Consider the following 56,615-nt stretch of genomic DNA (forward strand, 5'->3'; position numbering starts at 1 on the left):
CATCGGGTCTGTCCGGCAGTCGACCCCTTGTAGGAGCCGGCTTGCCGGCGAAGGGGCCCCCGGGTTTTGCGCAAGTCTTGAAATCGCCTTCGCTGGCAAGCCAGCTCCTACGGTTATTTATGTTTGTGGGTTGGTACGCACGTACTGCAATTGACGATTGCTCAAACTGTGATCCCGGGCCTATGTTCTTGCCGTTCGATAACAAGAAAAGGAAGGACCTTATGCGCAGTGTGTTGTTCAAGTCCCTGGCCCTGACGGCCGCCATCGCCGCCAGCAGTTCGGTTTTTGCCGTGACCCTGGAAGGCGGCGCGGTGGCCGCGCCCAACCAGTACGGCGCCGATGTCGCGGCGCAGATCCTCAAGAAGGGCGGCAACGCGGTGGATGCCGCGGTGGCCACGGCCTTCGCCCTGGCAGTGACCTACCCCGAAGCCGGCAACATCGGCGGCGGCGGTTTCATGACGATGTTCGTCGACGGCAAACCCTACTTTCTCGACTACCGGGAAACCGCGCCCAAGGCTGCGACCCGGGACATGTACCTGAATGAAAAGGGCGAGGTGATCGAGAACCTGAGCCTGGTGGGCGCCCGCGCCGCCGGGGTGCCGGGCACGGTGATGGGCCTGTGGGAAGCTCACCAGAAGTTCGGCAAGTTGCCGTGGAGCGAGCTGATCACTCCGGCCGTGGGCTACGCGAAAAACGGCTTCAAGGTGGCGGACAAGCAGTACCAGTACCGCGAGGATGCGTTGAAGCTGTTCAACGGCACCACCAACTTCGGCGACTACTTCGGCAGCATGAAACCGGGTGAAATCTTCCGTCAGCCGGAACTGGCCGCGACCCTGGAACGCATCGCCGACCAGGGCGCCAAGGAGTTCTACAGCGGCAAGACCGCCGACTTGCTGGTGGCGCAGATGCAGGCCGACAAAGGCCTGATCACCAAGCAGGACCTGCAGGACTACAAGGTCCAGTGGCGCCAGCCGCTGCAGGTGACCTTCCGTGGCAATACCCTGTACACCGCACCACCACCCAGCTCCGGCGGGGTGGCCTTGGCGCAGTTGATCAGCATCAAGGAAGAGCGCGCGGCGGACTTCAAGGGTGTGGAGCTCAATTCGGCCAAGTACATTCACCTGCTGGCGGAAATCGAAAAGCGGGTGTTCGCCGACCGCGCCGACTACCTGGGCGACCCGGCGTTTTCCGATGTTCCGGTCAAGCAACTGACCGACCCGGCGTATCTGAAAAAACGCGCCGCCGAGGTCAACCCCAACGCCATCTCGGCTACCGAGAAAGTGCGCCCCGGGCTTGAGCCGCACCAGACCACCCACTTCTCCATCGTCGATGCCCAGGGCAACGCGGTGAGCAACACCTACACCCTGAACTGGGACTATGGCAGCGGCGTGGTGGTCAAGGGCGCGGGCTTTTTGCTCAACGACGAAATGGACGACTTCAGCGCCAAGCCGGGCGTGGCCAACGCCTTCGGCGTAGTGGGCGGCGACGCCAACGCCATCGCCCCGGGCAAGCGCATGCTGTCCTCCATGAGCCCGAGCCTGGTGACCCGCGACGGCAAGGTCACCCTGGTGCTGGGCACCCCCGGTGGTTCGCGGATCTTCACCTCGATCTTCCAGGTGCTGAACAACCTCTATGACTACAACCTGCCTCTGGAAAAGGCCGTGGCCGCGCAGCGCGTGCATCACCAGTTGCTGCCCAAGGACACGATCTACTACGACGCCTATGCGCCGCTCACCGGCAAGGTCGCCGATGAGCTGAAAACCATGGGCTACACCCTGGAAGACCAGGGTTGGGAGATGGGTGATATCCAGGCGATCCGGGTCAATGGCACTGCGCTTGAAACCGCTTCCGACCCACGCGGCCGCGGTGTCGGCAAGGTCGTCAAATAACCGCTGAACCCCGGTAGGAGCTGGCCGGGCGGCGTTCCGCTTGCCGGCGAAAGGGCCTGCAAGCCTGGTGCCAGATCCAACGGCCTTTTCGCTGGCAAGCCAGCTCCTACATTCGCTGTGCAGGCGCCGACGGCCGGCTGGCCGGCGGCGGCTCAATTCCGTAACATTCCCCGCCTTCTTTCCGCTCCTCCAAGGGCCGCGTCCGCCGGTCCGTCTATCAGGTCAATCATGAAAGCAAAACGTCTGCGTGCCGATGTCCTGGCCGGACTCACTACCTCGTTCGCCTTGTTGCCCGAATGCATCGCCTTCGCCCTGGTGGCCCATCTCAACCCGTTGATGGGCCTGTATGGCGCCTTCTTCATCTGCACCCTGACGGCGCTGTTCGGCGGTCGGCCGGGCATGGTGTCCGGCGCTGCCGGTTCCATGGCGGTGGTGATCGTCGCCCTGGTGGTGCAGCACGGGGTGCAGTACCTGCTGGCCACGGTGCTGCTGGGGGGGCTGGTGATGGTCGCCTTTGGCCTGCTGCGCCTGGGCAAGCTGGTGCGCATGGTGCCGCACCCGGTGATGCTGGGTTTCGTCAACGGCCTGGCGATCGTCATTGCCCTGGCCCAGCTGGAGCATTTCAAGAGTGGTGAGCATTGGCTCAGCGGCCAGCCGTTGTACCTGATGGCCGGGCTGGTGGCGCTGACCATGGCCATTGTCTACCTGCTGCCACGGCTGACTCGGGCCGTGCCGCCGGCCCTGGTGGCAATTCTCGGCGTGGGCTTGCTGGTGTACCTGCTGGGCCTGCCGACCCGCACCCTGGGCGACATGGCCCACATCGCCGGCGGCCTGCCGAGCCTGGCGCTGCCCCAGGTGCCGTGGAACCTGGAAACCCTGGGCATCATCGCGCCCTACGCGTTCCTGATGGCCATGGTCGGCCTGCTGGAAACCCTGCTGACCCTGAACCTCACCGATGAAATCACCGAGAGCCGCGGCTACCCGGACCGCGAATGCGTGGCCCTGGGCGCGGCCAATGTGGTCTCGGGAATGTTCGGCGGCATGGGCGGCTGCGCGATGATCGGCCAGACCGTGATCAACCTCAGCTCCGGTGGCCGCGGGCGTTTGTCCGGGGTGGTGGCCGGGGGGCTGATCCTACTGTTCGTGCTGTTCCTGTCGCCGCTGATCGAGCGCATTCCCCTGGCGGCGCTGGTGGGGGTGATGTTCGTGGTGTCGCAGCAGACCTTTGCCTGGGCCTCGTTGCGGGTGATCAACAAGGTGCCGATGAACGATGTGCTGGTGATCCTTGCCGTGACCGTGATCACGGTGTTCACCGACCTGGCCATGGCGGTGTTCTGCGGCATTGTGATCGCCGCCCTCAACTTCGCCTGGCAGCAGGCCCGGGAGCTGTACGCCGATGCTCACCTGGAGGCCGACGGCAGCAAGCTCTATCACTTGCACGGCACTTTGTTCTTTGCTTCCACCACGCCGTTTCTCAATCAGTTCGACCCGGCGGGTGACCCGCAGCACGTGACCGTCGACTGTCGTCACCTGAGCTTTGTCGACTATTCGGCCGTCGCCGCCTTGAAAACCTTGCGCGAACGCTATGCCAAGGCCGGCAAGCAGCTACGGGTGCTGCACCTGTCGGAGCGTTGCAAGAAGCTGCTCAAACGGGCCCGGGTGCAACACGATTGAGGCCCGCGGGCGAGTGGCAGTGCTCGCCCGTTTTTCAATGAGCGGGGATGAAAATACCCACTGCCGATTTTCATCGCCGCCGCTTTTGCATAGCTGTTCGCGACAAAGCCTGCCTCTTTACGAAAATTAGTTTCACTTGGTTTGAAACAAATCTCCTTAAGTGATTAAAGAGTTTCACAACCATTCCAAAGTGACGCTGTTTTCAAGGAGAACACCATGGCTCCCGCAACGGGTTACGGGCTACTGGGCTACGCCGCAGTCGCCATCATTGCGTTGATCGTGTTGATCGCCCGCTACCGACTCAACCCCTTTATCGTCATCACCCTGGTGTCCGTCGGCCTGGCGCTGATGGCCGGCATGCCGCCGTCCGGCGTGGTGGGTGCCTATGAAGCCGGGGTCGGCAAGACCCTGGGTCACATCGCCCTGGTGGTGGCCTTGGGCACCATGCTCGGCAAGTTGATGGCCGAATCCGGCGGCGCCGAACAGGTGGCGCGGACCCTGATCGAGCGCTTCGGCGAGCGCAACGCTCACTGGGCCATGGTGTGCATTGCTTTCCTGGTGGGGCTGCCACTGTTTTTCGAAGTGGGTTTTGTGCTGCTGATCCCCATTGCCTTCACCGTGGCGCGGCGGGTGGGGGTGTCGCTGCTGATGGTGGGCCTGCCCATGGTCGCCGGGCTGTCGGTGGTCCATGCCCTGGTGCCGCCCCATCCGGGGGCGATGCTGGCGGTGCAGGCCTATCAGGCGCCGGTGGGGCAGACCCTGCTATACGCGCTGCTGATCGGCGTGCCCACAGCGATCATTGCCGGTCCGGTGTATGCCCGGTTTATCGTGCCGCACATTCATCTGCCGGCCGAGAACCCCCTGGAGCGTCAGTTCATTGCCCGCGAACCCCGGGTGCGCCTGCCCAGCTTTCGCCTGACCATAGCCACCATCCTGTTGCCGGTGGTGCTGATGCTGATTGGCGGCTGGGCCAACCTGCTGGCGGAACCCGGCACCGGGCTCAATCAGTTTTTGCTGTTTATCGGCAACTCGGTGATCGCCCTGCTGGTGGCCACCCTGGTGAGTTTCTGGACCCTGGGGCTGGCCCAGGGCATCAACCGTGAATCGATCCTCAAGTTCACCAACGAATGCCTGGCACCCACGGCCAGCATCACCTTGCTGGTGGGGGCCGGTGGCGGTCTCAACCGGATTCTGATCGATTCCGGGGTCACCGAGCAGATTGTCGGCCTGGCCCATGAATTCCAGCTGTCGCCGCTGTGGATGGGCTGGTTGTTCGCGGTACTGATGCGGGTCGCCACCGGTTCCGCCACCGTGGCCCTGACCACCGCTTCCGGAGTGGTGGCGCCGGTGGCCGTCGGTCTGGGTTATCCCCATCCGGAGTTGTTGGTGATTGCCACCGGGGCCGGTTCGGTGATTCTGTCCCACGTCAACGACGGCGGCTTCTGGCTGGTGAAGGAATACTTCAATATGACCGTCATTCAAACCTTCAAGACCTGGACCGTGCTGGAGACGCTGATTTCGGTGATCGCCTTCGGCCTGACTCTGGGACTCGCGGAGCTGTTGTAGATGGACATTCTTTATCAGATCCGTTCGCGGCTGGATGACTTCAGCGCCGGGGAAGGGCGGATCGCCCGCTTGCTGCTCGACGACGTGGGCTTTGCCGCCTCCGCCAGCCTCGACGAACTGGCCCAGCGCGCCGAAGTCAGCGCCGCCACCCTGTCGCGCTTTGCCCGCAGCGTCGGTTGCCGCGATCTGCGCCAGCTGCGTTTGCAACTGGCCCAGGCCAGCGGTATTGGCAGCCGCTTTCTCGACCCGGCCGGGGCGCCCGAGCCGTCCGGTTTCTACCGGCAGATCCTGGGCGATATCGAGTCTGCGCTGCATCAGCACCTGGCCGGTTTCGAGGAGGCGCAGTTTGCCGATGCGGTGCGCTTGCTGGGGCGGGCACGGATGATCCACGCCTTCGGCATGGGCGGCTGTTCGACCCTGTGCAGCGATGAACTGCAGGTGCGCCTGGTGCGCCTGGGCTACCCCATCGCCGCCTGCCACGACCCGGTGATGATGCGGGTGACCGCCGCCGCCCTGGGGCCGCAACACGCGGTGATCGCCTGTTCCCTGACCGGCCTTACCCCCGAATTACTGGAGCCGGTGGCCCTGGCCCGCAACTACGGTGCCGGCATCCTCGCCATTACCCTGCCCGAGTCACCCTTGGCCCAACTGGCGGACGTGGTGCTGCCTCTGCACAGCGCCGAAACCTCATTCATCTACAAACCCACCGCGGCCCGCTACGGCATGCTGCTGGCCATCGATGTCCTGGCCACCGAGCTGGCCCTGGCCCTGCCCGATGACAGCCAGGAACGCCTGCGGCGGATCAAGCTGGCCCTGGACCATTACCGGGGCGGCGACGACTGCCTGCCCCTGGGAGACTGACATGCGCTACGACACGCTGATCCGCAACGCCCTGATCATCGACGGCAGCGACCGTCCTGGCTATCGCGCCGACCTGGCGATCGGCGACGGTCGCATCCAGTGCATCGGTGACCTGTCCGCTGCCACGGCCGTGGAAGAGATCGATGCTCATGGCCGGGTCCTGGCCCCGGGCTTCATCGATGTGCACACCCACGACGACACCGTGGTGATCCGCCAGCCGCAGATGCTGCCCAAGCTCAGCCAGGGTGTGACCACAGTGATCGTCGGCAACTGCGGGATCAGCGCTGCGCCGGTGAGCCTCAAGGGCGATCCGCCGGACCCGATGAACCTGCTGGGCGAGCGCTCGATGTTTGTCTATCCGCACTTTCGCGACTATCGCGCGGCGGTGGATGAGGCGCGCCCGGCGGTGAACGTCGCGGCCCTGGTGGGCCACACGGCGCTGCGCAGCAACCACCTCTCGGACCTGCATCGCACGGCCAGCGCCGCCGAAATCGCGGCCATGCGCGAGCAACTGCGCGAAAGCCTGGAGGACGGCGCCCTCGGCCTGTCCAGCGGGCTGGCCTATGCCAGTGCCTTCTGTGCCGAGACCGATGAAGTGCTGCAACTGGCCCAGGAACTGACGGCGTTCGGGGCGGTGTACACCACCCACCTGCGCAGTGAGTTCGAACCGGTGCTGGAAGCCATGGACGAAGCCTTTCTGATCGGCCGCGCGGCCCGGGTGCCGGTGATCGTCTCCCACCTCAAATGCGCCGGCGCCGGCAACTGGGGCCGCAGTCCGCAACTGCTGGCGGCCCTGGAACAGGCCGCCCAGGAGCATCCGGTGGGCTGCGACTGCTATCCCTACGCCGCCAGCTCCTCGACCCTGGACCTGAAACAGGTCACCGATGCCTATCGCATCACCATCACCTGGTCCACGCCGCACCCCGAACAGGGCGGTCGTGATCTGAACGAGATTGCCGACGAGTGGGGCGTCAGCCTGCTGGCCGCCGCCGAGCGCCTGCAACCGGCAGGGGCGGTGTACTACGGCATGGATGAAAACGATGTACGACGCATCCTCGCCCATCCGCTGTCGATGATCGGCTCCGATGGCCTGCCGGAAGACCCGTTCCCCCATCCGCGGTTGTGGGGCGCCTTTCCCAGGGTGCTGGGCCACTTCAGTCGCGACCTCGGCCTGTTCCCGCTGCACACGGCGGTGCACAAGATGACCGGGCTTTCGGCGGCGCGTTTCGGTCTGCACCAGCGCGGCGAAATTCGCCAGGGGCATTGGGCCGACCTGGTGCTGTTCGACCCGGCGCGGGTGCGTGACGTGGCCGATTTCAAGCACCCGCAGCAAGCGGCGCAAGGGATCGATGGGGTTTGGGTCAATGGCGTGCGCAGCTACACCGAAGGCCAGGCCAACGGTCAGCGCTCGGGGTGTTTCCTGGCGCGGGAGGGGGATTTGCGCCGGGGCTTCAGATCCGCAGGCTGATTCTTTGATCTTCATCACAGTGATGGCGCTGTGCTATTAAAGAATCCTTGCGCGGCGCCGAAGTGCTGGGAATCGCCGCCTGTATAGTCGGCTTATTTCAGTCAGGGAGTCGTGCAATGAGCTTTGGCAAAACCACCCCCATCCTGCGGATCTTCGATGAAGCCAAGGCCCGGGAGTTTTACCTGGACTTCCTGGGCTTCAACCTCGATTGGCAGCACCGCTTCGAGGACAACTTCCCGCTGTACATGCAGGTGTCCCGGGGCGAGTGCGTGTTGCACCTGTCCGAGCATCACGGCGATTGCACCCCGGGCGCGGCGCTGCGGATCGAAACCGACGAACTGGAAGCCTTCCAGCAGCAATTGCTGGCCAAGGAATACCGCTTTTCCCATCCGCAGATCCAGGCCATGCCCTGGGGCAGCCAGGACATGACCATCAGCGATCCGTTCGGCAATCGGCTGGTGTTCACCAATGCCATCAGCGTCTGACCGGGCTCAGGCCTTGCCGGCGCTCAGCGCGGCCTGGCGAAACTGTCCCGGGGTCAACCCGGTGCGGCTCTTGAAGCTGCGGTGAAATGAACGGGATTCGGTGAAGCCCAGGCAATCGGCGATCCCCTGGATCGACAGCTCGCTGTGGCGCAGATAGTGCTCGGCCAACTCCTGGCGCAAGTCATCGAGAATCTGTTGGTAGGACGTGCCGGCCTGTTGCAACTGGCGCTGCAGCGTGCGCTCGGACATCTGCAGTTGTTCCGCCACCTGCTCCTTGCGCGGCAGGCCGTCCTTGAGCAACTGGCGCAACACGTTCTGCACCTGCAACGCCAGGGGCGCATCGGCCAACGAGGCCATCATCGCCTGGGCGTGATCCTCCAGGGTCTTGAGCAGCCGCGCATCGGCCTGGCGCAGGGGCAACTGCAGGTATTGCAGCGGCGCCACCAGGGCCGAGCAGGCTTGCCCGAACAGCACCGGACAACCGAACAGGGCCTCGTACTGCGCCACCTCGGCCAGCTCCGGCAGCGAGTGCTCGAACCACACCGCACTGGGTGAGAGCTGCGAGTCGGCGATCCAGCGCGCATACAGCAGCCAGGAGGCGAGCACGTTTTCCACCAGGTGCCGGCGAATGTCCGGGCGCCGATGACGACAGCTCCAGATCAGCCGCACCTGATCGCCCGCCACCTCGGCCCGGCTGGTGCCCATGTCCCCTACCAGCTTCTCGAACGGCATGATGCGGCCCATGGCTTCGCCCAGGGTGGCGCAGTTCATGGTGATGTAGCCCAGCACATTCCAGGAGTTGGGTTTGACGAAGCGCGCCGAATTGAGCCCGAACAACGGATCGCCGGAATGCTGGCAGAAGTAGTCGAGCAAACGCTCATGGACCTCCACCGGCAGGCGCAGACTGGTGTCGTTCAACTGCGCGGCCGTAAGCCCGGCCGCTGCCAGTGCCGGTTCTGTGGCAATACCCAGCTGCTCCGCATAGAGCAGATATTTGAGCAAGGGTGGGACCGAGGTAAAACCGAGGCTGGGCATGTGGAGGTTCCTGGCGACGAATCCTTCGGACAGCAGGACGCAGACCGGGAAAGGTAAGGGCAAACCCTGATGGGTGTAAATGCTCGGCGCGAGGGATTGGCGCCTTTCGCTGGCAAGCCAGCTCCTACAACGGTCTGTAGGAGCCGGCTTGCCGGCGAAGGGCACGCCGCCTATTCCCCTAACCACCGCGCGATAAGGTTCGCCTCTGATGACGGATTTTCGCTTTGATTTGTAGGGCATTTCCGCGAGAATCCCCCCGTTACATTTCAGCTGTTTGCATGGCTTGTGCCTATCGAATGTCCAGGGCTAGTCTTCGGCCGTCGCTGCACTTCAGCGATCGGGTTTGGTAGCCCGCATCACTTCAGGCACAAGCGCCGCTGACTTTCGACAGGCCTTAATCTGTCGACGTGTTATGGCGGCTGTGCGCAGGGCACCTCGTGTGCGCTGGGTTTCCTGGAGTCCCGGTCTACCAACCTGCGTATGGCCGCCACCTTGATCGTTTGGTAGCGATGCGTGGCGGTTCAACTTCTCCAGGAGTTTTGCCGTGAAGAAGATCGTTCCCGATCCACCCGTTCTGCAACCCAGTCGTGAGTTGATCACTGCGCTGGAAGAACCCAACAAGACCTTGCTACAGGCGCTGCAAAACACCGCGCTTTCGCCCCCTTTGCATGAGCGTTTCACTGTCACTGGCAGCACCCGCTTTGGTTGCCGGGATGGTGATGGCCGTCCGCTGTTTGCGGTACGTGAAGGGTTCAATGCCGAAGAGGCGCTGCTGCACGTTTCATTGCTGCTTAAGTGCGCGGAAGAAACCGCCGACGAAATCACCAGCGCCAGCGGCATCGAGCGCAGCTTGATCTGGTCGATGATTCATTCGGTGGAGATGGCGCGAGCGGTGGTGGATGCGCTGTTGGATGGCGCTAGTAAACCGGCGGAGTAGGGCGGCGCGTCGCCGGCAGGGACCGGGCTAACCTAGACCTGTAGAGGTACATCAAGCGCGTTTGCGATCACGCTTGTTGCCGTGTCAATTAATGGCGGTTGTGTGCTGGCGGATTTTCGGATCCACCAGGTTGCTTCTTCCTGGCATTGCAGGCCTGCACGCAGCCGCCACCCCTGTTGACGTGAGGTAGGGCCACTGCGTTGCGCCTTTCGCTGGCAAGCCAGCTCCTACAAGGGTCTGTAGGAGCCGGCTTGCCGGCGAAGGGGACGCCGCGGATCAGACGCGGAAGTGGCTGACCATCATTTGCAACTGACCGCCCAGGCGCGCCAGTTCAACACTTGCGGCTGCGGTTTCGTCGCTGGCGGCGGCGGTCTGTTCGGACACGTCGCGCACGTTGATGATGCTGCGGCTGATCTCTTCGGCCACGGCGCTCTGTTGCTCGGCAGCGGCGGCGATCTGCTGGTTCATCGATTGGATGTTGGACACGGTGCGGGTGATGCTTTCCAGCGAGGCACCGGCCTTGCGGGTCAGCTCGACGCTGCTGTCGGTCAGACTGCGGCTGTTGTTCATCACGGTAGCCACTTGCTGGGTGCCGTTCTGCAGGCCGGCCACCAGTTCCTCGATCTCTTCGGTGGACTTCTGGGTGCGCTGGGCCAGGGCCCGCACTTCGTCGGCGACCACGGCGAAACCACGACCAGCCTCACCGGCACGGGCGGCTTCAATGGCGGCGTTCAGTGCCAGCAGGTTGGTCTGCTCGGCCACGGCCTTGATCACGTCCATGACGCTGCCGATCTTGTCGCTTTCCTGTTGCAGCACGGTCATGGCGTCGGTGGAACGCACCACTTCACTGGCCAGGCGCTCGATCTGCTCGATGGCCTGGGCCACCACCTTGTCGCCTTCGCGGGCTTCACCGTCGGCGGCGGCTGCGGCCTGGGAGGCTTCTTCGGCGTTGCGCGCGACTTCCTGCACGGTGGCGGTCATCTCGTGCATGGCGGTGGCCACCTGGTCGGTCTCGACTTTCTGGCTGTTGACCCCGGCGCTGGTTTCTTCGGTCACGGCGGACAGTTCTTCCGCGGCGCTGGCGATCTGGGTCACGCCGTCGCGGATGCCACCGATCAGTTCGCGCAGGGTCACGCCCATGCGCACGATGCCTTGTTGCAGCACGCCCAGTTCATCGCGACGGGTCACCCGCAGGTTTTCGGTGAGATCGCCCGAAGCGATGCGCTCGACCACGGCCAGGGTTTCCCGCAGCGGACGGGTAATCTGCCGGGTGATGATCACGGCAGCCAGTACGCCCACCAGCAGGGCCAGCAGGGTGCTGATCAATTGCAGGCTGCGGGCCTGGGCGCTTTCGATGTCGCGGCGCTCCAGCTGGATCTGGTACAGAGCGTCGCTGCGGCTGACGATGTCGGCGCCCTGCTCGGTCATTTCCTTGCGCGCCTGTACGGCGTCGGTGAAGGCGACCTTGAAGGCCTGCAGCGAGCTGCGGTAGCCGCTCAGTGCGGTTTCCAGCTGTTGCAGGGCATCACGCTGGGTGCTGCTGAAATGGCTCTTGAGCTGATCCATTTCGGCAATCGCCGCGTTGAGCTGGGTGACGGCTTTCTGTTCGGTGTCCGGGTTGTTGGTGGTGACGTAGCCGCGCACTTCATAGCGGGCCAGTTGGAAGGCTTCCTTGGCCTGGGTGATGGCCTGGAACTGCGTAAAGCGCTCGTCGCTCAGGGGCAGTTGCTTGACCCAGGTGTTGATGCCATTGATCAGGTCATTGGCGCGTTCGGCGTTCTGGTTCATCGCCAGGCGCGCAGCGTCGCCGGTGCGGTAGGCGTTGCGCATCTTGTTCAGCGAGTCCTGATAGGCGCTGATGGTCGCGCCCAGGCCTTGCAGGAGCTTGATGTTTTCCGGGCTCTGGAACGAGGTCAGGAGTTTTTTCTGCTGGGCGCTGAAATCGTCCAGGGTGTTCTGCACGCCCTGGGCGGCGGTTTCGTCGCCGTTGGCCAGCATGTACTGCAGGCGGGTGACCCGCAGCTTGGTCAGGCCGCTGTTGAGCTGGGTGATGTCGCTCATCCAGTTACTGCGGTCAATCAGGCTGCCCAGGCTGGTCCAGCCGGTCAGTGCCAGGACGCTGGTGAGGGCCAGGACCAGGCCGAAACCCAGGCCCAGCTTAAGGTTGACGCTGATGTTGGCAAACCAACTGCTCATTTAATTCCTCCAGGAACGTAGCTCTTCTTGATCTTGAGTTGGCTGGAAGATTGTTGTTGTTGGTGACCAGCAAGGTGTTTTGTAGGGGGTGTATCGGCGGGATGTGCCATAGCTGAAACGATTTCGTCGGCATTGTCCCAAGACAATGTTTTAGGCGATGGACGGTTATTTTGCGGGATCAACCGCCAGTCCGTTGAGCTTTTTTTCACATTGATTTCACCGCTCCCCCACGCCACCCACCCTAGAGTCGGCCCGGTTGCTGCCAGAGTGACCGGCAGAGCTCAATTGTCATCCGGGTTCTGTAGTCTCGCTACGCGCTGCTCAACACCTCGGATCATCCTCAAAAGGGCGGCAGGACTGTGGCTACAAGACTTGTGCTGGCGGTGGCCAAGCGTCCGCCTTTATGGCGTTCCCTGGTCCGTTACAAGAACACACTGACGCTGCTGCTGGGCGGTTTGCTGTTGCTCCCCTTGAGTCTGTACCTGTTCAAGCCGGCGGCGGTGCCTGACCTGGCCCATGGCAACGAAGCCGGGATCAAGGCCTTGACCAGCAGTTGGGCCAAGGGCGACATGATTGTCCTGGTGCGTCACGTGGAGCGTTGCGATCGTTCCAGCGCCGCCTGCCTCGGCCCGGCGGACGGCATTACCGATCGAGCGCGGGAGGTGGCGGTAGGCATTGGCGCGCGCTTCGAGCAGTTGGGCCTGGAACGCACCGACATCTATAACAGCCCTTCGACCCGTACCGCGCAGACGGCCGGCTATATGTTCAGCAAGGTCAGCAGTGGCGATGGCTGGCTGTACAACTGCAAGAACAGCCTGCTGCGCGACGTGCTGGCGCATAAGGTAGCCGGCCGCAATCTGGTGCTGGTGACCCACAGTGAGTGCATGGACGAACTGGAGAAACAACTGAAGCTGTCGACCCCGACCCTGGGTTACGGCGCCTCGCTGTTCGTGTCCACCGATACCCTCAACGGGGCGCCGAAGATGCTTGGGATGATCGAGGCCAGTGACTGGCGTTCGGTAAACCTCAAGCCCTGACGGCCCCGGGGAGCCGGCCGTCGCGGTCAGCCGGGCGAGGCCAGCCATCGGGCTCAGGGGGCCATCAGGTCCGGATCGGCGGGCGGGGTTGTTGCGGGGGGCAGTGTGCCGGGCGCAGGACTTTCATTGATCCGCTGCGGACTGATCAGGTTGGTGAACTCCTCGATCAGGCGCTGGATAGCTTCTGGCGGCTCGCAGTCGCGAAACTCCATGCTGATCTGCACTTCGTCCGGGTCACGCTCCTGGCCTTCGCGCTTGCCGCTGCCGAAGGTGACGAAAAACTTCTCGCTCTGCAGCTCGCCATTTTCCAGGTCGTGGCTGGCCTTCTGCAGTTCGGTGCCTTGCATGCGCACCGACAGGTCCACGGTCATCTTGTGCAGGGCCAGGCCCTTGGGCGAGACCAGGGCAATCAAGGGGACATTGATGATGTGCTGTTCGTTGAGTGCCACCTCGACCATCTTGGCCTTCATCGGCGTACCCAGGTCGTTGACGTTGTAGTCGAAGAACTGGTCGAACAACTTGATGTATTGCTGGGCGATCAGGTTGTGGGTCGCGGCGGCGGCCTGGTGCATGCCACGGGTGATGTGGCTCAGGTCGCTGGCGGACATGGGCTCCTTGCGACGGGAAAAAAACGCCATGGATCATGCTCCTTGTTCGATGGCTGAAGTGCCCCGCCGTGGCGGCGGGGCGGGTGGCTGGGTCAAGCGTGGCTATCAGGGATTGGCGCCGGTTTTTTCCGCCGGTGCATCGGGCATTTTCAGCGCGTTGGCGGTGGGCAGCTTGTCGGTGTCGGTGGCGGTGGCACTCGGCAGCATCACCGGTTTGGTGGCGGCGTCGGTGAGGAAGTCGATGACTCGCATCAGGGCTTCCGGTGGGTCCTGGCGGACGATCTTGGTGCTGATGGCGTAGCGTGCCCGGGTGTCGGTCTTGCGGGTCTGCGTGGACTTGTGGCTCGCCGCGCCCTTGACCGAAACACTGAACGGGCCCCAGCCCATCTTCGCCTCGAAACTGCCGGAGGCTTCGGTGGAGCTGGTGTCCTCGGCCATCTGGCTGATGGTCAGCTCGAACTCGATGGAGCCTTCCTCAATGGTGATGTTGGGGTGACTGATGGCCGCCAGCAGCGGGATGCGCATCGATTTCTTCACCGTACCCTTGTAGACGCCCTGGTCATCCACCAGGGTTTCGTCGTAGTCGAACTGCACCGATACCGCCTGGCCGTTCTGGATACACACACCCATGAGGAAGTCCGCATAGGCTTTGCTCGCGGCGACCTGCGCCTGGATCATTGCCATCAGCGGACCGGTGATCATCTTGTCCAGGGGCAGGGCGGCAATCACGCCGCCGATCAAGCCCTTGTCGATATCTGGCATGGTCAATCTCCTTATCGTTTATGCGCGAGTTGCGCCCTTGCACCTTAAGCAAGCCAACGCCGCCGATTCAGCGGGAATCGATTACCGGTGAGTGTTGACTTCCAGGCGGCGGATGTTGCCGATCTGCCGCAGGCTCAGGCCGTACTTGTCCGCCAGGACGCTGCGGGAGATGCCTCCCAGGCTTTCCAGCTGGATGTGCTGGTTGCGGATCTGCCGGCAGAAGTGGTCGGCCTTGGGGATCTCCAGGGCCAGTCCGGCGAAGCGTTCGATCAGGGCGTTGAGAGCATCGGGAGGCAGGATCAGCGCCAGCGAAGTGCGTTCGGCGTGCTTGGGGATGTACTTAGGACGGCCGCCGTATTCACGTGTCAGGCGGTAGGCGTTTTCCAGGCCGATGCAGTCGATGAGGGCCTGGAGCGAATGGGGTAGCTGGCGAATATCGATAAGGCTGAGGTCTTTCACGTCCATTTGGTACCTCCTTGGAATTATGGATACAGCTGGTTCGATCCTAAGGAGGTGTGTCGTCCTCTGTTCAGTGGGAAATTTCCCCCCTATTAAAGGGAACTATTACATTCTGACGTTGTATCGGTCGCTGGTGATGCACTGGATTTTCTTCAACTGGAGGAGGAAATCCCCATGTCACGCTATGCGATTGATTTCAGTTTTATCGCCGCTCTCGAGGGAGCTGGCATTACCCGCGGTTATGTGCCCAATCCGGACAAGAGCAAGAGTGGCGTCACGGTGGGCACCGGCTTCGATCTGGGGCAGCGTGGGGTGAAGGATCTGCAGGCGCTCAATCTGCCGGCAGATCTGGTGCGGCGCTTGACGCCCTATTTGGGCCTGACGGGGCTCAAGGCCAAGGCGTTTCTCGATGCCCAGCCCTTGACCATTGGCAGTGACGAGGCCGAACTGATCGACGAGGCGTACAAGGCGCCCTTCGTCGATCGTCTGGCGGCGAACTACACCAAGGCCAGCGGGGTGGATTTCGCCCAACTGCCGGCACCGATGCAGACCGTGATCGCCTCGGTGGCCTTTCAGTACGGTGACCTGGCTAGCCGCACGCCGAACTTCTGGGCCCAGGTGGTGGCCCGCGACTGGTCCAGTGCCCTGGCCAACCTGCGTAACTTTGGCGACAGCTACGGTACCCGCCGGCGCAAGGAGGCCGATCTGTTGAGCTCGCGGTTAGGTTCATGATCCGTTGCCGCCCAGGCTACCGGCCTGGGCGGCTTGCCAGTTTCAGGGGCAGGGGGTGATTTGCATCAGGCTCGCGCTGCCCATGTAGCTGGTGTCATCGGGCCGTGTGCCGGTGGGCAGCGAGCGCCAATCCACCAACAGGCACAGGGCCTTGAGGGACTTGCCCTTGGCCTGGCCGATGGGGTTGGAAAACTCATAGCGGTACTGCGCCTGGGTGGTGTTCTGCGGGGTCACGCTGCTGGCATTGATCAAGGTGCTGCGAGCCATGTCCGGCAGTTTGTCCTGGGTGATGGTGAAGCGCGGTTGTTCACCCGCAGTCTCGAAAACGCCCTGGTCCCGGGCGCGTTTCCACAGCTGTTGCCATTGGCTGCTGCCGGCGGTGGTGCTCAGGGTCGCGGCGTAGCCCTTCAGGGTTTCGGTTGGGGTACTGGTGGTGTCCAGGGCGTGGGCGGCGCTGGCCAACAGGCTCAGGCCGATGATCAGTGAACGCAGAATCAACATGGGGCAACTCCTTTTGCAGGCCGCAAGGGCCCGACACGAACACAGGGAAGATCCCGGCGAAAAGGTATCGCCGGGGGGCAAGGCTCAGCGGGCGTCGAGGTAGTCCCAACGCAGGCCTTCCTTGTTGTTTTTGGCTGTCAGCTCCTTGGCCACGGTGTTCTCGATGGCGTTGACGTTGATGTTTTCCACTTCAAGGATATTTTTGTCCGCCAGTTGCTTGCGGAACTCGGCCTTGTTGGTGAGGAATTGGCAGGCGTGCCCCAGCTCATGCATCAGCACCAGGGCCGGGGACAGGCGCTCGACCCGATCACTGGCGAACAGCGCGAGGAATTTCTGGAAGTTGCTCAGATCCGGCTGTTTGTATTTTTTCTCGATGGCGTACACCTGGGACTTGAGGTTCCACACTACGCGGCCGGCGGAAGTGGTGGAGCTGGTTGCCGGTGGAATCCAGCGGTCGGTCTTGTCTGCCGCCGCCGAGTTGGTGACTTCCACAGTCAGTTCCTCTTTGACGGCGATCAGTTCGTCGAGGAGGAAGTTGGCCAGGTCGGATTGGCGCAGGTAGCGGCAGGCATCGTCGAAACGCTTTTGGGCGACGGCCTGATCCATGGTGGAGGTGGTAACGGTGATGGTCATGACTGACTCCTTTGGGGGGAATGCCCGTGGTTGGGCAGGAGTCATGGTTTCAAGGGCGGCAGGCGGGTATCAGCGGGAAAGGGTTCAAGGGGTATGGGCGGCGGGGATGGGCAAACGGCACCTGATTCAGGTGCCGTTTTTTTTGCGCTTCAGCCGGCGGGCGCCAGGCTGACGAAGTAGTAGGCCTGGCGGCCGACCATGAGGGTCTGCTGGATCTGCAGCGGCGGCTTGGGCGCTTCGGCGCCGCCCAGTACCGCCATGTGCTGCGGCGACTCCCGCAGAAAGGCCAGCAACTGCGCCTCGGTCTGCAGGTCCTTGAGCAGGCTCTGGGTGTAGAACACGCTGGCGCCGGCGATGCGTTCGTTGGCCTGGTACAGCGCCAGCTGGTGCCCGCTACCCTGCAACGCCATGATCCGGTCGGTCACCGGGACGAACGACAGCTTGCGGTCGGCCTTGGGCGCGGCCCATTGGGCGTTGGCCAGATAGCCGCCGATCACCAGGGCCATGAGCGCTATCAGCAAGCCCTTGCGCTGGCGCCCCACGGCACTCCAGAAACCCGTGCCCGGGGCCCGCTGGGCCAGGCGCTGGTAGAGCACCGCGCCATATTCCGCGGCCAGCACCGCCGCGGCCGGGGTCAGGGACATCAGGTACACGGTGCGCTTGCTCGACGCCAGGCACAGCAGGGTGAACTGCGCCAGCAACCAGAGGCTGAAAAACAGCAGGTAGCGGTTCTGCACCAGGGTTTTACGCAAGTGCCACAGCCCCAGGTAGACCAGGATGTTCCACGGCAGGAAGGCCTGGGGCAGCTTGGCCAGGTAGTAATAGAACGGCTCGTAGTGCCCGGCCTCTTCAAAGGAACCGCCGAAGCGCCCGACGCTGTTGGTCCACAGCACTTCCCCCAGGGCCTGCAGGCCGCCGCGCTGGTAGAGCAGGTACAGCCAGATCAGCAGAGGCACCAGCCCCAGCAGGGTCAGCAAGCCCGGGCGCAGCCAGTGGCTGAAGGTGAAGCGCTTGTCGATCAGGCTGTCGGCCAGCAGGTAGGCGAAGATCACCACCCCCGGCATGGCCAGGCCCAGCACGCCCTTGCTCAGGGTGGCGATGGCGATGCCGACGGCGAACGCCAGCCAGGCCAGCAGCGCCGGTTGCCGGGCGGCCTGGCGTCGATGGGCCTGGAAAAACGCCAGCAGGGCCAGGGTCACCCCGAGGCTGAGCAGGGCATCCTCGCCTACGCCGCGCACGTTGCTCCAGTAACTGGCCATGGTCGCCAGCATCAGCCCGGCCATGGCCGCCAGGGTTGCCGGCCGGCCAAAGCGGCGCAGCATGGCGTACAGCAGCATCACGCTGAACAGCCCGGCAAAGGCCGAGGCCAGGCGCACCGCCAGCGGCGTGCCGCCGAAGGCGCGGATGGCTCCGGCGTCGAGCCACAGGCTCAGGGGCGGCTTTTCCAGGAACGGCGTGCCGAACAGGCGGGGTGTCACCCAGTCATCATCCAGGTGCATTTCCATGGCGATCCCGGCGACCCGGGCTTCGGTGGAACCTTGCAACTGGTGGTTGCCCAGGGCGAAGAAGAACAGCAGGCAGGCCAGCAGGAACAACAGCGGAGCGGGTCGTGACATGAATTTTGCGCCGGCAGATCGAGGGGCGCAGCCGGAAGGCCGCGGGCAAGCGCAAAAGTATACGGAGGCAACTCTTAACAAATTGTGAACAAGTAGGGGGAAAAGGTGCGGTTCGGTCTTGAAGACTCAGTCGGACCCGCTCGGGTGGTGTTGGGAGAGTTGATCAGCGCAGGTGACGGCCGCTGCGCCACCAGAACACCAGCCCCAGAAAAGCCCCCGAGCAGCCGAACAATGGCGCCAGCGGCAGGTAGCGCGGCAAACCGTCGGGTAGCGGTTCATCCTCATAGCGGTCGGTATAGAAGCTGGAGGGCGCCAGGCTCGCTACCACGGGAATGGTCGGCATTGCCGCCAGTGCACCGCAGAACAGGTAGATCAGCACATTGCGCCAGGCAAAACGCTGGGCCAGCCAGAAGAACAGGGCGCAGGGCAGGGCCGTGATAATGCCGATCAGCACGCCACTGACGACCAGGGTCAGCAGGCCCACGAATAGCGTCTGGAGAATGATGTCTGCGTTCAACGAGCCGGCGCCGGCCAGCATTGCCAGCATGATCAGCAAGGCCAGGATCACGGCCAGGGCCGTGACGCCGATGAAGTAGGCGGCGAACCAGTCTTCAGGGGGCACGCTGCGTTGGGGTGGAGTTGTTACGGACATGGAAAAGATCGCTATATGGGTGGCTGCTTTGGCCCTGCTCAAGGGGCGGGTTGCTTGGCGTCGGGCCGGTGGTGAATAAAGGCTCGGCTCAGCGCAAGTGACGCCCGCTGCGCCACCAGAACACTACCCCCAGAAACACCCCACAGCCGCCGAACATCGATGCCAGCTGTAAATAGTGCAGCGCAGCGCTGACGCCGTGCGGGAGGTTGAAGAGTTCGGGGAGCAGCTGGGTCATCACGGGGATGGCGAACTGCGCCGCCAGGGCTCCACTCACCAGGTAGATCCACAGGCGGCGCCAGGTAAAGCGCTGGGCCAGCCAGAAGAACAGGATGCACGGCAAGGCGGCGATCAGGGTAATCAGCACCAGGCTCACCATCAGCACCGCCACGCTGAACGACAGGGAGTTGAGCAGCGATTGCCACGGCGTCTGGCTGGTGCTCAGCAGGATCAGATTGACCACCAGCATCAGGGCCAAGGCCAGTCCCGCAACGCCGATGAAGTACGTGGCGATCCAGTGATAGGGGCTCAGGGTGCGAACGGAATTGGGCGTTTGGGGCATGGTGGGCACTGGCTTCGACTGAGGATGACCGGACCCAGGCTATCGGCAGCAAGGCGTTTTGATTGTGGAGTTTGCGTGGTTTTTTCGCGGTCAATGTTCTCTGGCGGATGACGTCGGGGCAGAAAATCCCTTATACAGGCAGCGGCCCGTCGACTGTTCACGGGCCCGGCTTGCGTCACCCACCCAGAAGGAGATGGACATGTTCAAGTTCCTGACTATGACCGAGTTGCCTCGTACCCCTGCGCATCGTGATGGAGGCTCCGTCAGCGGAGCGATCAATGCCTGGGAGCTGAAAAATCGGGCTCTCAATACGAAGGGGTTTGTTACATGTCCAAAGAATTACTCGGAGTTTCTGCTGTAGGGCTGATGGTGCTGGGCGAGTTCTGCGCCATCTACAGTGAAGTGGTGGTGGCGCGGCTGGCCCATTCCGGCAACACCTCGGGTGCCGAACTGGCGTTGCCGGTGCTGATCATGTGCCTGGGCGGTATCTGCCTGCTGGCGGCCTACTGGCTGGGCTATGTGGCGGTTGGCGACATCTGGATCATCACCGTGGTCTCGGTGACATCGCTGCTGCTCCTGGAACCGCTGGTGATCTGGGCGCTGTTCCAGCAGGCGCCCGGCCGCGGTGCCTTGATCGGCTTCTGCCTCGGTGCGCTGGGGATGTTGTCCGCCGTGTTCCTGTAGCACAGGCGCGCAGGTCCGGCCTGGCAGGCAAGCCGCCGGGCCCGGGTCTTCAGACCCGGCCCTGGGCAAAGTAGCGACTGGGCGGCTCGCCCAATACCTTGCGAAACACACCGCTGAACGCGCTTGGGCTGCTGTAGCCCAGGTCGGTGGCAACCCGGGTGATGGGTTGTCCCTGGCCCAGGCGTACCACTGCAGCCAACAGGCAGGCCTGCTGACGCCATTCGACGAAACTGATGCCGCTGTGTTGCCGGAACAGGCGGGTGAAGGTGCGGCGGCTCATCCCGGCGCGCTCGGCCATGGCATCGATCCCCAGCTCCAGCGACGGTTGCTCCAGCATTTCCCGGCAGACCCTGGCCAGGCGCGGCTCGGACGGTAATGGGGCGTTGAGGCACAGCGCCGGCATGGCGGCGATTTCATGCAGCAGCAGGTTCATGAGCTGGCCCTGCGCGCTGTCCTCGGCGTAGAGAGCGGGGATGTCCACGGCTCGCAGCAGCAACTGGCGCAGCAGTTCCGACACCTCCAGTACCTGGCAATGTTCGGGCAAGCCCAGGTTCTTGATGGCCTGGGGGCGCACATAGGTGTTGAGCATGGTCACCGGCCCGCTCATGTGCATGGCATGGGTCACCCCGGCCGGCACCCAAATGGCCCGCTGTGGCGGCACCACCCAGTTGCCCTGCTCGGTGTAGACGCTGATGACCCCGGTGGCGGCGTAGGCGAACTGCCCGCGTCGATGCTGGTGTTCGGCGAAGTGCTGGCCGTCCGCATAGTCGATGGCCGTGACCAGCGCATCTCGGGGGATGTTTTCGTAGGGGTCGATATCGATAGGGTGCATGGCCCGAATTTACTGATAGTTGACCTGATACTGCAAGCGGGCCATGGCTTCACGCAGCGATAGTGCGGCCCTGCCCCGGGATGTGCCCGGGGCCGCCTTTTGTGGATCGCGCGACATGCAGAAAAAACACCTGTTCCTGGCACTCCTGGTGACGGCCTTGTGGGGCCTGAACTTTCCCATCACCAAACTCGGCCTGGCCAGTGTCGATCCGTTGCTGCTCACCGCCCTGCGTTTCACCCTGGCGGCGTTGCCCTGGGTGTTCCTGGTGCCACGCCCGCCCGTGGCGCTCGGCTGGCTGGCGGCCTACGGGCTGATATTCGGGGTGGCCATGTGGGCGCTGATCAACCTGGGGATCGATCAGGGTGTCGCTCCGGGCACGGCTTCGCTGTTGATCCAGTTCAGCGCCTTTTTCTCCCTGGGCTGGGGCGTGTTGCTGTTCGGCGAGCGCCTGCGCCTGCAACAGGTTCTGGCCATGGCCATTGCTCTGTGGGGGCTGCTGCGGATCATCGGCGACAGCCCTGGGCACGCCACCAGTCTGGGTTACGCCTTGCTGTTGGTGAGTGCGTTCAGTTGGAGTGTGGGCAACGTCATCATCAAGCGCTGTGGGGTTCGGGAGGTGTTCGCCTTCGTGGTCTGGGCCAGCCTGTTTGCGCCGTTGCCGCTGCTGGCGTTGACCTGGATAAGCCATGGGAGTGCGCCGTTTCTGCAACTGGCCGGGCAGGTGTCCGCCAGCGCGGCCTTGTCCCTGATGTTCCAGGTCTATGCGGCAACCCATTTCTGTTATTGGGGCTGGAACCTGTTGTTGCGTGAGTATCCGGTCTCCCGGGTGGCGCCCTTGTCGCTGCTGATCCCGGTGTTCGGCATGGCCGGTTCGGTGTTGATCCTGGGGCAGCGGGTCGGGGTCGATGAGGCTGTATCCATGGGCCTGATCCTGCTGGCGCTGGCAGTGGGGCAGTTCGATTGGCGCCGGTTTTTCCCCCTGCGCCGCGGCTCCGTGTAACCGCAGCCTCGCGGGCTCGACAGCGGCCACTGTCAGCAGGGCAGAACGGCGTCGTGGGGATTTTCATCCCTGTTCAGGCACCGTTCAGGGGCTGCGCGCGCAACATGTTCAGCCTTATGCCGGGCTGATGGCGCGGCGCTTTCTGGTGGGGCGAAGATGGTTCGAGAAACGCGTTTCGGGATTGAGTCCTGGGGTATCTACCTGGTGGCCCTGCTGCTGTTCACCTTTGGCATCTGGGACGAGCAGCCCCAGGGTTTCGACGGCCGTTGGGCGCTGTTTCTGCAGGAGATGTTCCGTCACGGGCCGAGCCTGTTCCCCACCACTTACGGCCAGCCGTATCCGGACTATCCGGGCACCGCGACCTTCTTCAGCTACCTGTTCGCCCAGGCTTTCGGCGCCCCCAATCACTTGGCCAATATCCTGCCCACCGCGCTGGCTTCGGCCGGGGTGCTGGCGTTGTTGTATCGCCTGCTGGCGCCTTCGGGGCGCACCTGGGCACTGCTCTCGGTATTGCTCACGGCGCTGACCAGCCAGCTGTTGGACAAGTCCCGCTCGGTGTGTCTGGACCAGATGGTTTCGCTGCTGTGCCTGGGGGCTTTCTACCTGCTGCACAGCGGCGAACAGCGTGGCTCGCGGCTGCGGCCACTGATGGTGCTGCCGCTGTTCGTGCTGGCCTTCGCCATTCGCGGGCCCTTGGGGCTGGTGGAAGTCTGCGGCGTGGTCTGCACCTACTGGCTGCTGGGAGAGAGTCGTACCCAGGAGGCGCGCCGTATCCTGTTCAAGCGCGTGCTCGGCTACGGTTTCAGCGGCCTGCTGTTGCTGGCAGCCTGTTGGTGGCTGCTGCTGAAGCTGGCTTATGTCAGCGGCGGCGAGGCCTTTATGCAGCAGGTCTACCACATGCAGGTGGGCGGGCGCCTGGATGAGAGTGGCGAGCCGTTCTACTTCTACTTCCAGTTGGCCTTGTACCGCTATTTTCCCGTGGTGCCGCTGGCCCTGGTGACGTTGTGGGTGCTGCGCAGCCAAGTGTTCCGGCGCCATGGCGACCCGCAACTGCGCCTGGTACTGCGTCTTGGCGCCTGCGGCCTGATGATCCTGCTGGGCTTGTCGGTGCCGCACTTCAAACGCGCCTATTACATCTTGCCCCTGGTGCCGATGTTCGCCGCGGTGGCCGCCTACGGCCTGCTCATGGTCCGGGGTCGGCTGGACAAGGTACGCAGCGCCTACCTGTGGCTGGTGGGTTTGTTGCCGGGGTTGTGCATCCTGGTGCTCTTCGTCCTGCGTCACAGCTGGCACAAGCACGGTTATTGGCCGCCGGTGTCCATGCCGTTGCTGATCACGATCTTCGTCGTGTTGCAGCTGCTGGCGCTGTATGGCTGGCGCAAGACCCTGGGCAGTTTCGGGCGGCGTCTGGTGCTGCTCAGCGGCTTGGCCCTGGCGGCGCAATGGACGCTGCTGGTGGCGGTGGTGGACCCGGCCAAGGATCTGCAGTTCGACACTAAGGCCTTCGTTTCCCAGGTTGAACAGTTGCGTCAGGCGAGCCCCGGGCCGCTGGTGTTCTTCAACCTGGGCCAGGACACCTGGGCGGTGCGCTACATGATGAACCTGGACCGCGACGAGCAACCGCTGTTCGTCAGCGGCGACGACCCCGGGCACCTGGATGCGCTGCCTCACGACTCCTGGGTGATCATCGCGCGCAAGGACCGGGGGCTGCTGGATAACACCTCGCTGGAGAATCAGCTGCCGGTGTTCGAGGGGCGGCTCAACGACAACCCCTGCCTGGTGTTCCAGTTGCAGTAAGTGCTTGGCAGCGAGCGAGGCGGGTCGTATTTTTGGCCACTTCCATCAGCGTGAAAACCAGGGAGTGGTCATGGAGTGTCAAGTTCGTCCGGCGGTAGAAACCGATGCCGCGCGGGTCAGCCAGGTGATCCTGGCGGCCTTGCTCACCAGTAATGCCCAGGACTATCCCGCCAGTGTGATCGAGCGGGTCAAGGCCAGTTTCACCACCGATGCCGTGCGCCAACTGATGCAGCGCCGGCAGATGTTTGTCGCCCTGGTGGACGGGGAATTGCTGGGCACCGCCAGCCTCGACGGGCGCGCGGTACGTTCGGTGTTTGTCGACCCGGCGTACCACGGCCATGGCCTGGGCCGGCAAATGATGGCCGCAGTCGAGCAGGCGGCGCTGGATGCGGGCTTGACCTCGCTGGTGGTGCCCTCGTCGGTCACCGCCGAAGGCTTTTATGCCCGCCTGGGCTTTGTCCGGGTGCGCGAGCACTACGAAGGCGAGGAACTGACGCTGATCATGGAACGGGCCCTGTCAGGGCCGGCTTAACACTTGGATGGCCATCGGAGCCTGAACCTTGTAGGAGCGAGCTTGCTCGCGATGGACGTTAACGATAACGCCGGTTCGCTGGGGAAATGCGGCGCTCTGGGGATTTTCGCGAGCAAGCTCGCTCCTACCGTGCCGGGTTGAACTCAAGGCACCTGGGGTATCTCCCGGGTGCCTGCCCCATCAAACGGCGCCTACGCCACCACCACCCGCCGTGGTCGCAGCCAGCCGATCATCACCGCGGCAATCAGCAGGAACCCCAGGTAGCCGAAGAACGGATAGACCTGCCCCACCAAGCTGATAAAGCCCACCAGACTGCCGACAAACGCCAGGGCGCCGGCGGCTATCGAACCGAGGCGGAACTGCCGGGTGCCCGCTGGCAACAGCCGCGCGGAGAAGGAGTACAGGGTGCCCACGGCGGTGTTGAGGATCATGCAGAAGATGATCAGCGCCATCAGCAGCCCCAGGGCCGGGGAGACTTCGCTGGCGATCGACAGCATGGGCATCGGCAGGTCCGCCACGCTGTCCAGGCGCGACAGCAGGCCGAGGCTCATCACCAGCATCAGCACGCCCAGCAGCGCGCCGCCGAGGATGCCGCCCCACATCGCCTGTTTTTCACCCTTGGCCGCGCCGCCCATGATCGCCAGGATCGGCACCCCGGCCACGATGTTGTAGGACACGTAGAGCAAGGCGCCCAGCAGCCAGTGGCTGGCACCGGCCTGTTGCTTGGCGGCCAGTTGGTTGAGTTCGCCGAAGCTCAGGCCGCGGGTCGCGGCGCCATACAGTGCGATGCCTACCGCGGTGATGATCAGGAAGGGCGTCACCGCGCCGATCATGCCGATGACCTTGTGCACGTCCAGGCACACGATGGCGACCACGATCAGCGTCACCAGCACGCTGCCGGCGATGGCCGGAATACCGAACTGCTGCTCCAGCAGGGCACCGCCACCGGCCAGCATCACCACGGTCACGGCGAACATGAAGAAGGTGATCATCAGGTCCACCAGGGCGCCCAGGTGTTTGCCGCACAGGGCATGCACCACGTCCTTGTGCGACGCCGCCCGCAGGCGGCTGCCCATGCCGGCCAGGGCCATGCCGAGGAAGGTGAACAGCGCTGCGCTGACCACCGCACCCGCCAGGCCCCAGACGCCGAAGTCGACGAACATCAACAGCAGTTCACGACCGGAGGCGAACCCCGCGCCGACAATCACACCGACGAAGGCGCCGGCGATCTTCAGACTTTCTTTCATGACGATTAGCCTCGATTTTTTGTTGTTATGTGGGGTGGACCACCCCGGCATTCATGGCCGTGGTGGTCCTGGGCATCGCACTTGAGGACTGGGGCGGGTGACTCAGTTTTCGCCGACCCAGGCCTGGACTTCGATCTCGACATCGACACCCAGCGCCAGTTGGGCGCTGACGGTGGAACGCACCGGGAAACCGTTCTTGAAGTGGCGCTGGTAGACCTCGTTGAAGCCGGCGAAGTGCTGCATGTCGGTGAGCCAGACAGTGCTCTTCACCACCTGGTCGAAGCTGGCACCGCATTCGGCCAGGGTCTCGCCGATGCGCGCCAGGGCGGCTTCGGTCTGCACGCGGATGTCGCCGTGTACCACTTCGCCTTCGGCGCTCATGGGCACCTGGCCGGAGAGGAACAGAAAGCCGCCGACCCGGATCGCCCGGGAAAAGGGGTAGGGCAGGTGGCTGGGATAACGCTGGATGTCATTGGACATGGCAAGGGCCTCGTGGGCTGGGTGGGTTAACGCAAGCGAGCGGGGGCCAGGGCCTGGGCATCGACGCCCTGGCTCAGCAGTTCTTCGGGGAGCGGTTGCCCCAGCAGCAGGGCGCAGGCCAGTTGCGAGACGCCGGCCGCCGACTGGATGCCGTAGCCACCCTGGGCGGCGAGCCAGAAAAAGCCTTCGCAGCTGTCGTCCCAGCCCACCACCAGATCGCCGTCGGCGACGAAGGAGCGCAGGCCGGCCCAGCTGTGGCGCGGGCGGCGGATGCTCAGGGAGGTGACGTTCTCGATGTGGTAGATGCCGGTGGCGATGTCCAGTTCTTCGGGCATCACGTCCTGGGGCGGCACCGGGTCGGCATTGGCCGGGGAACCCAGCAACTGGCCGGCGTCGGGCTTGAAGTAGAAGCTTTCGTCGATGCCGATCACCGCCGGCCAGCGGCTGAAGTCTTCATCCGGCGGGCCATCGAAGGTGAAAGCGCTGCGCCGACAAGGTTGCAGACCGATGGGGGCCACGCCGCACAGCTGGGCCACGTCATCGACCCAGGCGCCGGCAGCGTTCACCAGATTGCGCGCCTGCAGTGCGCGGCCATCACTGAGTTTGAGGTTCCAGTGGCGGTCTTCGCGGCTGGCCTCGACGATCTGTATGTCGCACTCCAGCAGCCCACCGGCCCGGCGCATGGCCCGCAGGAAGCCCTGGTGCAGCGCGTGCACGTCCAGGTCCTGGGCGGCGGTTTCCAGCATCGCCCCGGCGACGGCCTCGGGGCGCAGGCAGGGCACTAGGGCCCGGGCCTGCTCGGCCGTGATCAGGCGCACATTGGCGGAGCGGGCGCGGGTTTCATCGTAGGTTTGCTGCAATTGGTCCAGCTGTTCCTCGCTGGCCACGTACAGACAGCCACGGGGTTCCATCAACGGGTGTTCGCAGAAACCTTGCGGCGGCCGCTGGTAGAAAGCCCGGCTGGCGCGGGTCAGGGCCTGGATCTGCGGGGTGCCGTAGGCCTCCATGAACATCGCCGCCGAGCGCCCGGTGGCGTGATAGCCCGGCTGCGATTCACGTTCCAGCACCAGCACGCTGGCCTGCCCGGCCAGGCGATAGGCCAGGGAAGCACCGGCAATACCGGCGCCGATGATGACGAAGTCGAAGCATTGGGTGTCGTGCATGCCGGGGTTCCTGGATCGCTGGGAAATGACAGGGGTCAAAATTCTCACATACGAGAAATGTAAGATATGAGAATTTTCCAGTCAACCCGGGGTCATGGGTTAATATTTCGCCACGTGCCCCGGCCAGCGTCGCGGTTGCCCTTATTTGCCTGACAGAGATCCCCAATGAGTTCCGACCGAGCCCAGCCCGCCTCGAGCTCCCACGCCCATCCACTGATCGACCGGACCCAGGTCGGCGCCCGCCTGCGGACCATTCGCAAAAACCAGAAGCTGACCCTCAAACAGCTCTCGGAACGCTCCGGCGTGGCGCTGTCGACCCTGTCGAAAATGGAGCTGGCCCAGGTCTCGGTCAGCTACGAAAAACTCGCCGCCGCGGCCCGCGCCCTGGGCGTCGACATTGCCCAACTGTTTAGCCCGGCGCCGAACCTGATCCAGACCCGCAGCGCCCAGGTGCAACCGACCGTGGTCAGCACCACCATCGCCGACGCCCCCGGCTACAGCACCGGCAACTACGACTACCACCCCATGGCCGGGGACTTTCCCGGGCGCAGCATGACCCCCATGTACGCGCGGATCTTTGCCCGCGAGCTGCAGCAGTTCGAGGATTACATCCGCCACCCGGGGCAGGAATTTGCCCTGGTGCTGTCGGGGCGTGTGCGAATCCAGTTCGAGACCGGAGAAGCCGTAAGCATCGGCCCGCAGGAAACCGCCTACTTCAACAGCAGCATTGGCCATATCTACCTGGCGGAAGGGGATGAGGATGCGGAGGTGATGGTGGTGATGTCGGAGTGTTGAGGCCCCTCACCATCGAGCAAGGCATCCACAACTCCCGATACAAGTGGTTAGGTTCAACCTGGACGTTTCGCACAATAGAAACAGACTCTGCACCCTCTTGAGCCATAAGCGGTTGGAGTTGAAGGTAATTAGAACTGTTGTGCAACGCTCGAATTGTATTTGGCGCAGTTCAAATCCTGATCCTCGCCAGCATATCTTCGCCGTCTGCATCCATACCAACCTCGACAAACCCGAAACTGGAGTAAAACCCTTTGGCTACGATGTTGTTGGGGTTGTAGCAAATTTCAATTTCTTCCAAATCTGCGATCTGTTTTATTTCATGTAGGGCGAGGCCCAGCGCTACTCTACCGATGGATTTTTGCTGATGTTCTTTGTCCACCATAAAGCGCCAGATAGAAACTTTGCCTTTTGACTCTTGCACCCACATAAAGAAGCCTACAGGCTCTCCATCCGCGATGATGGCGCGTGTGAAGTAACCTGGGTTGTACGCAGCCTCAACGAGCGACCAGGTATTACTTGCCACGTAGTCTTCCTGCTCTTCAGTAACCTCCAGTTCACAAATCGCTTCATAGTTTTTTTGCGTTACTTGGGTAAGCGAGATTTTCATAAGTCTCCTGAACTGGGGTGTGGATAAGGCTCAATTAACTTTCACGGGCATTCAGTTCCTCCTGCGCCTTCGCCAGCAGCGCGGCGCTGTCCTGCGGCAGGCTTCGCACTCTAGCTGTTGCAGTTCGCGGCAGTGCTGGGGCAGCGGGGGGATTCCGGTTAGCTTTCCGTGCAGCTCCAAGTAAGGTTTGAACTCCTCTGCGGCGTTCGTGCGGTATACGTCGTCACCAGACTGCGTCCGTCGGTTGTGGCCGCCGTACACCGGTACCTTTGGTTTGTGTCCTTACTCTTTCGTATGGTCCAGCCATTCTTGGTAGGTGATACGGCTAATGTGTTCTGTCCGATAGTCTTGGAGGAACTGGTTGTATTTGTTTTCTTCCGTGTGATGAAAGCGAAAGCCACACTTGGATTGAGCAGCATAGGACTGGATGTTGTTGGCGAAGTAACCACACCAAAGTGCTTTGAGATTCAGGTTTTCAAAGGCGTGTCGCATCACTTCACGTACTGCTTCCGGAGTCAGGCCTTTGCCCCAGTACGGCACGCCGATCCAGTAGGCGATTTCCCCTTCCTGCTCACTGATTTCAAAATTGCTGTTGTTGCCTATGAGAATGCCCACACAACCAACAGCACGGCGATTTTCCTTCAATTCGACCGCGTACACCTCTGGGTGATTGAAGACTGTGCGGATGATGTCGGCACTGTTCTCCACACTGGTGTGGGGGGCCCAGCCAGCGATGGGACCGACTCGGGCGTCTTTGGCATATTCGTATAGATCGGCGGCGTCTGTCTCCTGCCAGGGGCGCAGCAAGAGTCGTTCTGTTTCAAGTGTCATGTTCTGTACTCGTAATGGGTAGGTGCGTTCGAGACAGAGTATTGAGAGACGGAGCATCGGTACACGCCAGTACCTCGGCTTTTTCGGTACTTTTCGAAACCGCTGTGCCAAGCAGTGATAGGATTTGGGCTCTTGTTTGTTGTAGCGCTGGGTCACTATGCATCACATTCCGAAACTTTCCGCTCCTGACGACTCGATGCGGATGGGAGAAACCACGCTAGCGGAAGGGCAAGGTTTGCCGCTCTCCTTCGGTCACGCTTACTTGACGCTGCTGGTATGCCTCTGCGGCAGTGCCCACTTCACTCTTAACTTCAAAGAACATGCGGTTAGGCGCGGCGGCATGATGCTGCTGGCTGAGGACACTATTGCCTTGCTCAAACGTCGTTCGCGCCGCTTCAAGGTGTTTTTCTGCCTTATGCCGAAAAGTTTTGCAGCGGAGGTTGCCTACCCACTGCCAAATACCTTGTTCGTATTTCTGCATGACCATCCTCATTGCGTTCCATCCAAGGACGACATGCCGTTGATAGAGGACTGGGTGACACAGATGCGGAACATTGCGCAGACCTGTCCCACCTACCAACGCGTCATGTTGCGCAATCAGCTGCAGAACCTCTTTCTGAAAATAGCCGAGCAACTTCCAGCCAACCAAATAGAAAACAGGGGATTCAGCCGGAAGGAAATGCTCAGTTGGCGCTTCTGGGAATTGATAGGCAAGCATTGCATCCGCCACCGAGATGTGAAGTTCTACGCCGACGCACTGAGTATCACGCCGTTCTACCTGTCGCAGTTGACCAAAGCGTTTTTCAATGACACTCCCAAGGGCCTGATCGATCGGCAGGTAACCTTGGAGATCAAGGCGCTTCTTTCATACAGTGACTTGGCTATTGGCCGTGTGGCCGACGAACTGAACTTCGTCGATGCGTCTTACTTGTGTCGCTACTTCAAGCGCCAAACGGGAATTTCGCTCTCTCGTTATCGTAAGCATAAGAGAGAGGAGGGGGAGCAGGACTGACCTGCGGTCAAAATGGAGGAGGGAAGAGGCACTATGGAAAAGGTTTCCCTCCTGGATACAACACTCATTCCAGCGTGCCCTCGGTTGTCCATAGGACGAAGCCAACTTCATCAGAAGCTGACCCTAAAACAGCTCTCGGAACGCTCCGGCGTAGCGCTGTCGAGCCTGTCGAAAATGGAACTGGCCCAGGTCTCGGTCAGCTACGCAAAGCTCGCCACCGCGGCCCGTGCCCTGAACGAGAAAGCTCTCGGAGCGCAGCCTCATTTGCGCAGTAACTCATGTCTGAAACGTGCTTCCAGTGACGGAATTTCCAGCAGTACATCTTCGTCCTCCCAGAAGTGATAAGAACGATCCGTCTCGATATTGCCAGCTAGAAACTCTTCATCGAACGGAGCGTCTTCATCGATCTCCTCGTGCAGGGATGAGGTGTATCCCTTGATCCACAGCTTGCGTTTTTCGGCACTGATTACATAGCCAGAGGTGTACTCACCACCTGCTAGGCGTACAGGCTCTGCGGTGCCTTTACGTCCCAGAGCAGTAATTGCAATTACCAGGTGCGCCAGTTCATCCATGTCTGGACAGACGAACTCATGGAAGGCGGGCCAAAACTCCTTATCTGCTTCCGAGGCTCGCCATCCTTTGTTGTCGTTAACCTGGCTTAGGTCCTCGTATGGATGTGAGTGGAACGTCCCAATGAGCTCCAGTTGTGGCCAATATTCGCCGAAGAAGTCGCGCTTCATCGCTATGGATTCGAAATCGGGCTTTACCCAGTCGGTGTGCCTCAGCGCCGAGGTCTCCACTGTGGCAACGACAGCAACCAGGCGAGCAGGAAGGCCGTTACGCACGGGTAACGCGTATCCCCATAGCAAGCCGAACGTTTCAAGGTTCTTGTTGCTCCGCCCCCGCACATGCGCTCGGTGCGACACTTCATAAGCTTCGATCGCCGAAGTCAGTAACTGTGGTAGGACATGATCCTCAATAATCACCTGTGTGCGCATGTCTTCCTCCCTGAGAATGTCTGGTGGCCTGCAACGGTTCGTGAGCGCCTAGTTCAGTACCCAGGCGAGTAATGGCAAATTGCCCGAATGTTACCGCCTTTTTGGCAACTTCAGAGTGGCCGGCTTAAATCAACGCCTATTCGCTTTGTTGGCGACCAAACTGAGTGACCGTCGCAGTTTGCGTAAGTACTTGAGTCGTTCAAGAAAGTGCCTGGTAATGAGGACGAGCCTACTGCTCCATCTGCCCCGGTGGACACTCGTTGCTTCCCCATCAAGGACATCGAGTTCAGCCCAGTGTCCACCACCGTTACCGCCGGTGGTGATCTGACGCTAGAGAACGGTGGCGATCGGAAGTACTGCCTCCCTTTATTACGTTGCGCCAAACCGTGTATTGAGTTTGTAAGTTTCCAGGGGCTGCGGCCTGGGAATTTACGTTACATACCCACTCGTACAGTGGGTGGCGTTCCCGTCAAGACCTCACATTTCGTGCGCACCTTTTAGGTGCAAGATAATGTAGTGCGACTCAGACCAGTGCGCTGGCTGTCGTGGGCATTACGGACAAGGCCGGTTTTCAGCAAAAAACCAATTTGGCACACTTTTTCCATAGAGACATAAACGAGTAAGCCAGGCCCCGGCCTTTAAGTCTTGCCTACATCACGCGCCCCAGCGACAGGTAATGAAGCCTGATCGACCAGTCCACTGGTCGATCAGGCTTTTTTTTGGAGTGAATAAATGCGCCACACGATCGATGTCGGACTCTTGCTCTCTATCGATGGGACTTACCAGTGCGTAGGCCGGAATGCTTTGGCTGGGGCCGCACACGCACTGGCGGAAATTAATGCCAATGCCGATTACGCATTTGCCTTGCAGGTTACCCATATCAATCCGCAGGGCTTCTTGCACAGGTACAGCGAAGGCGTTGGTCAACTGAAGCAGGCCGGGATTCGGCATATTTTTGGTACAACGACCTCGGCCAGCCGCAAGGAAATCATTCCGGACTTGGAGCAGAACGGGGGCCTGTTGTGGTACCCCTGTCCGTATGAAGGTTTTGAAAGCAGCGAGAACGTCCTTTATCTGGGCGGGTGTCCGAATCAAACGTTGATCCCGTTGTTGCGGTATGCCTTGCAGGCGTTCGGTTCACGCGCTGCGTTGATCGGTTCGAATTACATCTGGGGTTGGGAAAGCAACCGCGTCGCGCGGGAAGTGTTCGAAGTCGCAGGCGGCACTGTGCTTCTGGAAAAGTACGTGCACTTGGGCACGACTCGCTTCAGTGAGCTGATCCAGACCCTGGTAACTGAAAGGCCGGCGTTTGTGCTCAACAATCTAGTCGGTGAGTCCTCTTACGTATTCTTGCAGCAATTGGACGCGGCGTGTCATGCCGTCGGCCTGAATCTGCCGGTATTGAGCTGCAACCTGACTGAGGCCGAGCTGCCTGAAGTCGGCGTCATGCGCAGCCTGCGCCTGTTGTCGTGCGGTCCGTTCTTCGAGGATGTAGACCGGGCTTTCAGCCAGCAGCAACGCCGCCAACATGGACTGCACCCGGTGTCGCATTTTTACACCGGGATGTACGTCGCCTTGCACTTGTTTGCAAAGGCCCTGAACCAGTGTGGCAGCGACGATCCCGAGCTCATTTGCAACTACCTGTACGAACACCCCCAGGACAGTGTGCTCGGCAGGTTAAACATTTCTGCGCACAACAATCACAGCAGCCTGCCTTGCCATATCGCCGAATTGCGCGAGGGGCGCTTTGTCGTGTTGCACAGTGAAGCGCAATTGCTGCCAGCCGACCCTTACCTGACTGCCACTGACCTGAGTGAGTTCCAACGTCTGCGCACGATTGCGCCAGCGCCCCGCCTGAGGATCGTCAAATGAGCCTGCTCAAACGCCCGGACTTCGAAAGTGGTCGATTGCTGTTGGTTGACTGTGAACCGCGTACGTTGGCCAATCTGCAGAAAAGCTTGCAACGCCTGGGCATCACGCCGCAGGCGCTATTTGAAGACGCGCAGGATTCGCTTGAAGGCTGCTTTGCCGCCGTCGTCGACCTGGAGCACTTCGCCAGTCCCGCCATCTTGCTACGGCTTAACAGCGCCGGCGTGCCCATCGTGGCGTTGACACCCCACGAAACCCTGTCGCAGATCCAGCGCGCCATCGAGTTGGGTGCGACCGCCTTGTTGAACAAGCCAATTACCCAGGGCTCGGTCTATACCACGTTGATGATGGCGATCAGTTTGGGTGAGCGATTGGGCAGTGATGCCCGAACCATCGAAGCGCTGCGCCAGCGCCTCGGCGCGCGACCTCTGCTGGCCCTGGCATTGGCGCGGTTGATGGTCGAGCAGAAGATTGACGAGTGCGAGGCTTATGAACGCCTGCGCAGCCTGTCGATGCGCCTGAATCGCAGCCTGGATGATCTGTGTGCGGACATGACCGCGGATTATCGTCAGCAAGGCGGGGCGTGCCAATGAAATTGTTGCGCGCCTTGATTCGCCGGCCCGCGGTGGCATTGTCGTTGTTGTACATCGTCATCGTGGTGCTGTTGGCGTTGTTTGCACCGTGGATGAGCCCTCACGATCCGTCCGAACAGTTTGTCGAAGGCCTGTCGATGGAGGGCGCGCCGCTACCGCCCGATGTGCCTTATTGGCTGGGCACTGACCTGCTCGGCCGCGACCTGCTGTCGCGCCTGATCTACGGCGCACGTACTTCGCTGTTCATCGGCCTGCTTGCCAACGGCTTGGCCGTGCTGATTGGCACCTTGGTTGGCTTGAGCGCAGGTTTTCTGCGGGGCTGGATCGGCAGCACGCTGATGCGCTTCACCGACTTGATGATGGCCTTCCCGGCGTTGCTGTTGGCGATTGCACTGTCGGCGATTTTCCAACCCAGCGTGTGGATCGTTGCGTTGGTCATCGCCATGGTCAACTGGGTGCAGATTGCCCGGGTGATCTACTCCGAGACCATCGCCCTGAGTGCCCGTGACTTCGTGGCCGTGGAGAGGACCCTGGGCGCGAACTCGCTGCGCATCCTGTTTTCGCACCTGCTGCCCCATTTGCTGCCGACGATTCTGGTATGGGCGACCTTGGGTATTTCGACCACGGTACTCCTCGAAGCCACCCTGTCGTACCTGGGAGTGGGGGTCCAGCCGCCAACGCCGAGTTGGGGCAACATCATTTTTGAAAGCCAGACCTATTTCACCTCCGCGCCATGGTTGGTGTTCTTCCCCGGTATCGCGATTGTCCTGCTGTCGCTGGCTTTCAACCTGCTCGGCGATGCCCTGCGCGATGAACTCGATCCTACCCTGCAAGGGAGAAGCTGAATGCTCGCCTTCATCACTCGTCGCATTGGCTATTCATTGCTGATTTTGCTCGGCGTGACCTTCATCACCTATCTGTTGCTGTTCATGCTGCCTGCCGACCCGGCGCGTCAGATTGCCGGGCGCAGTGCCACACCGGAGGTGGTGGCGGGGATCCGTGCGCAGTTGGGGCTGGATCTGCCGTTTTATCGGCAGTACGCCAATTACCTGGGCAACCTGGTGCAGGGCGATCTGGGCCGATCCTACATCCAGCGCAGCCCGGTGACCGAGCTGATCGGCTCGCGCTTGCGGCCGTCGCTTGAGTTGATGGCTGCCGGTATTGGTTTCGAATTGCTGATCGGCATCAGCCTGGGTGTGATCGCGGCGTTGCGGCGCGACAGTTGGGCCGACAACGCGCTTATGGCGCTCTCGTTCATCGGCGTGTCAGCCCCGCAATTCATCGCTGCGATGCTGTTCCTGTACTTCTTCGCCGTGAAACTGGGCTGGTTTCCACTGGGAGGCTACGGCGGATTCGAGCATCTGCTGCTGCCGGCGCTGACCTTGGGGATTCTCGGCAGCGGCTGGTACTCGCGCATGGTGCGCTCCTCGATGATCGAGGTGTTGCATCAAGACTTTATCCGCACCGCACGGGCCAAAGGCTTGAGCCGGGTGCGCGTGGTCCTGCGGCATGTACTCCCCAACGCCATAGTGCCGGTGATACCGATGATTGGCATCGATATCGGCATCTTCATGGGGGGGCTGGTGGTGGTCGAGTCGGTCTTCGGCTGGCCAGGAATCGGCCAGTTGACGTGGCAAGCCATTCAGCAGGTGGACATCCCGGTGATTGTTGGCGTGACCACGGTTTCAGCGGTAGCCATCGTGCTGGGCAATCTAGTCGCAGACCTGGTGATCCCATGGGTCGATCCGCGCATCGACATCCAAAAACACTAAAAACACATCATAGATAAGGGGCTGGAGCATGAGTCGCAAAGCATTATCCTTGGCCATCGCGGCTGCATTGTTCGCCGGGAATCTTCTGGCCGATGACTACGATCCAAACGCAAAAGACCATGGCAGCGCAGTCATTACCTATCAGAGTGACGTGGCCACACTTGACCCCGCCATTGGCTACGACTGGCAGAACTGGTCGATGATCAAAAGCCTGTTCGATAGCCTGATGGACTACAAGCCCGGAACCACAGAACTGGTCAAGGATCTGGCATCGGACTACACCATCTCCGATGACGGCACGATCTACACCTTCACTCTGCGTAAAGGCGTGAAGTTTCACAACGGTCGCGAGCTCAAGGCCAGCGACGTCAAGTACTCCCTGGAGCGCACCGTCAATCCGAAAACCCAGAGCCCGGGCGCCGGTTTCTTCAGCCCGATCGTGGGCTATGACGAAATGACCACCCAAAAGGCCGACCACCTGTCGGGCGTTCAAGTGGTGGACGACTATACCGTCAAGATCACCCTCAGGGAGGCGAGTGCGACGTTCCTGCATGTCATGGCGATCAACTTCTCCTCGGTGGTGCCCAAGGAAGAAGTCGAGAAGTGGGGCGCCGATTTCGGCAAGCATCCGGTCGGTACGGGCGCCTACAGCCTGGAGCAGTGGAAGCTTGGACAGCAGATCGTCTTCAAGAAAAACCCAGCCTATTTCAAGGCCGGCCTGCCGCACCTGGACAGCATCACCTTTGAAATGGGCCAGGACCCTATGGTCGCCCTGTTGCGCTTGCAAAAGGGTGAAGTCGACATCGCCGGCGACGGTGTACCGCCAGCCAAGTTCCTGGAATTCAAGAACGACCCGAAGTTCAAGAACCTAGTGGTGATCGGTGACCAGTTGCAAACTGGCTACCTGACCCTGAAAACCACGTTGCCGCCGTTCGACAACCTTAAGGTACGCCAAGCGGTGAACATGGCGATCAGCAAGGATCGGATCGTGCGCATCATCAATGGCCGTGCGGTCCCGGCCAACCAGCCGCTGCCGCCGGCCATGCCGGGCTACGACAAGGACTACAAGGGTTATGCCTACGATGTCGAGGCGGCGAAAAAACTGTTGGCAGACGCCGGTTTCACCAAGGGCTTCGACACCGAGCTGTACGTGATGAACACCGACCCGCAACCGCGTATCGCCCAGGCCATCCAGCAAGACCTGGCCAAGGTCGGTATCCGGGCGCAGATCAAATCCCTGGCACAAGCCAACGTGATCGCAGCCGGCAGTTCCAAGGATCAGGCACCGATGGTGTGGTCAGGTGGCATGGCCTGGATTGCCGACTTCCCGGACCCGTCGAATTTTTACGGGCCGATCCTCGGCTGCGGCAGTGCGATTGACGGCGGCTGGAACTGGGCACTGTATTGCAACAAGACGCTGGATGCGCTGGCCGCCAAGGCCGACAGCATGGCCAAGCTGGAACAACAAGCTGAGCGCACCGCGCTGTGGCAGAAGATTTTCATCGACGTGATGGCTGACGCGCCGTGGGTGCCAATCTTCAACGAGCAGCGTTTCACCGTGCGTTCCACGCGGATGGGCGGCTCCGATGCGCTGTACGTCGACCCGGTCCACGTGCCGGTCAACTACGACTACATCTACCTCAAGTAACGCGCGGTCGTCCTGACGATCAACCTTTGCCACGCCTGCCCAACGGCGTGGCCTTCAACGCGGAGAGTTTTCCTCATGTGCCAGAACTGCCTGGTCAAGACCATTCATAGCGTCAACAGCCATTTTGGCTGGGACAACCGCTTCGAACCGACCGCGTGGGTAACGCCGGGCTCGATGCTTGAATTCTGCTGCCTTGATTCGTCCAACGGCTTCATTACGCCCAACTCGCAGGCGAGCGATCTGAGCAAGCTGGCGTTCGACAAGATCAACCCGGTTACCGGGCCGATTTTCGTCGAAGGGGCTGAGCCGGGAGATGTGCTCAAAATCACCCTCGACAGCTTCAAGCCCAGCGGCTTTGGCTGGTCGGCGATCATTCCGGGCTTCGGCCTGCTGGCCGACCAGTTCAAGGACCCAACCCTGGCCCTGTGGCATTACGACAAGGTCAACCTGGCCCCTGCGGCGTTCAGTGATTTTGCCCGTGTGCCGCTCAAGCCCTTCGCTGGCACCATCGGCCTGGCCCCGGCGCAGGCAGGGTTGCACTCGGTGGTTCCACCACGCCGGGTCGGCGGCAATCTGGACATCCGGGATCTGTCCGCCGGCACCACGTTGTACTTGCCGGTGGAAGTCAGTGGCGCATTGCTGTCGATCGGTGACACCCACGCGGCACAAGGTGATGGAGAGGTGTGTGGCGCCGCGATTGAAAGCGCCATGGACGTGGTGGTGAAACTCGACCTGATCAAGGACACCCCGCTGGCAACCCCGCGCTTCAGCACACCTGGCCCGGTCACACGCCACCTCGACGCTGCCGGCTACGAAGCGTTCACCGGGATCGGCCCGGATCTGATGCAAGCGGCGCGTCAAGCCGTGAGCAATACCATCGACTGGCTGTGCCGTGAACACGGTATGCCGGCAGAGCAGGCCTACATGTTGTGTTCGGTGTGCGGCGATCTGCGTATCAGTGAGATTGTCGACCTGCCCAACTGGGTGGTTTCGTTCTACTTCCCGAAAGTCGTGTTTGCCTAATGCGTTTTCATTGCGAGTGGCTCGATGTCAGCCGCTTCAATCGTGAGGAGCTTTGATGAGTAACGGGATCTCCCAGCCGATTCTGTCGGTGCAGCATTTATCCATTGATGTCGGCCTGGGGGCCACGCCCCGGCGGGTGGTCGATAACCTTAATTTCGAACTGTATCCGGGGCAGACGCTGTGTATCGCCGGAGAGTCCGGTAGCGGAAAATCACTGTCGTCGCTGGCGATCATGGGGCTGTTGCCCAAGGCGGTGCGGGTGGCGGAGGGCGCGATCAGGTTTGCCGAGCGCGACCTGGTCGGGATGCCAGAGCGCGAACTTCAGCAGTTGCGCGGCAAACAGATTGGCATGATTTTCCAGGAACCGATGACTTCGCTGAATCCGCTAATGACCGTTGGCCAGCAGTTGGAGGAAACACTGCTGCGCCACGAACCGTTGGGGCGTCAGGCCTTACGTCTGCGGGTCAAGGAAATGCTGGCGTCGGTGCGCATGCCGCAGGTCGAAAAACGTTTGCAGCAGTACCCCCATGAACTATCCGGTGGCATGCGCCAGCGCGTGATGATCGCGATGGCCATGCTTTGCCGGCCCAAGGTGCTGATCGCTGACGAGCCGACCACAGCGCTTGACGTCACTATCCAGGCGCAGATTCTGGAACTGATGCGCGAGTTGCAGCAGGTGTATGGCACCAGCTTGCTGATGATCACTCACGACATGGGCGTGGTCGCGGAGATGGCCGACCAAGTGGTCGTCATGAATCATGGCCGTACCGAAGAACAGGCACCGGTGCGTCAACTGTTTACCCAGCCGCAGGCAGACTACACGCGCAAATTGCTCGCAGCCGTTCCGGTGTTGGGTACCGTCGGCCAACCGGATGACATCAGCCAGCAACCGGTGGTTTTGCAGGTGCGCGATTTGTCCGTACGTTTTCCCGTGCGCACGGGCTGGTTTGAGGAGGAGCGGCAAGTGCATGCGGTCGAGGGCGTCAACTTCGAGTTGCGCCAGGGCGAAACGCTGGGGCTGGTTGGGGAGAGCGGCTGCGGCAAGTCCAGTACGGGCAAGGCCCTGATGAACATGCAGGCTTATCAGGGTAGCGTGAAGTTGTTCGGCAAAGAACTCAACGGCCTGCAAGGCATCGACCTTCAAGCGGTGCGGCGGGATATCCAGATGGTGTTTCAGGACCCTTTTACGGCCTTGAACCCACGCAAGAACATCCTGGAGCTGGTGGGCGAGCCGCTGTTGATTCACCACCAGTTGCCCCTGGCGCAACGCCACGAGCGGGTCGCTGAGCTGCTGCGCCAGGTCGACATGCCAGCCGACACGATGTATCGCTACCCTCACCAGTTCTCCGGTGGCCAACGCCAGCGCATCTGTATCGCAAGGGCGCTGGCACTCAACCCGAAAGTCATCATCGCCGACGAATCCGTCTCGGCTCTCGATGTTTCGGTTCAGGCCCAGGTGCTGGAGTTGCTTGAGCATTTGCGAGAGGTGCATCGGCTCAGCTACTTGTTCATCTCCCATGACATGGCGGTGGTCGAGCGAATTTGTCATCGTGTGGCCGTTATGTACGGCGGTCAGATTGTCGAGATTGGCCGCCGCGATCAGGTCCTGAACAATCCTCAGCATCCCTACACCAAGCGCCTGCTTAGCGCCGTACCGATGCCGGACGTTGATCGCAAGCGTGATTTCAAGGCGCTGTTGCATGAATTCGAGCAACCAAGTCCGATCAAGCCGAAGAGCTTTGAAGCGCCGGCGCAGAAGTTTCAGAACTTGGGGAACGAGCACTGGGTAGCGGTAGGCTAAGTGCCCTGATTTTAGATTTCAGAGCTATCCATGCTCCGAGCCTATGCGTGTTGAACTGAAACTTTCGCGAAACCGGTCAACGTTGAGAAGATCAAGATCATCGGTGTCACTTCGTTATGCCAATGTGGTGCTGGAAAATGTCTATGGGGGCGGGGGCAGTCCATTTTGAAGGCGCTCAGGGCGGGGCAGTTTGTTTGACGAGACAGCGCGGCAGGTCGTCCTGCCGCGCTGTGCTTTTGCGAGTCCTGCTACTTAAGCGAAGGCCTGTGGCAACTGCCATCGAGCAAGGCATCCACCACCGCCCGGGCCATCTCCACCGAATGCACCAGGGACCAGATCAGGCCGCGCTCGATGCCGCTGCCGCACTCGGTGATTTCATCGGAAACCTCTTCGGCGCTTTTCAGCAGTAGGGAAACGTGGAGCAGGGCTTCTTCGGCGTTGATGCCGCCGCGTACTGAGAACAGAGAGTCGCGACTTACTGGGGTGCTGATGGTTTTTTTCAGTGACTGGATCAGAGGTACATCGGCAGGCTGAAGTGACAGTTTCTGCCGGATCTGCTGATTGGCCAGATCGTGTTCGGGGTTTCTGCCGCGCTGGGCAGCAGTGAGGGGCGGATCGGGGACGAGCTTTTTCATGGCGTAACTCCTAGTACAGAGATAGGAGCCTTCACCGTCGCTGCTAAACGATAGGGTGGCGGCCGTTCGCAGGTTAGCAGACCGGTGACTAGGACCCCGGCGCACCCGAAGGTGCCCTGCGCACGGCCGCCATAAAACGGAGCCAAAAAAGCGCCATGTAATGGGGGCGCCATGCGCCTAGTTACACGTCGAGCTGCTAAACCCGGTCACTGAATGTGCAGTGACGGATCGAGGCTAGCCAGGGTGAGGGGGTAGGCGCAAGCGGCTAGGAGTTTCTAGGAAAGTTCGCACAATAGAAAGAGACTTAACGCCGCTTTGGGGGAACGAAGGCGCGGTCTGTGAGTGCGGTGAGGGGGCGGTTGACGATGGTGACGGAACGTTAAGGCCAGAAACAACAAAGCCCGCACAAGGCGGGCTTTGTTGGTGCTTCGTTTTGTTTACTCAAAACCGGGCAAGCTGAGCATGCCGCCTGTTGTGCGTTTGCCAAAGCCGCTGGGCGTAAGGATTTTGTGCTTCTTCATCTCTGCGAGTACCGCCAACCATTCAGTTTTGCCAAAGCGCAGCTTGGTGTCGTTCCAGCTATGCATGACTTCGTCCACGATGGCGTCATCGGATACCGGGCGGCCTTCGAGAATAAAATCGTTCCAGGCGGCATAGAGCGTCACAGTCATTTCGCAGCGATCCGTATCCCATTCGCGCATTAGCTCGATGACCTGCTCAATGGTGGCGCGCTCAGCGACTGACCAGCAGTTGCTATACGCTTGCCGATGCTTCCCTGCTTGGGAAAGCGGGCGGTAAGCATGGCCAACAGTCTCGCGTTCGATGCGCTCATACCACTGATGGTTTTGCATCTCGCCTTCGACTTTATTCATCAGCTGGCGATCATGGGGGCCAGCGGCGTCTCGCAGGTAGTCACCTTGGATAGTGGCGAGCCTGGCCGCGTGTTCGGCTAAGTAAATCACCTTCTGCAGCTTGCGCTGGCCGAAGGTGCGTTGGCTATGCAACTGATGAGTGATTTCGGTGGCGAGCAAAGTGCGTGCAATTAGCCGATCCGGAACAAATAGCACTCGCTGGCGATCCTCGGTGAGGACACGCTCGACCAAGGCGCTAGCCAACTGTTTGTTCAGTTGGCGGGCCTGATTCAGATAAGACTTTAGATGGTCACAGAGGTCCGTCAGTTGGTCGACTTTAGCGACGATGCGGTGCATTTCATTAGCCGGCGGTAAGGGAACGCACAGTAACCCAAGAGTCTCTAAATTTATGTTTTTCTGAGCGGTTGATGGTGCAAACTCCTCAAGACGTGACTTTGCAGTGCGTAGGAAGAACTCAAAATAACGAACGTCTAGGTCGGAAAAATCAGGGGTGAAACCCACAACGCTGTCTGGAAAGCAGGCGTCAAAACCGAGAACGGCACTGTCGCCAATATTCGCCGCGATAGTGATGCACATGGTACCGGCAGGCCACAAGCGACTTTGCTCAACACCTTTAGCGTTGTACATAGCGCTGTATGTTTTAACTATTCCGTTGGCCCGAGCGACATCGCCTGTTTGAATTAAAGGAATATTCCCCCCCTTATACAGAGAGGGATCGTTTCGAGGTCGATGCCTCGACTTGCCGCGGGCGAGCTCACCCACTGCTGGTAAAGTTACCCATGTCCAATTGCTCGGTAGATCAAAAGGCTTTTCTACCTCGGAAATATCCGCGATAGGTTTCTGCTTTTTTTCCCGATTGTTTAAGCGGTTATTCGAAATGCGTTCAAGCAGCTTGCTGGCCGGCTCATCGCTTTGATCTTGCGGTACCAGTTTTCCCATCACGGCCAGTTGCAGCACCGTTTGTTTGAGGGCATCGATGCTGGATTCGGTGGTGAACAGGGTGTGGAAATGTTCGGCCAGGCGCTGCCAGTTGGTGGCGAAATCGGTAGCGTCGCTAGCTTGGGTCAGGCTGTCGAGCAGCGCCTGCACCAGTTGGGTGTGGGCGCTTTCGGCGTCGGCCTGCTGGGCTTCCAGGCGGTCGCAAAGGGCCATCAATTCATCGACTTTGGCGACGATGCGGTGTTGTTCGGCGAGCGGCGGGAAAGGTATTAGGAACTGGGCCAGTTTCCCAATGCTGAGACCTTCACGCGAAACGCCGACCTGCACATCCATTACGGTCTGCTGGACCAGTTGCGAGACCAGCACCACATGAAGGAACGGCTGAGTGTCGCTTGAAACTGGCCGAATAATAGTTACGTGCTGACTAACGTTACCCGTATCAAAGTCAGAAGGAACTGTGGCACAGCGCCCAATGGACGCGCCTGTGATATTGAAAAGCAGGTCACCTGCTTCAACATGTGTTCCCGACATTTTTTGATGTGTTGCTTCAGGTATGAAAGCAACGTCATGAAGGCGAAGTCCTTCATTCCAAACGTTCTGAGATCGAAGAAATTTGATTCCGTCAGCCACGTAAGCCTGTTTCCCACCTAATGGAGTGCTTCCGGCTCCAATTTTCTTAAGCAGGGAATCAAGCCGTACCCACTCCCAGCGAGTGGGTATGACAAAAGGCTTTTCCTCTTCCGTAATCTCCGCCAGCGCCTTCTGCTTCTTAATCTTTCCTTCAGCCACCAACCTCGCCTTTCCCTCGGCAATCCGCTTTAGCAACTCACTGGCCGGTTCATCGCTGGGATCTTGCGGCACCAACTTGCCACGCACCGCCAGTTCCAGAATCAGCTCGCGCAACTTCTTGATGCCATTGGGCGCACCGGCCAGCAGTGGCAGATTGTCGGTGAGCAACGCCGTCATACCTTGCGCTCCAGGGCTTCGGCCAGCACGGCTTTAAGCTGGTCACGCAGGTCGCTGATTTCGCCCTGCAGGCTGGCATAGTTGCGCAGCAGTTCGTCTGGGTCGTGGCTGACTTGTTCGCCGATATGCGGGTTTTTGCAGTCGAGGTTCCAGTTGCGCGCTTGCAGTTCTTCGAGGCTGACCTTCCAGGCAAACTCGCCTTCCACCCGTGCGGCAAAGCCATCGGCCTCGCTGCCCCACCAGGCTTCTTCAACTGCGAACTCTTCGAGGCGCATGGGGCGGGTCTTGGAATAGTTCTTAACGCCGGCTGGGTACTGGTGTTCGTAAAACCACACCTGTTTGGTTGGCGCGCCTTTGGTGAAGAACAGCAGGTTGGTTTTGATGCCGGTGTAGGGGTTGAAAACGCCGTTGGGCAGGCGAACGATGGTGTGCAGGTTGCACTCGGTCAGCAGCTTTTCCTTAATGCGGCTTTTGATGCCTTCGCCAAACAGGAAGCCATCGGGCAGCACCACGGCGGCGCGGCCGCCGTCCTTGAGCAGCTGCATGATCAGCACCAGGAACAAATCGGCGGTTTCTCGGGTGCGGAAGGCGGCGGGGAAGTTGGTTTCGATGCCGTCTTCTTCCATGCCGCCGAATGGCGGGTTGGCGACGATGCAGTGCACGCGCTCGCTGGGGCCCCAGCTGATCAGCGGTTTGCTCAGGGTATTGTCATGGCGGATCTGGCTGGGCACCTCAATGCCGTGCAGGATCATATTGGTGGTAGCTAACAGGTGCGGCAGCGGCTTTTTTTCCACGCCGAAGATGCTGGCCTGCAGGGTGCGTTCGTCTTCAGCGGTTTTTACGTAACGGCTGCGCTTGTGCTCGATGGCGCAGGTGAGGAAGCCGCCTGTACCGCAGGCCGGGTCCATGACCTTTTCGTCCAGCTTGGGATCGACCATGCGCACCATAAAATCGGTGACCGGGCGCGGGGTGTAAAACTCGCCCGCATTGCCGGCGTTTTGCAGGTCGCGCAGCAGTTGCTCGTAGAGGTTGCCGAACTCGTGGCGTTCCTGAGCTTTGTTGAAGTCCACGCCTTCCTGAATCTTGTTGATCACCTGGCGCAGCAGTTGGCCAGATTTCATGTAGTTGTAGGCGTCTTCAAACACGCTGCGCACCACAAAGGCGGATGGCGTGTTGCTGTACTCGTGCAGGTTCTGCAGCTGCGGGAAAAGGTTGTTGTCGATAAAATCCTTCAGCGCATCGCCGGTCATGCCTTCCGGGTCGGCCGCCCAGGTGCGCCAGCGACAACTGTCGGGGATAGGCGATTTGTAGTTGTCGTCCATCAACTCCCATTCCATCTCACGGTCATCGAAGATCTTGAGGAACAGTAGCCAGACCAGTTGGCCAATGCGCTGGGCGTCGCCGTCGACTCCGACGTCTTTGCGCATGATGTCCTGGATGGATTTGATGGTGGAGCTAATGGACATGAAAAACCTTATTCGGTGAGGGGCTCTGCAGGCGAGCCTTCAAAGTAGCTGTCGTCAACTTCCAATAGGGAAAGCTTTTTCTGTTTAATGCCGACGCCGTGCTTGATCAGCAGCTCAATGAGCTTGTCGCCGTCGATCAGGGTGATGGGGGCGGCTCCGGGGAAGAGCGCCACATCCTTGCAACCTTTAGCAAAGCCACCAATGGTGATGATGGTTCCACGCAAGGCACCATGCAGCGGCAGGGCTCCGCGCAACTGGTCTAGCACCGGGCGAGTAATGTTGGCTTTGTGGCGTTTGACTTGAACCACTTCCTTGATTTCGGTGATACCGAACTGGAAGTTGGCGATGACATCGACCCCTTTGTCGCCGCTCTGTTTAGTGACCTGGACATTTTCGTAATCCATGGCCTCCAACAAGTCCTTGATCAATTCCTCGAAGCGATACGGATCAAGGCATTCCAGGCGCTCTCTCAATGCAGTGGTTTGCGCGGCATTGTAATCCTTGATGGCGCTGAAAACATTATGATGAGCCTGCAACTGCGGGCTCGCACTCTGCGGCGCGGCATAGTCCAACCCGGCGCTGGTGATGTTGTATGTATTGCCTTCACGGCTGACGTAGCCGCGAGCCGTCAGGTTGAGCAAGCGTTGGCGAAGGGTGGCGTTGATGCTCGAGGGTGTTTTGTAATTAGAGTTTTCCAGCAGAAATTCGGTCCACTCTTCCAGCAGGTCGGCGCGTTTGCCTGGCGAATGGGCGGCGAGAATGGCTAGCAGTTGCGGCACTCCTTCGGCTTCATCCAGCTCTCGCAGCAGGGCTGGGGCGCAGGCGATGAAATCGTTGCCACGCTGCTCCAGCCTGTATTGCCCTGCCGCATTGAGGCTCAGAAGTTGGTAGGTGTTGATAAACAGATAGGCCCCGTAGATGTGCCGGGGGTTTACGGTGTGCTGGCTTTCATCCCAGATCCGTTGAGCCAGTTGGCGGTCGGTGCCGTTTAGCCGTTCGGGTATCCAGAGGCTCGGTTGGCTCCAGTCGACGGTGTTCTGTGGCGTGCCCGTCTGCTCGTCAACGGCCTTGATCAGACTGCGCACCTGATCCTTGCTGATACCGTCAAAAATATGCAGTAGTGCCGCAACCTCCGCATATAAAGGAAATAGCGGTGTGCGCACCAAGGGCTGACGTGCTCCTGTCATGGGTTAACTCCTAAATAATTCGCCTCAGGCGCTATACAGCTCGCCTTCCAGTTCATGGATAGCCTTGTTGTAACCGGCCTTGCCGCCAAAAGCCTTGACCAGTTCGATGGGCGCACCGATTTGGCTGAAGGGGTCGAGCTGAAGGATTTTTATGTCTTCGATATGCTCGATGCCGGTATCGGCATATTTATCCAGCAATGCCTCCAGCACTTGGCGGGCTGCACCGGAATACTTGGCGAAGTAGTTGCGCTTTTTCACCTGCTCGGCGCGCTCTTTACGCGACAGCGGCGGTTGGTCGAAGGCGACGTGGCAGATCAGGTCGAATGGATCGAGGGTTTTGCCCTGTTTCTTTTCCACTTCCTCGGCCAGGGCTTCCCACATCACGCCCTGGGCAGCCATTTCGTCGATGATGGCTTTCTTCTGCTCGGCATCACTCCAGCGGCGCAGGAAGTCATCCAGCGAGGCGAACTGCTTCTGTACGCAGGTGCGGGTGTAGTCGTGCAGCGATTCAGTGATCAGCCGGCCGTCCGGACCGTAATACTGCACACGCTCGGCGATGACATAAATCGGGACGTTGTCGATGACATACTTGATGCGTTTTTTGCCCTCATCTTCGCCGGTGAAATCCAGGTCATCACCCTCGTTATCATTGCCTGCACTTATGCCATCTTCATCGGCAAGCGGGTCATCCGGTGGTACGGGGGAGTCATCGCCTTCTGGGGCGTAGATCACTACTGGGTCTCCATCGAAGGCCGGGTCGGCAAACAGCTCGGTAGCCTTTTTGAAGTCCATGATGGTGAACCAAAATTTGCCGTAGTCCTCGTTGATGCGAGTACCGCGGCCAATGATTTGTTTGAACTCGGTCATCGACTTGATGTGTTGGTCGAGCACGATCAGCTTGCAGGTCTGGGCATCGACGCCGGTGGTCATTAGTTTGCTGGTGGTGGCGATGACTGGGTAACGCTCTTCCGGGTTGATGAAGTTATCCAGCTCGGCTTTTCCCTCTTGGTCATCGCCGGTGATGCGCATGACGTACTTGCGGTTCTCGGCCATTCGCTCAGGGTTTAGGTTGACCAGTGCTTGGCGCATACGCTCTGCGTGGTTGATATCGTCGCAGAAGACGATGGTTTTCTGGAATGGATCGGTGGCCTTGAGGAATTCGGTAACCTTCTGCGCCACCAGCTGGGTGCGTGCCTCGATGACCAGGGTGCGGTCCATGTCCTTGAGGTTGTAGATACGGTCTTCGATCAGCTCGCCATTCTTGTCGAGCATGCCTTTGGGCGGACGCCAGCCTTGCAGGTCTTTGTCGAAATCGATGCGCACCACTTTGTAGGGAGCAAGAAAGCCGTCTTCGATACCTTGCTTCAAGGTGTAGCTGTAAATCGGTTCGCCGAAGTAGGTGATGCTGGACACCTCTTTGGTTTCCTTCGGCGTGGCGGTGAGACCGACATGGGTGGCGCTGGAGAAGTAGTCGAGGATTTCACGCCAGGCGGAATCCTCGGCGGCGCTGCCACGGTGGCATTCGTCGATCACGATCAGGTCGAAGAAGTCGCGGGAGAACTGTTTGTAGACATTCATCTCTTCATCAGTGCCGGTGACAGCCTGATAGAGCGACAGGTAGATCTCGTAGGAGGTATCGATCTGGCGTTTGGCGATTTTGGTCATCGCTTGGCCGAAAGGCTTGAAGTCGTTGTTCTTGGTCTGGTCGACCAGGATGTTGCGATCAGCGAGGAACAGGATGCGTTTCTTCTGTTTCGATTTCCACAGCCGCCAGATGATCTGGAAGGCTGTGTAGGTCTTGCCGGTGCCCGTAGCCATCACCAGCAGGATACGGTCTTGGCCGCGCGCCACAGCCTCGACGGTGCGGTTGATGGCATTCATCTGGTAGTAGCGCGGCATGCGCCCGGAGCCGTCGTCGTAGTAGGGCGATTCGATCTTGTGCTGGGCGGTGTTATCCAGCCCCTTCCATTGGCAGTAGCGCTGCCAGAGTTCGGTGGGGCTGGGGAATTGGTCGAGGGTGAGTTCGGTTTCTACTTGGCTGCCTGTGCCACTGCGGTCATGGAATAGGAAACCGTCGCCATTGCTGGAGAACACGAACGGTACGTCCAGTGCTTCCGCGTAGCCGAGAGCTTGCTGCATGCCGGAGCCAACGGAGTGCTTATTGTCCTTTGCCTCGATCACAGCGATGGGCAGGTTGGCTTGGTGGTAGAGGATGAAGTCTGCGCGGCGAGCTTCACCACGGCTGTGAAGTTTGCCTCGGACGATAATGCGGCCTTTGGTAAAGCTGACTTCCTCGCGCACTTGCTTGTGCATGTCCCATCCAGCTTGCTGAACGGCTGGAGCGATGTACTTGCTGCAGATGTCCCGCTCGGAAAGCGACTTTTTGTCCATAAACCCCAATTCCCTTTCAAACCGGCCTGGTCGCTCCATTCCGGCACAGATGATCGTGCTTGAAGGGCGCAAATGTACCTTGTTTGATGCTGGCACGGGAGAAGATCAGATTTTGGTGGTCGACGCTGTAGGAAAAGGTGACGCCATAACAGCGGGCGTACTTCTTGTTGTTCCGAAAGCTCTTTTACCTTGGATTGTGGCCTGGCGTTGGCTCTCGACGCGGTCGATCCTGCCTGTAAGCAATCAGATTGAATAAGCGAGGTTTTGGGAACGTGATGGGAGCTTTGAAATACCCAAATGGCCAAAACTCACCATTCTTCTAAGGACGACAATCGCGCTGAAGCCTTTGATTTCACTGAGCTTCAGGCACAAAAAAAGACGTCCATGGACGTCTTTTCTTGTTGAGTTGGTGGAGCCGGGGGGATTTGAACCCCCGTCCGCCAGTACTCCGCTGTCGGTACTACATGCTTAGCCGTGTCTATTGAGTTAACCCTCAGCGACCCGACGGGCAGGGTGCTTTGGGCGAGTTGTGTAAGTTTTAGCCGCTTCGTCCACAACGTACTGCACGGCGATTCTGTTCTATATGACAATCATTTTGGGTTTACAGACATCCCCTGATGATTGCTGGACCCGAAGGTACCAGGGGGGAAGGGCTAAGGCTGCTTACGCAGCGAGAGCGTAATCCCCGTAGGTTTCGTCATTGGCAACTATAGGAAGTTGCAACAGTGGATTTACGAGTTCTGTTACCAACTCGGCATGCACCTAAAGTTTCGCAACCGGCGTCGAATCCTAAACGGCCCCGAACCTGTTGTGCATTACCAACAGGTGGACGGATTCTACGCTAACCGAGGCCAGAAGGCCAACCCGAAGGTTGGCCCAATGCATCGGCCTACTGATCGCCCTTGGTGTTGTTCTGCAATTGCTGGATCGCCTGGGTGGTCAGGGAGATGCAGTTCTTGGTGCCTTCCTCGGTGCCTTTGGCGTGTTCGGCGGTGGCTTGCTGGACCTTGGCGTCGATGTCGCTGCTCAGGTCCGAGCTCATGACTTCGGTACTGACTTTGGCATCCTTGATCTTTTGCAGGTTGATCTGGCACAGGTCTTCTTGCCCGGCGGCAAACACCGGGGAGGCCAGCATCGCGGCGGTGATGAACAGTCCAGCCAGTGCGGAACGCTTCATGGTTGTCTCCTTGATCGCAGGGGCTCGGTGCCTCCGGTTAACGGGGCAGGCTGCCGAGTGGGGCTAAGCCCTTTTTTGCGGGCCTAGAAAATGGACTCTAGCCGCGCGCCGGGGTTCTGTTTTTTTTTGCGATGAAATGGAAAAGCCATGGGCGCCTTCCGCCAGGCACAAAAAAGGGGCGAAAACGCCCCTTGGTTGCCCGGTTCGATGGCTCAGACCGCCTTGGCCCGAGTCACCCGATCCACCAGGTAGACCAGCCCGTGATAGTCGATCCCGCCATGCTGGCTGAGGCCGATTTCACAGGTGCGGCTGGTAGAGATGCCTTCGCTGCAATACTGCACCGCGTCCTTGAGGCTGCGCAGGGAGTGGGCATTGAGTTCCGGGGTGGTGAAACCCTTGTCGCCGGCGAAACCACAGCAATGGATGCCTTCAGGGATCACTACGTTGTTGCTGCAACGCCGGGCCAGTTCGATCAGCGCCTGGCTCTCGCCCAGGTGCTGGGTGCTGCAGGTGACGTGCACCGCGATCGGCGCTTCCTGCGGCGTGAACTCCAGGCGCTCCAGCAGGTGGGTGCGGATGAAGCGCACCGGGTCGTAGAGGTCCAGGCGCACGTCCCCCAGGTCCTGCACCAAGCGCAGGGTGCAAGGGCTGGTGTCGCAGTAGATCGGGTCGAGGCCGCCCCGGCTGGCGTGGAGCAGGGCGCCGATCAGTTCCTGGCGCTTGTCCTCGGCCTGGGTGGCGTAGCCCTTGGACGCGAACGGCTGGCCGCAGCACAGGTTGTCCAGGTTGTCCGGCAGCACTACTTGATAACCGGCCTTCTCCAGCAGGCCGCGGGTTTTCTCGTAGAGCGAGCTTTGCTCCTTGTCGCCCGCCGCTGGCCCCATGACCCGGGACACACAGGCTGCCAGGTACACCACCCGCGGGCGCGAATCGCTCACTGCCGGGCTGAAGCGGATGGCCTTTTCCGGCTGTGGCATGGCGCTGCTCCACTGCGGCACCTGGCCCTTGGACAGTCGCGTCAGGCTCGCCGACAACTTGCTCAGGCGCGGCGCGCCCAGGAGCATGCGCGCGCCGTTGGCCACGTGCAGGGTGAAGCGGGCGCCCTGCAAGGTGGTGGCGAAGTGTGAGCCGAGCCAGTCGGCGGTGCCGTTATGGGTGGCGTGTTCACTGCGCAGTTTCTTCACCAGCTCGCCGGTGTTGATGCCCACTGGGCAGCGCTGGGCGCACAGCCCGGTGGCGGCGCAGGTGTCGATGCCCTGGTACTGATAGGCCGCTTCCAGTTCCGTGGTATCGATGCCGGCCCGTTTGCGTGCCTGGATATCACGCCAGATGACGATGCGCTGGCGCGGGCTCAGGGTCAGCCCCTTGGACGGGCACACCGGCTCGCAGAAGCCGCATTCGATGCACTTATCCACAATCTCGTCGGCCGCCGGCAGTGGCTTGAGGTGCTTGAGGTGGATCTGCGGGTCTTCGCTGAGCACCACGTCCGGGTTGAGGATGCCGTTGGGGTCCAGCAGGCGCTTGAGCTGCCACATCAGCTGGTAGGCATCGCTGCCCCATTCCAGCTCGACGAAGGGTGCCATGTTGCGCCCGGTGCCGTGCTCGGCCTTCAGCGAACCGCCGAATTCCACCGCCACCAGTTGCGCCACGTCGTCCATGAACGCCTGGTAGCGATTCACTTCCTCGCTGCTGTTGAAGCCCTGGGTGAAGACGAAGTGCAGGTTGCCCTCCAGGGCGTGGCCGAACAGGATCGCTTCGTCGTAGTGGTGCTTGTCGAACAGCTCGATCAGGCGGTTGACGCCGATGGCCAGCTGTTCCACGGGGAAGGTCACGTCTTCGATGATCACTGTGGTGCCGGTCTTGCGCACCGCGCCCACCGCCGGGAACGTGTCCTTGCGGATCGCCCAGAGCTTGGCGTTTTCCTGCGGGTCTTCAGTGAAGTCCACCTGCTTTTCCACCGGGAAGGCGGCCAGGGAATTCATGATCTGCGCCAGTTGCTCGTGCAGCAGTGATGAGGACGCGGCGCGGGACTCGATCAGCAGCGCGCAAGCGTTGGCCGAGAGTTGCTGGACGAAGGCCGGCATGCCGGGCTTGTCCTGCACCGAGCGCAGGCTGCGGCGGTCCAGCAGTTCCACCGCCGACACCGGCTGGCTCTTGAGCACGGTCACCGCGTTGCAGCAGGTGTCCACATCGGGAAAGACGATCAGCGCCGACGCCTTGTTCGGGTGGTCGATCACCGTGTCGTAGGTCACTGCGCTGATAAAGCCCAGGGTACCTTCGGAGCCCACCAGCAGGTGGCTGAGGATATCCAGCGGCTCGTCGAAATCCACCAGGGCATTGAGGGACAGGCCGGTGGTGTTTTTCAGCCGGTATTTGTGGCGGATCTTCGCTGCCAGCTCGCTGTTGGCGCGGGTGCTGCGGCCCAGCTCGGCCAGGCGCTCCAGCAGCGGACCATGGCTGGCGCGGAAGGCGGCGATGCTGGCCTCATCCTCGGTATCCAGACGCGTGCCATCGGCCAGTACCAGGCGAATGCCGGCCAGGGTGTGATAGGTGTTCTGCGCGGTACCGCAGCACATACCGCTGGCATTGTTGGCGACGATGCCACCGATCTTGCAGGCGTTGATCGAGGCCGGATCGGGGCCGATCTTGCGCCCGAAAGGGGCCAGCCAGGCGTTGGCCTGGGCGCCGATCACTCCGGGTTGCAGGCGGATCTGCGTACCCTGGTGGCGAATCTCCTTGCCGTTCCAGTTATCCCCCAGAACGATCAGCACCGAGTCGCTGATGGCTTGCCCGGAAAGGCTGGTGCCCGCCGCGCGGAAGGTCACCGGTACTCGGTCGCGCTGGGCCAGCTGGAGCAGGGTCACCACTTCATCTTCGGATTCGACGCGGATCACCAGCTTGGGGATCAGTCGATAGAAGCTGGCGTCGGTGCCGAAGGCCAGGGTCGAGAGCGGGTCGTCGAAGCGCCGCTCCTGGGGGATCAGTTGCTGGGCATCACGCAGAAAAGCGGCCGGTAGGCTCATTGGTCCTCCAGGATCAGCACCACCAGGTCTTTCGGGCCGTGGGCGCCGTAAGCCAGGACTTGCTCGATATCAGCGGTCTTCGATGGGCCGGACACCAGCAGCGCGTTGGTCGGCATGCCGGCGGCCCAGTTCATCTGTTGCTGCACCTGATAGAAGTTGTCGCGGATCTCGCTGGCCTTGAGCAGGGCGAAATGCACCGGCGGCACCAGGCTCATCAGCCGCGGCTCTTCCCGGGTCGGCCAGAGGATCAGGCTGCCGGTGGCGGCGATCGCGCCCAGGGTGGTAGTGAGGCTGGCCGGGGTGTCGTTGAACAGCTCGGCTTTCCATTCTTCCACCGGGCGGTCGTAGGCCTTGAGCGTCGGCAGTTGCGGCCGCTCGGCCCAGTACTGGGTGACCCGCTGGCCGTGGGGCGTGCTCGGGGCGATCAGCAGACTGGGCAACTGGCGTTCCTGCAGCAGGCGGGCCAGCAGCTCCGGCCAGTCGGCGGCGGTGCTCAGGTGGATTTCGGTGTGCACCGCTTCCATCTGTTTGCGCAGTTGCGGGATGCGTTGTTCCGCGCTGTAGGTGTAAGGCTCGGTGACCAGCGCCTCGTCGAAGTTATCCACAATCGGCGTGGTGCCGCTCAGGCTGTTGCGCAGCTTGGCGAGGATGTTGTGTTTTGCGCTCATCAGCGGTCTCCCTGCTTGTCCAGGTGCTCACGGGCCAGATCATGCAGCGACCGGGCGGCGGGTTTTGGCGCGCTGTGGTTCTGCGTCCAGGGGCCGACCTTGCTCGGGGTGAGGGCGCGCAGTCGGGTGGCGGCCAGGGTGAACAGGCGATACAGGGTCGGCGAGCTATTGAGGCGGGCCCAGGCGTTCCAGATGAAACGTTCCTTGCGCGAGTACTTGCTGCCCTGGCCGCGCATCACTTGATGCGGGCTGTCCGGGGCCTTGACGTTTTCTTCCCGCAGTCGGCGCAGCAGCGCCGGGATCGGGATCTTCACTGGGCAGACTTCGCCACAGGCGCCGCACAGTGACGAGGCGCTGGGGTGATCCGGCACCTTGGCCAGGCCCACCATGTGCGGGGTGATGATCTTGCCGATCGGCCCCGGGTAGACCTCGCCGTAGGTGTGGCCGCCGACCCGGGTGTAGACCGGGCAGTGGTTCATGCAGGCGCCGCAACGGATGCAGTTCAGGGTCTGGCGCAGTTCGCTGTCGGCAAACGCCTGGCTGCGGCCGTTGTCCAGCAGCACCAAGTGCACTTCCTGGGGGCCGTCCAACTCATGCTCTTTGCGCGGGCCGGAGATCATGTTGACGTAGGTGGTGATGGGCTGGCCCAGGGCCGAGCGGGTCAGCAGCGAAAGCAGCGGCACCACGTCCCGCAGGTTCTCGACGACTTTCTCGATCCCGGTGACGGCGATGTGCACTGGCGGCACGGTGGTGGACATGCGCCCGTTGCCTTCGTTTTCCACCAGTAGCAGGGTGCCGGTCTCGGCCACGGCAAAATTGACGCCGGAGACGCCGATATCGGCTTCGAAGAATTTCTGCCGCAAGACCTTGCGACCGATCTGAATGAGTTGGTCAACGTCCTTGGTGTACTCCACGCCGAGTTTGTCGTGGAACAAGGACGCGACCTGACCGGCATTCTTGTGGATCGCCGGCATAATGATGTGTGAAGGCTTCTCGTGGTCGAGCTGGACGATGAACTCGCCCATGTCCGACTCAAGGCATTCAATGCCTTGTTCAGCGAGGACATGGTTCATTTCCATCTCTTCGCTGACCATCGATTTGCCCTTGATCACTTGCCGCGCCTCGTGAGCGCGGATGATCGAGAGGACGATGCCATTGGCCTCGTCCACCGTTTCCGCCCAGTGCACTGTCACACCGTTGCGGGTCAGGTTCTGTTCCAGGCGCTCGAGCAGGTCGGGCAGCTTGGATAACGCCCGGGCGCGAATCGCATTGCCCAGGGCGCGCAGGTGTTCTCTTTCGTGGGCATCGCTGAACGAGGCCGCACGCTTGGCCATGAGTGAATCCATGGCGCTGCGAAAGTTGTTTCGCAGCTGTTGGTCACCCAGGGCTTGGTGGGCCCGGGTGCGAAAATCGTCCGCCAGCGTCGTGGTCGGAATCAGCTCTGGGGTGCTCATTGCGCACCTCCAGTACGTTGCCAGAGGAAGCTCGCCAGGTGTTGGCCGCGCAATGCCTCTTGTTGTTTCTCCAGGGCGCCGTTGATGTTCATCAGGCAGCCGCAATCGGCACTCAGTACCTGGTGGGCGCCGGATTCTTTCAGCGCCCGGGTCTTGTCCGCGACCATGGCGCCGGAGATGTCCGGCATTCGGACGCTGAAAGTCCCGCCAAAGCCACAGCATTCGCTTTCGTGGCTGTGTTCTACCCGTTCCACGTTGCTCAGCTGTGACAGCAACTCACGGCCGTGCAGGTGGGTGTTCATTTCCCGGCGTGCCGAGCAGGAGGTGTGCAAGGCCACCTTGACCGGAGCGCCGCTGTCCTTGAGCTGCACCTTGCACACGTGCAGGAGGAACTCGGCCAGTTCAAAGGTGCGGGCAGCCAAGGCCTGCACCTGTTTCAGCGTTTCGGGCTCGTCCTTGAACAAGTCCGCGTAATGCTCGCGCAGCATGCCTGCGCAGGAACCCGACGGCACCACCACCGGATAGTCGCCGGCAAACAGCGCCAGTTGCGAGCGGGCCACGGTGCGCGCCTGTTCGGTGTAACCCGAGGTGTAGGCCGGTTGTCCGCAGCAGCTTTGCCCTTGCGGGTACTCCACGCGAATGCCTTCGCGCTCCAGCAGGTGAATCGCGTCCATCCCGGCTTCGGGATAGAACAGGTCGACCACGCAGGTGCCGAACAGGTAGACCCGCGCCGGCTTCGCGCTGGGGTACTGCCGGGGTTCGGCTAGCGGCGGTGCGACACGGGTCGCATTGGGCACCGCGTTGTAGAAAAGCTCGCTCATCAGGCGTGTCTCCGGGTGGTCCCGGTTATTCGTCCGTCGCGGCGGCTGAAAGATAAACCAGCAAGCTTTCAGCAGCCTTGCAGACCGGGTGGTGAATGACTGACGCCGCGGGTGAGGGCGGCGTCGGTTCCATCGGTGTCGCAGGTGTTGCTTAGTGCACCAGCATGCCGGTGAACCAGTAGGCCTGGGCCAGGGTGATCAGACCGACAATAGTGGCAAAGAACAGACTGTGCTTAAGGGTGAAGCGGAACAGGTCGGATTCCTTGCCCACCAGGCCGGTGGCGGCGCAGGCCACGGCGATCGATTGCGGCGAGATCATCTTGCCGGTCACGCCGCCACTGGTGTTGGCCGCGACCAGCAGGGTGTCATTGACCCCGATCTGGTGCGCGGTGGTGGCCTGCAGCGAACTGAACAGGGCGTTGGACGAGGTATCGGAACCGGTGAGGAACACCCCGAGCCAGCCCAGGAACGGCGAGAAGAACGGGAATGCTGCGCCGGTGGCAGCCAGGACCAGGGCCATGGTCGAAGACATGCCCGAGTAGTTGGTGACGAAGGCGAACGCCAGCACCATGCCGATGGACAGGATCGGCCAGCGCAGCTCGTAGAAGGTCTCTTTCAAAGTGGTCAGACCAGTTTTGAAATTGATCTTCAGTACCAGCATG

General features: G+C 61.0%; 51 protein-coding genes, 1 other RNA gene and 2 pseudogenes (1 of these 54 running past the window's edge). 23 read left to right on the plus strand and 31 right to left on the minus strand.

Going from position 1 to position 56,615, the window contains the following annotated elements; all coding sequences use genetic code 11:
* Window positions 1-221 precede the first annotated feature (221 nt).
* The 6 genes from ggt (at window position 222) to BLX41_RS27000 (ending at window position 7,943) form a co-directional block, all read left to right on the plus strand.
* Window positions 222-1,889 carry a gamma-glutamyltransferase gene (ggt, locus tag BLX41_RS26975; protein ID WP_123727362.1) on the plus strand — a complete coding sequence of 556 codons (1,668 nt, stop codon included), beginning with the start codon at window positions 222-224 and terminating at the stop codon, window positions 1,887-1,889.
* 228 nt (window positions 1,890-2,117) lie between these two features.
* The gene (locus tag BLX41_RS26980; protein ID WP_123727363.1) at window positions 2,118-3,563 is read left to right on the plus strand and encodes a SulP family inorganic anion transporter; all 1,446 of its coding nucleotides are present in this window, start codon (window positions 2,118-2,120) and stop codon (window positions 3,561-3,563) included.
* Window positions 3,564-3,779: 216 nt separating this feature from the next.
* A complete protein-coding gene (locus tag BLX41_RS26985) occupies window positions 3,780-5,129 on the plus strand; it encodes a GntT/GntP/DsdX family permease (protein WP_123727364.1) in 1,350 nt (449 codons plus the stop codon).
* The gene (locus tag BLX41_RS26990; RefSeq protein ID WP_123727365.1) at window positions 5,130-5,990 is read left to right on the plus strand and encodes a MurR/RpiR family transcriptional regulator; all 861 of its coding nucleotides are present in this window, start codon (window positions 5,130-5,132) and stop codon (window positions 5,988-5,990) included.
* A 1-nt stretch (window position 5,991) separates the two neighbouring features.
* Window positions 5,992-7,458: an N-acyl-D-amino-acid deacylase family protein gene (locus tag BLX41_RS26995; protein ID WP_123727366.1), complete on the plus strand. Its 1,467-nt coding sequence runs from the start codon at window positions 5,992-5,994 to the stop codon at window positions 7,456-7,458.
* 116 nt (window positions 7,459-7,574) lie between these two features.
* Window positions 7,575-7,943, plus strand: coding sequence for a glyoxalase superfamily protein (locus BLX41_RS27000; RefSeq protein ID WP_123727367.1), 369 nt, complete (start codon window positions 7,575-7,577; stop codon window positions 7,941-7,943).
* 6 nt (window positions 7,944-7,949) lie between these two features.
* Here BLX41_RS27000 and gliR read toward each other — a convergent pair whose 3' ends face one another.
* A complete protein-coding gene (gene gliR / locus BLX41_RS27005) occupies window positions 7,950-8,978 on the minus strand; it encodes an AraC family transcriptional regulator GliR (RefSeq protein WP_123727368.1) in 1,029 nt (342 codons plus the stop codon).
* A 544-nt stretch (window positions 8,979-9,522) separates the two neighbouring features.
* Between gliR and BLX41_RS27010 the strand changes: the two genes are divergently transcribed.
* Window positions 9,523-9,915, plus strand: a complete 393-nt coding sequence (locus BLX41_RS27010) for a DUF3077 domain-containing protein (RefSeq protein ID WP_123727369.1) — start codon at window positions 9,523-9,525, stop codon at window positions 9,913-9,915.
* A 276-nt stretch (window positions 9,916-10,191) separates the two neighbouring features.
* On the opposite strand, the gene BLX41_RS37480 is transcribed toward BLX41_RS27010, so the two are convergent.
* The 3 genes and pseudogenes from BLX41_RS37480 to BLX41_RS33435 all read right to left on the minus strand — a co-directional run bounded on the left by BLX41_RS37480 (window position 10,192) and on the right by BLX41_RS33435 (window position 12,320).
* A complete protein-coding gene (locus BLX41_RS37480; RefSeq protein WP_375538620.1) occupies window positions 10,192-11,055 on the minus strand; it encodes a methyl-accepting chemotaxis protein in 864 nt (287 codons plus the stop codon).
* A gap of 42 nt (window positions 11,056-11,097) precedes the next feature.
* A pseudogene (locus BLX41_RS37485) lies at window positions 11,098-11,976 on the minus strand (methyl-accepting chemotaxis protein); the annotation flags it as partial.
* A 131-nt stretch (window positions 11,977-12,107) separates the two neighbouring features.
* Window positions 12,108-12,320 carry a hypothetical protein gene (locus BLX41_RS33435; RefSeq protein ID WP_148059784.1) on the minus strand — a complete coding sequence of 71 codons (213 nt, stop codon included), beginning with the start codon at window positions 12,318-12,320 and terminating at the stop codon, window positions 12,108-12,110.
* Between the two features lie 150 nt (window positions 12,321-12,470).
* On the opposite strand from BLX41_RS33435, the gene pmrG reads away from it, so the two are divergent.
* Window positions 12,471-13,148: a lipopolysaccharide core heptose(II)-phosphate phosphatase PmrG gene (pmrG, locus tag BLX41_RS27020; protein ID WP_123727371.1), complete on the plus strand. Its 678-nt coding sequence runs from the start codon at window positions 12,471-12,473 to the stop codon at window positions 13,146-13,148.
* A gap of 53 nt (window positions 13,149-13,201) precedes the next feature.
* Here pmrG and BLX41_RS27025 read toward each other — a convergent pair whose 3' ends face one another.
* From BLX41_RS27025 to BLX41_RS27035, 3 genes are all read right to left on the minus strand, one after another.
* Window positions 13,202-13,786, minus strand: a complete 585-nt coding sequence (locus BLX41_RS27025) for a DUF2589 domain-containing protein (RefSeq protein ID WP_123727372.1) — start codon at window positions 13,784-13,786, stop codon at window positions 13,202-13,204.
* 75 nt (window positions 13,787-13,861) lie between these two features.
* Window positions 13,862-14,518: a DUF2589 domain-containing protein gene (locus BLX41_RS27030; RefSeq protein ID WP_123727373.1), complete on the minus strand. Its 657-nt coding sequence runs from the start codon at window positions 14,516-14,518 to the stop codon at window positions 13,862-13,864.
* An 81-nt stretch (window positions 14,519-14,599) separates the two neighbouring features.
* Window positions 14,600-14,983, minus strand: coding sequence for a transcriptional regulator (locus BLX41_RS27035; RefSeq protein ID WP_123727374.1), 384 nt, complete (start codon window positions 14,981-14,983; stop codon window positions 14,600-14,602).
* A gap of 168 nt (window positions 14,984-15,151) precedes the next feature.
* Between BLX41_RS27035 and BLX41_RS27040 the strand changes: the two genes are divergently transcribed.
* Window positions 15,152-15,709, plus strand: coding sequence for a pesticin C-terminus-like muramidase (locus tag BLX41_RS27040; protein WP_123727375.1), 558 nt, complete (start codon window positions 15,152-15,154; stop codon window positions 15,707-15,709).
* A 42-nt stretch (window positions 15,710-15,751) separates the two neighbouring features.
* Here BLX41_RS27040 and BLX41_RS27045 read toward each other — a convergent pair whose 3' ends face one another.
* From BLX41_RS27045 to BLX41_RS27065, 5 genes are all read right to left on the minus strand, one after another.
* Window positions 15,752-16,210, minus strand: a complete 459-nt coding sequence (locus tag BLX41_RS27045; protein WP_123727376.1) for a hypothetical protein — start codon at window positions 16,208-16,210, stop codon at window positions 15,752-15,754.
* Window positions 16,211-16,294: 84 nt separating this feature from the next.
* Window positions 16,295-16,843, minus strand: a complete 549-nt coding sequence (locus BLX41_RS36400; protein WP_259745228.1) for a hypothetical protein — start codon at window positions 16,841-16,843, stop codon at window positions 16,295-16,297.
* A 149-nt stretch (window positions 16,844-16,992) separates the two neighbouring features.
* Window positions 16,993-18,459, minus strand: coding sequence for an ArnT family glycosyltransferase (locus tag BLX41_RS27055; RefSeq protein ID WP_123727377.1), 1,467 nt, complete (start codon window positions 18,457-18,459; stop codon window positions 16,993-16,995).
* 163 nt (window positions 18,460-18,622) lie between these two features.
* Window positions 18,623-19,111: a hypothetical protein gene (locus BLX41_RS27060; RefSeq protein ID WP_185073811.1), complete on the minus strand. Its 489-nt coding sequence runs from the start codon at window positions 19,109-19,111 to the stop codon at window positions 18,623-18,625.
* 88 nt (window positions 19,112-19,199) lie between these two features.
* Complete coding sequence (locus tag BLX41_RS27065) at window positions 19,200-19,670, minus strand: hypothetical protein (protein WP_240321949.1); 471 nt, start codon at window positions 19,668-19,670, stop codon at window positions 19,200-19,202.
* Between the two features lie 366 nt (window positions 19,671-20,036).
* Between BLX41_RS27065 and BLX41_RS27070 the strand changes: the two genes are divergently transcribed.
* Complete coding sequence (locus BLX41_RS27070; protein WP_011059155.1) at window positions 20,037-20,354, plus strand: hypothetical protein; 318 nt, start codon at window positions 20,037-20,039, stop codon at window positions 20,352-20,354.
* 49 nt (window positions 20,355-20,403) lie between these two features.
* Here BLX41_RS27070 and BLX41_RS27075 read toward each other — a convergent pair whose 3' ends face one another.
* A complete protein-coding gene (locus BLX41_RS27075) occupies window positions 20,404-21,186 on the minus strand; it encodes an AraC family transcriptional regulator (RefSeq protein WP_123727379.1) in 783 nt (260 codons plus the stop codon).
* 115 nt (window positions 21,187-21,301) lie between these two features.
* On the opposite strand from BLX41_RS27075, the gene BLX41_RS27080 reads away from it, so the two are divergent.
* The 3 genes from BLX41_RS27080 (at window position 21,302) to BLX41_RS27090 (ending at window position 24,515) form a co-directional block, all read left to right on the plus strand.
* Complete coding sequence (locus tag BLX41_RS27080; RefSeq protein ID WP_123727380.1) at window positions 21,302-22,186, plus strand: EamA family transporter; 885 nt, start codon at window positions 21,302-21,304, stop codon at window positions 22,184-22,186.
* Between the two features lie 156 nt (window positions 22,187-22,342).
* Complete coding sequence (locus BLX41_RS27085; protein WP_123727381.1) at window positions 22,343-23,983, plus strand: ArnT family glycosyltransferase; 1,641 nt, start codon at window positions 22,343-22,345, stop codon at window positions 23,981-23,983.
* 70 nt (window positions 23,984-24,053) lie between these two features.
* Window positions 24,054-24,515, plus strand: a complete 462-nt coding sequence (locus BLX41_RS27090) for a GNAT family N-acetyltransferase (protein WP_123727382.1) — start codon at window positions 24,054-24,056, stop codon at window positions 24,513-24,515.
* A gap of 191 nt (window positions 24,516-24,706) precedes the next feature.
* On the opposite strand, the gene BLX41_RS27095 is transcribed toward BLX41_RS27090, so the two are convergent.
* The 3 genes from BLX41_RS27095 to BLX41_RS27105 all read right to left on the minus strand — a co-directional run bounded on the left by BLX41_RS27095 (window position 24,707) and on the right by BLX41_RS27105 (window position 27,405).
* Window positions 24,707-25,762 (minus strand): YkvI family membrane protein, encoded by a 1,056-nt coding sequence (locus tag BLX41_RS27095; protein WP_123727383.1) that lies wholly within the window; start codon window positions 25,760-25,762, stop codon window positions 24,707-24,709.
* Window positions 25,763-25,864: 102 nt separating this feature from the next.
* A complete protein-coding gene (locus tag BLX41_RS27100; protein ID WP_015634090.1) occupies window positions 25,865-26,242 on the minus strand; it encodes a RidA family protein in 378 nt (125 codons plus the stop codon).
* A gap of 26 nt (window positions 26,243-26,268) precedes the next feature.
* Complete coding sequence (locus tag BLX41_RS27105) at window positions 26,269-27,405, minus strand: NAD(P)/FAD-dependent oxidoreductase (protein ID WP_123727384.1); 1,137 nt, start codon at window positions 27,403-27,405, stop codon at window positions 26,269-26,271.
* A 165-nt stretch (window positions 27,406-27,570) separates the two neighbouring features.
* On the opposite strand from BLX41_RS27105, the gene BLX41_RS27110 reads away from it, so the two are divergent.
* Window positions 27,571-28,200, plus strand: coding sequence for a helix-turn-helix domain-containing protein (locus BLX41_RS27110; protein ID WP_123727385.1), 630 nt, complete (start codon window positions 27,571-27,573; stop codon window positions 28,198-28,200).
* A 169-nt stretch (window positions 28,201-28,369) separates the two neighbouring features.
* Here the strand turns inward: BLX41_RS27110 and BLX41_RS27115 are convergent, their stop codons facing one another.
* Both BLX41_RS27115 and BLX41_RS27120 read right to left on the minus strand, forming a co-directional pair.
* Window positions 28,370-28,807, minus strand: a complete 438-nt coding sequence (locus BLX41_RS27115) for a GNAT family N-acetyltransferase (RefSeq protein WP_065364642.1) — start codon at window positions 28,805-28,807, stop codon at window positions 28,370-28,372.
* Window positions 28,808-29,089: 282 nt separating this feature from the next.
* Window positions 29,090-29,638, minus strand: a complete 549-nt coding sequence (locus BLX41_RS27120; RefSeq protein WP_123727386.1) for a GNAT family N-acetyltransferase — start codon at window positions 29,636-29,638, stop codon at window positions 29,090-29,092.
* 157 nt (window positions 29,639-29,795) lie between these two features.
* Between BLX41_RS27120 and BLX41_RS27125 the strand changes: the two genes are divergently transcribed.
* Entirely contained in the window at window positions 29,796-30,650 is an 855-nt protein-coding gene (locus BLX41_RS27125; RefSeq protein ID WP_123727387.1) for a helix-turn-helix domain-containing protein, read from the plus strand.
* A gap of 12 nt (window positions 30,651-30,662) precedes the next feature.
* Window positions 30,663-30,887, plus strand: a pseudogene (locus BLX41_RS27130) (helix-turn-helix domain-containing protein); the annotation flags it as partial.
* Window positions 30,888-30,910: 23 nt separating this feature from the next.
* Here the strand turns inward: BLX41_RS27130 and BLX41_RS27135 are convergent.
* Window positions 30,911-31,648: a hypothetical protein gene (locus BLX41_RS27135; protein WP_123727388.1), complete on the minus strand. Its 738-nt coding sequence runs from the start codon at window positions 31,646-31,648 to the stop codon at window positions 30,911-30,913.
* 732 nt (window positions 31,649-32,380) lie between these two features.
* Between BLX41_RS27135 and BLX41_RS27140 the strand changes: the two genes are divergently transcribed.
* From BLX41_RS27140 to BLX41_RS27170, 7 genes are all read left to right on the plus strand, one after another.
* A complete protein-coding gene (locus BLX41_RS27140) occupies window positions 32,381-33,520 on the plus strand; it encodes a transporter substrate-binding protein (RefSeq protein WP_123727389.1) in 1,140 nt (379 codons plus the stop codon).
* Between the two features lie 86 nt (window positions 33,521-33,606).
* Window positions 33,607-34,110 (plus strand): ANTAR domain-containing response regulator, encoded by a 504-nt coding sequence (locus tag BLX41_RS27145; protein WP_259745231.1) that lies wholly within the window; start codon window positions 33,607-33,609, stop codon window positions 34,108-34,110.
* Entirely contained in the window at window positions 34,107-34,955 is an 849-nt protein-coding gene (locus tag BLX41_RS27150; RefSeq protein WP_123727391.1) for an ABC transporter permease, read from the plus strand. The genes BLX41_RS27145 and BLX41_RS27150 overlap by 4 nt, the downstream gene beginning before the upstream one ends.
* Window positions 34,956-35,882 (plus strand): ABC transporter permease, encoded by a 927-nt coding sequence (locus tag BLX41_RS27155; protein ID WP_123727392.1) that lies wholly within the window; start codon window positions 34,956-34,958, stop codon window positions 35,880-35,882.
* A gap of 28 nt (window positions 35,883-35,910) precedes the next feature.
* Window positions 35,911-37,530: an ABC transporter substrate-binding protein gene (locus BLX41_RS27160; protein WP_123727393.1), complete on the plus strand. Its 1,620-nt coding sequence runs from the start codon at window positions 35,911-35,913 to the stop codon at window positions 37,528-37,530.
* A gap of 75 nt (window positions 37,531-37,605) precedes the next feature.
* Window positions 37,606-38,553, plus strand: a complete 948-nt coding sequence (locus BLX41_RS27165; protein ID WP_123727394.1) for an acetamidase/formamidase family protein — start codon at window positions 37,606-37,608, stop codon at window positions 38,551-38,553.
* 55 nt (window positions 38,554-38,608) lie between these two features.
* Window positions 38,609-40,354: an ABC transporter ATP-binding protein gene (locus BLX41_RS27170; protein WP_123727395.1), complete on the plus strand. Its 1,746-nt coding sequence runs from the start codon at window positions 38,609-38,611 to the stop codon at window positions 40,352-40,354.
* 248 nt (window positions 40,355-40,602) lie between these two features.
* Here the strand turns inward: BLX41_RS27170 and BLX41_RS27175 are convergent, their stop codons facing one another.
* From BLX41_RS27175 to BLX41_RS27230, 12 genes are all read right to left on the minus strand, one after another.
* Window positions 40,603-40,989 carry a DUF6124 family protein gene (locus tag BLX41_RS27175; protein ID WP_123727396.1) on the minus strand — a complete coding sequence of 129 codons (387 nt, stop codon included), beginning with the start codon at window positions 40,987-40,989 and terminating at the stop codon, window positions 40,603-40,605.
* Window positions 40,990-41,426: 437 nt separating this feature from the next.
* Window positions 41,427-43,766: a restriction endonuclease subunit S gene (locus tag BLX41_RS27180; protein ID WP_123727397.1), complete on the minus strand. Its 2,340-nt coding sequence runs from the start codon at window positions 43,764-43,766 to the stop codon at window positions 41,427-41,429.
* A complete protein-coding gene (locus BLX41_RS27185) occupies window positions 43,763-45,232 on the minus strand; it encodes a type I restriction-modification system subunit M (protein WP_123727398.1) in 1,470 nt (489 codons plus the stop codon). The genes BLX41_RS27180 and BLX41_RS27185 overlap by 4 nt, the downstream gene beginning before the upstream one ends.
* A gap of 8 nt (window positions 45,233-45,240) precedes the next feature.
* Window positions 45,241-46,419: a restriction endonuclease gene (locus BLX41_RS27190; RefSeq protein WP_123727399.1), complete on the minus strand. Its 1,179-nt coding sequence runs from the start codon at window positions 46,417-46,419 to the stop codon at window positions 45,241-45,243.
* A 24-nt stretch (window positions 46,420-46,443) separates the two neighbouring features.
* Complete coding sequence (hsdR, locus tag BLX41_RS27195) at window positions 46,444-48,810, minus strand: EcoAI/FtnUII family type I restriction enzme subunit R (protein ID WP_123727400.1); 2,367 nt, start codon at window positions 48,808-48,810, stop codon at window positions 46,444-46,446.
* Between the two features lie 407 nt (window positions 48,811-49,217).
* Window positions 49,218-49,611, minus strand: a transfer-messenger RNA (tmRNA) gene (gene ssrA / locus BLX41_RS27200).
* An 88-nt stretch (window positions 49,612-49,699) separates the two neighbouring features.
* Entirely contained in the window at window positions 49,700-49,987 is a 288-nt protein-coding gene (locus tag BLX41_RS27205; RefSeq protein ID WP_041115918.1) for a hypothetical protein, read from the minus strand.
* Window positions 49,988-50,199: 212 nt separating this feature from the next.
* On the minus strand, window positions 50,200-53,010 hold the full coding sequence (locus BLX41_RS27210) for an FAD-binding and (Fe-S)-binding domain-containing protein (protein WP_123727401.1): 2,811 nt from the start codon (window positions 53,008-53,010) through the stop codon (window positions 50,200-50,202).
* Window positions 53,007-53,678 carry a LutC/YkgG family protein gene (locus BLX41_RS27215; RefSeq protein WP_123727402.1) on the minus strand — a complete coding sequence of 224 codons (672 nt, stop codon included), beginning with the start codon at window positions 53,676-53,678 and terminating at the stop codon, window positions 53,007-53,009. Before BLX41_RS27215 ends, BLX41_RS27210 begins: the two co-directional genes overlap by 4 nt.
* Window positions 53,678-55,132 (minus strand): LutB/LldF family L-lactate oxidation iron-sulfur protein, encoded by a 1,455-nt coding sequence (locus BLX41_RS27220; protein WP_123727403.1) that lies wholly within the window; start codon window positions 55,130-55,132, stop codon window positions 53,678-53,680. Before BLX41_RS27220 ends, BLX41_RS27215 begins: the two co-directional genes overlap by 1 nt.
* Window positions 55,129-55,953, minus strand: coding sequence for a (Fe-S)-binding protein (locus BLX41_RS27225; protein WP_123727404.1), 825 nt, complete (start codon window positions 55,951-55,953; stop codon window positions 55,129-55,131). Before BLX41_RS27225 ends, BLX41_RS27220 begins: the two co-directional genes overlap by 4 nt.
* Window positions 55,954-56,104: 151 nt before the next feature.
* A protein-coding gene (locus BLX41_RS27230) for a lactate permease LctP family transporter (RefSeq protein ID WP_123727405.1) crosses the window boundary here: on the minus strand, window positions 56,105-56,615 show its final stretch. 1,184 nt of this gene lie beyond the right edge of the window; the window shows 511 of its 1,695 coding nt (coding positions 1,185-1,695); the start codon falls outside the window, past its right edge — the gene reads right to left on this strand; its stop codon occupies window positions 56,105-56,107.

This window comes from Pseudomonas protegens (assembly GCF_003732485.1).
Classification (GTDB): Bacteria; Pseudomonadota; Gammaproteobacteria; order Pseudomonadales; family Pseudomonadaceae; genus Aquipseudomonas; species Aquipseudomonas protegens_B.

Bases quoted from the DNA above. Each gene is read 5' to 3' on its own strand.
- ggt (WP_123727362.1), top strand. From the start codon at position 222: ATGCGCAGTGTGTTGTTCAAGTCCCTGGCCCTGACGGCCGCCATCGCC.
- BLX41_RS26980 (WP_123727363.1), top strand. From the start codon at position 2,118: ATGAAAGCAAAACGTCTGCGTGCCGATGTCCTGGCCGGACTCACTACC.
- BLX41_RS26985 (WP_123727364.1), top strand. From the start codon at position 3,780: ATGGCTCCCGCAACGGGTTACGGGCTACTGGGCTACGCCGCAGTCGCC.
- BLX41_RS26990 (WP_123727365.1), top strand. From the start codon at position 5,130: ATGGACATTCTTTATCAGATCCGTTCGCGGCTGGATGACTTCAGCGCC.
- BLX41_RS26995 (WP_123727366.1), top strand. From the start codon at position 5,992: ATGCGCTACGACACGCTGATCCGCAACGCCCTGATCATCGACGGCAGC.
- BLX41_RS27000 (WP_123727367.1), top strand. From the start codon at position 7,575: ATGAGCTTTGGCAAAACCACCCCCATCCTGCGGATCTTCGATGAAGCC.
- gliR (WP_123727368.1), bottom strand. From the start codon at position 8,978: ATGCCCAGCCTCGGTTTTACCTCGGTCCCACCCTTGCTCAAATATCTG.
- BLX41_RS37480 (WP_375538620.1), bottom strand. From the start codon at position 11,055: ATGGGCGTGACCCTGCGCGAACTGATCGGTGGCATCCGCGACGGCGTG.
- BLX41_RS27025 (WP_123727372.1), bottom strand. From the start codon at position 13,786: ATGGCGTTTTTTTCCCGTCGCAAGGAGCCCATGTCCGCCAGCGACCTG.
- BLX41_RS27030 (WP_123727373.1), bottom strand. From the start codon at position 14,518: ATGCCAGATATCGACAAGGGCTTGATCGGCGGCGTGATTGCCGCCCTG.
- BLX41_RS27035 (WP_123727374.1), bottom strand. From the start codon at position 14,983: ATGGACGTGAAAGACCTCAGCCTTATCGATATTCGCCAGCTACCCCAT.
- BLX41_RS27040 (WP_123727375.1), top strand. From the start codon at position 15,152: ATGTCACGCTATGCGATTGATTTCAGTTTTATCGCCGCTCTCGAGGGA.
- BLX41_RS27045 (WP_123727376.1), bottom strand. From the start codon at position 16,210: ATGTTGATTCTGCGTTCACTGATCATCGGCCTGAGCCTGTTGGCCAGC.
- BLX41_RS36400 (WP_259745228.1), bottom strand. From the start codon at position 16,843: ATGACCATCACCGTTACCACCTCCACCATGGATCAGGCCGTCGCCCAA.
- BLX41_RS27055 (WP_123727377.1), bottom strand. From the start codon at position 18,459: ATGTCACGACCCGCTCCGCTGTTGTTCCTGCTGGCCTGCCTGCTGTTC.
- BLX41_RS27060 (WP_185073811.1), bottom strand. From the start codon at position 19,111: ATGTCCGTAACAACTCCACCCCAACGCAGCGTGCCCCCTGAAGACTGG.
- BLX41_RS27065 (WP_240321949.1), bottom strand. From the start codon at position 19,670: ATGCCCCAAACGCCCAATTCCGTTCGCACCCTGAGCCCCTATCACTGG.
- BLX41_RS27070 (WP_011059155.1), top strand. From the start codon at position 20,037: ATGGTGCTGGGCGAGTTCTGCGCCATCTACAGTGAAGTGGTGGTGGCG.
- BLX41_RS27075 (WP_123727379.1), bottom strand. From the start codon at position 21,186: ATGCACCCTATCGATATCGACCCCTACGAAAACATCCCCCGAGATGCG.
- BLX41_RS27080 (WP_123727380.1), top strand. From the start codon at position 21,302: ATGCAGAAAAAACACCTGTTCCTGGCACTCCTGGTGACGGCCTTGTGG.
- BLX41_RS27085 (WP_123727381.1), top strand. From the start codon at position 22,343: ATGGTTCGAGAAACGCGTTTCGGGATTGAGTCCTGGGGTATCTACCTG.
- BLX41_RS27090 (WP_123727382.1), top strand. From the start codon at position 24,054: ATGGAGTGTCAAGTTCGTCCGGCGGTAGAAACCGATGCCGCGCGGGTC.
- BLX41_RS27095 (WP_123727383.1), bottom strand. From the start codon at position 25,762: ATGAAAGAAAGTCTGAAGATCGCCGGCGCCTTCGTCGGTGTGATTGTC.
- BLX41_RS27100 (WP_015634090.1), bottom strand. From the start codon at position 26,242: ATGTCCAATGACATCCAGCGTTATCCCAGCCACCTGCCCTACCCCTTT.
- BLX41_RS27105 (WP_123727384.1), bottom strand. From the start codon at position 27,405: ATGCACGACACCCAATGCTTCGACTTCGTCATCATCGGCGCCGGTATT.
- BLX41_RS27110 (WP_123727385.1), top strand. From the start codon at position 27,571: ATGAGTTCCGACCGAGCCCAGCCCGCCTCGAGCTCCCACGCCCATCCA.
- BLX41_RS27115 (WP_065364642.1), bottom strand. From the start codon at position 28,807: ATGAAAATCTCGCTTACCCAAGTAACGCAAAAAAACTATGAAGCGATT.
- BLX41_RS27120 (WP_123727386.1), bottom strand. From the start codon at position 29,638: ATGACACTTGAAACAGAACGACTCTTGCTGCGCCCCTGGCAGGAGACA.
- BLX41_RS27125 (WP_123727387.1), top strand. From the start codon at position 29,796: ATGCATCACATTCCGAAACTTTCCGCTCCTGACGACTCGATGCGGATG.
- BLX41_RS27135 (WP_123727388.1), bottom strand. From the start codon at position 31,648: ATGCGCACACAGGTGATTATTGAGGATCATGTCCTACCACAGTTACTG.
- BLX41_RS27140 (WP_123727389.1), top strand. From the start codon at position 32,381: ATGCGCCACACGATCGATGTCGGACTCTTGCTCTCTATCGATGGGACT.
- BLX41_RS27150 (WP_123727391.1), top strand. From the start codon at position 34,107: ATGAAATTGTTGCGCGCCTTGATTCGCCGGCCCGCGGTGGCATTGTCG.
- BLX41_RS27155 (WP_123727392.1), top strand. From the start codon at position 34,956: ATGCTCGCCTTCATCACTCGTCGCATTGGCTATTCATTGCTGATTTTG.
- BLX41_RS27160 (WP_123727393.1), top strand. From the start codon at position 35,911: ATGAGTCGCAAAGCATTATCCTTGGCCATCGCGGCTGCATTGTTCGCC.
- BLX41_RS27165 (WP_123727394.1), top strand. From the start codon at position 37,606: ATGTGCCAGAACTGCCTGGTCAAGACCATTCATAGCGTCAACAGCCAT.
- BLX41_RS27170 (WP_123727395.1), top strand. From the start codon at position 38,609: ATGAGTAACGGGATCTCCCAGCCGATTCTGTCGGTGCAGCATTTATCC.
- BLX41_RS27175 (WP_123727396.1), bottom strand. From the start codon at position 40,989: ATGAAAAAGCTCGTCCCCGATCCGCCCCTCACTGCTGCCCAGCGCGGC.
- BLX41_RS27180 (WP_123727397.1), bottom strand. From the start codon at position 43,766: ATGACGGCGTTGCTCACCGACAATCTGCCACTGCTGGCCGGTGCGCCC.
- BLX41_RS27185 (WP_123727398.1), bottom strand. From the start codon at position 45,232: ATGTCCATTAGCTCCACCATCAAATCCATCCAGGACATCATGCGCAAA.
- BLX41_RS27190 (WP_123727399.1), bottom strand. From the start codon at position 46,419: ATGACAGGAGCACGTCAGCCCTTGGTGCGCACACCGCTATTTCCTTTA.
- hsdR (WP_123727400.1), bottom strand. From the start codon at position 48,810: ATGGACAAAAAGTCGCTTTCCGAGCGGGACATCTGCAGCAAGTACATC.
- BLX41_RS27205 (WP_041115918.1), bottom strand. From the start codon at position 49,987: ATGAAGCGTTCCGCACTGGCTGGACTGTTCATCACCGCCGCGATGCTG.
- BLX41_RS27210 (WP_123727401.1), bottom strand. From the start codon at position 53,010: ATGAGCCTACCGGCCGCTTTTCTGCGTGATGCCCAGCAACTGATCCCC.
- BLX41_RS27215 (WP_123727402.1), bottom strand. From the start codon at position 53,678: ATGAGCGCAAAACACAACATCCTCGCCAAGCTGCGCAACAGCCTGAGC.
- BLX41_RS27220 (WP_123727403.1), bottom strand. From the start codon at position 55,132: ATGAGCACCCCAGAGCTGATTCCGACCACGACGCTGGCGGACGATTTT.
- BLX41_RS27225 (WP_123727404.1), bottom strand. From the start codon at position 55,953: ATGAGCGAGCTTTTCTACAACGCGGTGCCCAATGCGACCCGTGTCGCA.